The organism is Methyloversatilis sp. (assembly GCF_030698125.1).
GTDB lineage: Bacteria > Pseudomonadota > Gammaproteobacteria > Burkholderiales > Rhodocyclaceae > Methyloversatilis.
Genome location: NZ_JAUYNV010000017.1, coordinates 1 through 53,419, shown reverse-complemented (window position 1 = coordinate 53,419; position 53,419 = coordinate 1). Strand labels below are relative to the sequence as shown.

64 protein-coding genes and 1 pseudogene (1 of these 65 cut by a window edge) are annotated in these 53,419 nt (G+C 64.0%); 20 read left to right on the top strand and 45 right to left on the bottom strand.

Annotation, left to right across the window (positions count from 1 at the left end; all coding sequences use genetic code 11):
• A protein-coding gene (locus Q8Q80_RS07520; RefSeq protein WP_305632312.1) for a UbiH/UbiF family hydroxylase crosses the window boundary here: on the top strand, positions 1–401 show its 3' portion. It extends 766 nt beyond the left edge of the window; only the last 401 of its 1,167 coding nucleotides appear in the window; its start codon lies off the left edge, out of view; the stop codon is at positions 399–401.
• A gap of 87 nt (positions 402–488) precedes the next feature.
• Positions 489–1,208 (top strand): DsbC family protein, encoded by a 720-nt coding sequence (locus Q8Q80_RS07515; RefSeq protein WP_305632311.1) that lies wholly within the window; start codon positions 489–491, stop codon positions 1,206–1,208.
• A gap of 54 nt (positions 1,209–1,262) precedes the next feature.
• Here Q8Q80_RS07515 and Q8Q80_RS07510 read toward each other — a convergent pair whose 3' ends face one another.
• The 9 genes from Q8Q80_RS07510 to Q8Q80_RS07470 form a co-directional block, all read right to left on the bottom strand.
• Positions 1,263–2,462, bottom strand: a complete 1,200-nt coding sequence (locus tag Q8Q80_RS07510; protein ID WP_305632310.1) for an acetyl-CoA C-acyltransferase — start codon at positions 2,460–2,462, stop codon at positions 1,263–1,265.
• A gap of 10 nt (positions 2,463–2,472) precedes the next feature.
• On the bottom strand, positions 2,473–4,872 hold the full coding sequence (locus Q8Q80_RS07505) for a 3-hydroxyacyl-CoA dehydrogenase/enoyl-CoA hydratase family protein (RefSeq protein ID WP_305632309.1): 2,400 nt from the start codon (positions 4,870–4,872) through the stop codon (positions 2,473–2,475).
• Between the two features lie 106 nt (positions 4,873–4,978).
• Positions 4,979–6,265 (bottom strand): OmpP1/FadL family transporter, encoded by a 1,287-nt coding sequence (locus tag Q8Q80_RS07500; protein WP_305632308.1) that lies wholly within the window; start codon positions 6,263–6,265, stop codon positions 4,979–4,981.
• An 85-nt stretch (positions 6,266–6,350) separates the two neighbouring features.
• Positions 6,351–6,746 (bottom strand): acyl-CoA thioesterase, encoded by a 396-nt coding sequence (locus Q8Q80_RS07495; RefSeq protein WP_305632307.1) that lies wholly within the window; start codon positions 6,744–6,746, stop codon positions 6,351–6,353.
• Between the two features lie 22 nt (positions 6,747–6,768).
• Positions 6,769–8,721: a 3-hydroxyacyl-CoA dehydrogenase NAD-binding domain-containing protein gene (locus tag Q8Q80_RS07490; RefSeq protein ID WP_305632306.1), complete on the bottom strand. Its 1,953-nt coding sequence runs from the start codon at positions 8,719–8,721 to the stop codon at positions 6,769–6,771.
• Positions 8,718–10,001, bottom strand: coding sequence for an acetyl-CoA C-acetyltransferase (locus Q8Q80_RS07485; RefSeq protein ID WP_305632305.1), 1,284 nt, complete (start codon positions 9,999–10,001; stop codon positions 8,718–8,720). Before Q8Q80_RS07485 ends, Q8Q80_RS07490 begins: the two co-directional genes overlap by 4 nt.
• Positions 10,001–12,481, bottom strand: coding sequence for an acyl-CoA dehydrogenase (locus tag Q8Q80_RS07480; RefSeq protein WP_305632304.1), 2,481 nt, complete (start codon positions 12,479–12,481; stop codon positions 10,001–10,003). The genes Q8Q80_RS07485 and Q8Q80_RS07480 overlap by 1 nt, the downstream gene beginning before the upstream one ends.
• A gap of 67 nt (positions 12,482–12,548) precedes the next feature.
• The gene (locus Q8Q80_RS07475) at positions 12,549–13,232 is read right to left on the bottom strand and encodes a TetR/AcrR family transcriptional regulator (protein WP_305632303.1); all 684 of its coding nucleotides are present in this window, start codon (positions 13,230–13,232) and stop codon (positions 12,549–12,551) included.
• A gap of 89 nt (positions 13,233–13,321) precedes the next feature.
• Positions 13,322–14,572, bottom strand: coding sequence for a DUF4010 domain-containing protein (locus tag Q8Q80_RS07470; RefSeq protein WP_305632302.1), 1,251 nt, complete (start codon positions 14,570–14,572; stop codon positions 13,322–13,324).
• Positions 14,573–14,873: 301 nt separating this feature from the next.
• On the opposite strand from Q8Q80_RS07470, the gene Q8Q80_RS07465 reads away from it, so the two are divergent.
• Genes Q8Q80_RS07465 through Q8Q80_RS07420 form a run of 10 tightly spaced genes read left to right on the top strand, consistent with a single transcriptional unit; the run spans position 14,874 to position 24,127 of the window.
• Entirely contained in the window at positions 14,874–15,356 is a 483-nt protein-coding gene (locus Q8Q80_RS07465; RefSeq protein WP_069039341.1) for an MSMEG_0572/Sll0783 family nitrogen starvation response protein, read from the top strand.
• Positions 15,356–16,447, top strand: coding sequence for a Nit6803 family nitrilase (locus Q8Q80_RS07460; protein ID WP_305632301.1), 1,092 nt, complete (start codon positions 15,356–15,358; stop codon positions 16,445–16,447). Before Q8Q80_RS07465 ends, Q8Q80_RS07460 begins: the two co-directional genes overlap by 1 nt.
• Positions 16,410–17,513, top strand: a complete 1,104-nt coding sequence (locus Q8Q80_RS07455; RefSeq protein ID WP_305632300.1) for an MSMEG_0568 family radical SAM protein — start codon at positions 16,410–16,412, stop codon at positions 17,511–17,513. Before Q8Q80_RS07460 ends, Q8Q80_RS07455 begins: the two co-directional genes overlap by 38 nt.
• A complete protein-coding gene (locus tag Q8Q80_RS07450) occupies positions 17,500–18,090 on the top strand; it encodes an MSMEG_0567/Sll0786 family nitrogen starvation N-acetyltransferase (protein WP_305632299.1) in 591 nt (196 codons plus the stop codon). The genes Q8Q80_RS07455 and Q8Q80_RS07450 overlap by 14 nt, the downstream gene beginning before the upstream one ends.
• Entirely contained in the window at positions 18,087–19,100 is a 1,014-nt protein-coding gene (locus Q8Q80_RS07445; RefSeq protein WP_305632298.1) for a sll0787 family AIR synthase-like protein, read from the top strand. Before Q8Q80_RS07450 ends, Q8Q80_RS07445 begins: the two co-directional genes overlap by 4 nt.
• A complete protein-coding gene (locus Q8Q80_RS07440) occupies positions 19,093–20,289 on the top strand; it encodes an MSMEG_0565 family glycosyltransferase (protein WP_305632297.1) in 1,197 nt (398 codons plus the stop codon). The genes Q8Q80_RS07445 and Q8Q80_RS07440 overlap by 8 nt, the downstream gene beginning before the upstream one ends.
• 13 nt (positions 20,290–20,302) lie before the next feature.
• Positions 20,303–20,590 carry an MSMEG_0570 family nitrogen starvation response protein gene (locus tag Q8Q80_RS07435; protein ID WP_305632296.1) on the top strand — a complete coding sequence of 96 codons (288 nt, stop codon included), beginning with the start codon at positions 20,303–20,305 and terminating at the stop codon, positions 20,588–20,590.
• 17 nt (positions 20,591–20,607) lie between these two features.
• On the top strand, positions 20,608–21,882 hold the full coding sequence (locus Q8Q80_RS07430) for an MSMEG_0569 family flavin-dependent oxidoreductase (RefSeq protein WP_305632295.1): 1,275 nt from the start codon (positions 20,608–20,610) through the stop codon (positions 21,880–21,882).
• Positions 21,876–22,736 (top strand): Pnap_2097 family protein, encoded by an 861-nt coding sequence (locus Q8Q80_RS07425; protein ID WP_305632294.1) that lies wholly within the window; start codon positions 21,876–21,878, stop codon positions 22,734–22,736. Before Q8Q80_RS07430 ends, Q8Q80_RS07425 begins: the two co-directional genes overlap by 7 nt.
• Positions 22,736–24,127: a PLP-dependent aminotransferase family protein gene (locus tag Q8Q80_RS07420; RefSeq protein ID WP_305632293.1), complete on the top strand. Its 1,392-nt coding sequence runs from the start codon at positions 22,736–22,738 to the stop codon at positions 24,125–24,127. Before Q8Q80_RS07425 ends, Q8Q80_RS07420 begins: the two co-directional genes overlap by 1 nt.
• 146 nt (positions 24,128–24,273) lie before the next feature.
• Here Q8Q80_RS07420 and Q8Q80_RS07415 read toward each other — a convergent pair whose 3' ends face one another.
• Entirely contained in the window at positions 24,274–24,996 is a 723-nt protein-coding gene (locus tag Q8Q80_RS07415) for a PEP-CTERM sorting domain-containing protein (RefSeq protein ID WP_305632292.1), read from the bottom strand.
• A 285-nt stretch (positions 24,997–25,281) separates the two neighbouring features.
• Here Q8Q80_RS07415 and Q8Q80_RS07410 point away from each other — a divergent pair, with 285 nt between their 5' ends.
• The 3 genes from Q8Q80_RS07410 to Q8Q80_RS07400 all read left to right on the top strand — a co-directional run bounded on the left by Q8Q80_RS07410 (position 25,282) and on the right by Q8Q80_RS07400 (position 28,821).
• Positions 25,282–25,488 carry a heavy-metal-associated domain-containing protein gene (locus tag Q8Q80_RS07410; protein WP_305632291.1) on the top strand — a complete coding sequence of 69 codons (207 nt, stop codon included), beginning with the start codon at positions 25,282–25,284 and terminating at the stop codon, positions 25,486–25,488.
• Between the two features lie 305 nt (positions 25,489–25,793).
• The gene (locus tag Q8Q80_RS07405; protein WP_305632290.1) at positions 25,794–26,297 is read left to right on the top strand and encodes a hypothetical protein; all 504 of its coding nucleotides are present in this window, start codon (positions 25,794–25,796) and stop codon (positions 26,295–26,297) included.
• 685 nt (positions 26,298–26,982) lie between these two features.
• Positions 26,983–28,821, top strand: coding sequence for an ABC transporter ATP-binding protein/permease (locus Q8Q80_RS07400; RefSeq protein ID WP_305632289.1), 1,839 nt, complete (start codon positions 26,983–26,985; stop codon positions 28,819–28,821).
• 79 nt (positions 28,822–28,900) lie between these two features.
• Here Q8Q80_RS07400 and xdp1 read toward each other — a convergent pair whose 3' ends face one another.
• The 4 genes from xdp1 to Q8Q80_RS07380 form a co-directional block, all read right to left on the bottom strand.
• The gene (gene xdp1, locus Q8Q80_RS07395; protein ID WP_305632288.1) at positions 28,901–29,680 is read right to left on the bottom strand and encodes an exosortase-dependent surface protein XDP1; all 780 of its coding nucleotides are present in this window, start codon (positions 29,678–29,680) and stop codon (positions 28,901–28,903) included.
• A gap of 138 nt (positions 29,681–29,818) precedes the next feature.
• Positions 29,819–32,617: an XrtA/PEP-CTERM system TPR-repeat protein PrsT gene (prsT, locus tag Q8Q80_RS07390; protein ID WP_305632287.1), complete on the bottom strand. Its 2,799-nt coding sequence runs from the start codon at positions 32,615–32,617 to the stop codon at positions 29,819–29,821.
• Positions 32,618–32,721: 104 nt separating this feature from the next.
• Entirely contained in the window at positions 32,722–33,309 is a 588-nt protein-coding gene (locus tag Q8Q80_RS07385; RefSeq protein WP_305632286.1) for an alkaline phosphatase PhoX, read from the bottom strand.
• A gap of 67 nt (positions 33,310–33,376) precedes the next feature.
• Entirely contained in the window at positions 33,377–34,300 is a 924-nt protein-coding gene (locus tag Q8Q80_RS07380) for a CysB family HTH-type transcriptional regulator (protein WP_305632285.1), read from the bottom strand.
• A 109-nt stretch (positions 34,301–34,409) separates the two neighbouring features.
• Between Q8Q80_RS07380 and Q8Q80_RS07375 the strand changes: the two genes are divergently transcribed.
• Genes Q8Q80_RS07375 through Q8Q80_RS07360 form a run of 4 tightly spaced genes read left to right on the top strand, consistent with a single transcriptional unit; the run spans position 34,410 to position 38,268 of the window.
• Positions 34,410–35,195, top strand: coding sequence for a sulfite exporter TauE/SafE family protein (locus tag Q8Q80_RS07375; RefSeq protein WP_305632284.1), 786 nt, complete (start codon positions 34,410–34,412; stop codon positions 35,193–35,195).
• Positions 35,196–35,253: 58 nt separating this feature from the next.
• Positions 35,254–36,936 (top strand): nitrite/sulfite reductase, encoded by a 1,683-nt coding sequence (locus Q8Q80_RS07370; protein WP_305632283.1) that lies wholly within the window; start codon positions 35,254–35,256, stop codon positions 36,934–36,936.
• Positions 36,929–37,543, top strand: coding sequence for a DUF934 domain-containing protein (locus tag Q8Q80_RS07365; protein ID WP_305632282.1), 615 nt, complete (start codon positions 36,929–36,931; stop codon positions 37,541–37,543). The genes Q8Q80_RS07370 and Q8Q80_RS07365 overlap by 8 nt, the downstream gene beginning before the upstream one ends.
• Positions 37,540–38,268 (top strand): phosphoadenylyl-sulfate reductase, encoded by a 729-nt coding sequence (locus tag Q8Q80_RS07360; protein WP_305632281.1) that lies wholly within the window; start codon positions 37,540–37,542, stop codon positions 38,266–38,268. Before Q8Q80_RS07365 ends, Q8Q80_RS07360 begins: the two co-directional genes overlap by 4 nt.
• Here Q8Q80_RS07360 and Q8Q80_RS07355 read toward each other — a convergent pair.
• Positions 38,255–38,377: a hypothetical protein gene (locus tag Q8Q80_RS07355; RefSeq protein ID WP_305632386.1), complete on the bottom strand. Its 123-nt coding sequence runs from the start codon at positions 38,375–38,377 to the stop codon at positions 38,255–38,257. The two genes, Q8Q80_RS07360 and Q8Q80_RS07355, sit on opposite strands and share 14 nt — an antisense overlap.
• On the opposite strand from Q8Q80_RS07355, the gene cobA reads away from it, so the two are divergent.
• Positions 38,324–39,064, top strand: a complete 741-nt coding sequence (cobA, locus tag Q8Q80_RS07350; protein ID WP_305632385.1) for a uroporphyrinogen-III C-methyltransferase — start codon at positions 38,324–38,326, stop codon at positions 39,062–39,064. The two genes, Q8Q80_RS07355 and cobA, sit on opposite strands and share 54 nt — an antisense overlap.
• A 78-nt stretch (positions 39,065–39,142) precedes the next feature.
• Here cobA and rplQ read toward each other — a convergent pair whose 3' ends face one another.
• The 30 genes and pseudogenes from rplQ to Q8Q80_RS07200 form a co-directional block, all read right to left on the bottom strand.
• Positions 39,143–39,535: a 50S ribosomal protein L17 gene (rplQ, locus tag Q8Q80_RS07345; protein WP_305632280.1), complete on the bottom strand. Its 393-nt coding sequence runs from the start codon at positions 39,533–39,535 to the stop codon at positions 39,143–39,145.
• Positions 39,536–39,617: 82 nt separating this feature from the next.
• Positions 39,618–40,595 (bottom strand): DNA-directed RNA polymerase subunit alpha, encoded by a 978-nt coding sequence (rpoA, locus tag Q8Q80_RS07340; RefSeq protein ID WP_069039322.1) that lies wholly within the window; start codon positions 40,593–40,595, stop codon positions 39,618–39,620.
• A gap of 42 nt (positions 40,596–40,637) precedes the next feature.
• Entirely contained in the window at positions 40,638–41,267 is a 630-nt protein-coding gene (gene rpsD, locus Q8Q80_RS07335) for a 30S ribosomal protein S4 (RefSeq protein ID WP_257082194.1), read from the bottom strand.
• Between the two features lie 13 nt (positions 41,268–41,280).
• A complete protein-coding gene (rpsK, locus tag Q8Q80_RS07330) occupies positions 41,281–41,670 on the bottom strand; it encodes a 30S ribosomal protein S11 (protein WP_008061749.1) in 390 nt (129 codons plus the stop codon).
• Between the two features lie 22 nt (positions 41,671–41,692).
• Positions 41,693–42,058 carry a 30S ribosomal protein S13 gene (rpsM, locus tag Q8Q80_RS07325; RefSeq protein WP_069039320.1) on the bottom strand — a complete coding sequence of 122 codons (366 nt, stop codon included), beginning with the start codon at positions 42,056–42,058 and terminating at the stop codon, positions 41,693–41,695.
• Between the two features lie 54 nt (positions 42,059–42,112).
• The gene (gene rpmJ / locus Q8Q80_RS07320) at positions 42,113–42,226 is read right to left on the bottom strand and encodes a 50S ribosomal protein L36 (RefSeq protein WP_083224033.1); all 114 of its coding nucleotides are present in this window, start codon (positions 42,224–42,226) and stop codon (positions 42,113–42,115) included.
• A 30-nt stretch (positions 42,227–42,256) separates the two neighbouring features.
• On the bottom strand, positions 42,257–42,475 hold the full coding sequence (gene infA / locus Q8Q80_RS07315) for a translation initiation factor IF-1 (protein ID WP_018413356.1): 219 nt from the start codon (positions 42,473–42,475) through the stop codon (positions 42,257–42,259).
• Between the two features lie 6 nt (positions 42,476–42,481).
• Positions 42,482–43,807, bottom strand: coding sequence for a preprotein translocase subunit SecY (gene secY, locus Q8Q80_RS07310; RefSeq protein WP_069039319.1), 1,326 nt, complete (start codon positions 43,805–43,807; stop codon positions 42,482–42,484).
• 3 nt (positions 43,808–43,810) lie between these two features.
• Positions 43,811–44,245, bottom strand: a complete 435-nt coding sequence (gene rplO / locus Q8Q80_RS07305) for a 50S ribosomal protein L15 (RefSeq protein ID WP_069039318.1) — start codon at positions 44,243–44,245, stop codon at positions 43,811–43,813.
• Positions 44,246–44,428, bottom strand: a complete 183-nt coding sequence (gene rpmD / locus Q8Q80_RS07300) for a 50S ribosomal protein L30 (RefSeq protein WP_069039317.1) — start codon at positions 44,426–44,428, stop codon at positions 44,246–44,248.
• A gap of 8 nt (positions 44,429–44,436) precedes the next feature.
• Positions 44,437–44,961, bottom strand: a complete 525-nt coding sequence (gene rpsE / locus Q8Q80_RS07295; protein WP_257098478.1) for a 30S ribosomal protein S5 — start codon at positions 44,959–44,961, stop codon at positions 44,437–44,439.
• Between the two features lie 20 nt (positions 44,962–44,981).
• Positions 44,982–45,335: a 50S ribosomal protein L18 gene (gene rplR / locus Q8Q80_RS07290; protein WP_257082187.1), complete on the bottom strand. Its 354-nt coding sequence runs from the start codon at positions 45,333–45,335 to the stop codon at positions 44,982–44,984.
• A gap of 11 nt (positions 45,336–45,346) precedes the next feature.
• Positions 45,347–45,880 (bottom strand): 50S ribosomal protein L6, encoded by a 534-nt coding sequence (gene rplF / locus Q8Q80_RS07285; protein WP_305632279.1) that lies wholly within the window; start codon positions 45,878–45,880, stop codon positions 45,347–45,349.
• Between the two features lie 10 nt (positions 45,881–45,890).
• Positions 45,891–46,286, bottom strand: coding sequence for a 30S ribosomal protein S8 (gene rpsH / locus Q8Q80_RS07280; RefSeq protein ID WP_305614788.1), 396 nt, complete (start codon positions 46,284–46,286; stop codon positions 45,891–45,893).
• A 12-nt stretch (positions 46,287–46,298) separates the two neighbouring features.
• Positions 46,299–46,604 (bottom strand): 30S ribosomal protein S14, encoded by a 306-nt coding sequence (gene rpsN / locus Q8Q80_RS07275; RefSeq protein ID WP_305632278.1) that lies wholly within the window; start codon positions 46,602–46,604, stop codon positions 46,299–46,301.
• 7 nt (positions 46,605–46,611) lie between these two features.
• Entirely contained in the window at positions 46,612–47,151 is a 540-nt protein-coding gene (gene rplE / locus Q8Q80_RS07270) for a 50S ribosomal protein L5 (RefSeq protein WP_257098474.1), read from the bottom strand.
• Positions 47,152–47,188: 37 nt separating this feature from the next.
• Positions 47,189–47,506 (bottom strand): 50S ribosomal protein L24, encoded by a 318-nt coding sequence (gene rplX, locus Q8Q80_RS07265; protein WP_305632277.1) that lies wholly within the window; start codon positions 47,504–47,506, stop codon positions 47,189–47,191.
• Between the two features lie 19 nt (positions 47,507–47,525).
• Entirely contained in the window at positions 47,526–47,894 is a 369-nt protein-coding gene (rplN, locus tag Q8Q80_RS07260) for a 50S ribosomal protein L14 (protein WP_069039310.1), read from the bottom strand.
• 148 nt (positions 47,895–48,042) lie between these two features.
• On the bottom strand, positions 48,043–48,312 hold the full coding sequence (gene rpsQ / locus Q8Q80_RS07255; protein WP_305632276.1) for a 30S ribosomal protein S17: 270 nt from the start codon (positions 48,310–48,312) through the stop codon (positions 48,043–48,045).
• Positions 48,309–48,503, bottom strand: coding sequence for a 50S ribosomal protein L29 (gene rpmC / locus Q8Q80_RS07250; RefSeq protein WP_257082271.1), 195 nt, complete (start codon positions 48,501–48,503; stop codon positions 48,309–48,311). Before rpmC ends, rpsQ begins: the two co-directional genes overlap by 4 nt.
• 3 nt (positions 48,504–48,506) lie before the next feature.
• Positions 48,507–48,920, bottom strand: a complete 414-nt coding sequence (rplP, locus tag Q8Q80_RS07245) for a 50S ribosomal protein L16 (RefSeq protein WP_069039307.1) — start codon at positions 48,918–48,920, stop codon at positions 48,507–48,509.
• On the bottom strand, positions 48,889–49,746 hold the full coding sequence (gene rpsC / locus Q8Q80_RS07240; RefSeq protein WP_305614790.1) for a 30S ribosomal protein S3: 858 nt from the start codon (positions 49,744–49,746) through the stop codon (positions 48,889–48,891). The genes rplP and rpsC overlap by 32 nt, the downstream gene beginning before the upstream one ends.
• Positions 49,747–49,751: 5 nt before the next feature.
• Complete coding sequence (gene rplV, locus Q8Q80_RS07235) at positions 49,752–50,081, bottom strand: 50S ribosomal protein L22 (RefSeq protein ID WP_069039305.1); 330 nt, start codon at positions 50,079–50,081, stop codon at positions 49,752–49,754.
• Positions 50,082–50,093: 12 nt separating this feature from the next.
• Positions 50,094–50,369, bottom strand: coding sequence for a 30S ribosomal protein S19 (rpsS, locus tag Q8Q80_RS07230; RefSeq protein ID WP_069039304.1), 276 nt, complete (start codon positions 50,367–50,369; stop codon positions 50,094–50,096).
• A 10-nt stretch (positions 50,370–50,379) separates the two neighbouring features.
• Entirely contained in the window at positions 50,380–51,207 is an 828-nt protein-coding gene (rplB, locus tag Q8Q80_RS07225) for a 50S ribosomal protein L2 (RefSeq protein ID WP_305614791.1), read from the bottom strand.
• Positions 51,207–51,533, bottom strand: coding sequence for a 50S ribosomal protein L23 (gene rplW, locus Q8Q80_RS07220; RefSeq protein WP_305632275.1), 327 nt, complete (start codon positions 51,531–51,533; stop codon positions 51,207–51,209). The genes rplB and rplW overlap by 1 nt, the downstream gene beginning before the upstream one ends.
• On the bottom strand, positions 51,530–52,153 hold the full coding sequence (rplD, locus tag Q8Q80_RS07215) for a 50S ribosomal protein L4 (protein ID WP_305632274.1): 624 nt from the start codon (positions 52,151–52,153) through the stop codon (positions 51,530–51,532). Before rplD ends, rplW begins: the two co-directional genes overlap by 4 nt.
• 10 nt (positions 52,154–52,163) lie before the next feature.
• Positions 52,164–52,805, bottom strand: a complete 642-nt coding sequence (rplC, locus tag Q8Q80_RS07210; RefSeq protein ID WP_305632384.1) for a 50S ribosomal protein L3 — start codon at positions 52,803–52,805, stop codon at positions 52,164–52,166.
• Between the two features lie 112 nt (positions 52,806–52,917).
• Entirely contained in the window at positions 52,918–53,229 is a 312-nt protein-coding gene (gene rpsJ / locus Q8Q80_RS07205) for a 30S ribosomal protein S10 (protein WP_305632273.1), read from the bottom strand.
• Between the two features lie 66 nt (positions 53,230–53,295).
• Positions 53,296–53,419, bottom strand: a pseudogene (locus Q8Q80_RS07200) (elongation factor Tu); the annotation flags it as partial.

Sequence of the window (53,419 nt, the reverse complement as noted above, 5' to 3'; positions counted from 1 at the left end):
TCGGCGCACTCGAGCTGGTCACGCCGGCAGCCGGTTTTCCGCTGCGCCTGATGCAGGTACCCAAGGTGATCGCACCGGGCGTGGCGCTGGTCGGCGATGCAGCGCATGCCATCCACCCGCTGTCGGGTCACGGCGTGAATCTGGGTTTTGCCGACGTGCGCGTGCTGGCCGGCGTGCTGGCCGACACCGATCGCAGCGTGCTGGGCGATGTGCGCGTGCTGCGCCGCTATGAGCGCAAGCGGGCCGAAGAGGTGCAGGCGCTGCAACTGACGACGCACGCGCTGCACGAGCTGTTCCGCCCGGCGTGGCCGGCGTTGGCCTGGCTCAGGAATACCGGGCTGAACCTGACACAGGGCATGCCTGTCCTACGCAATGCGCTGGTACGCTACGCGCTCGGTTAATTGGCGCACGAATTAGCACACGACGTCACGCACGAAGTAAATCAGGCCCATCGGGGCCGCCAACACAGCGCCCCAACAGGAGTTTTCATGTCCATCAAGCACACCGCCGCACTGATGTGCGCGCTCGCCGCCACATCGGTTGCCTTCGCGGGTCCGGTTGAAGATTCGATCAAGACCGCCGTCGAAGCCGCCATCGGCAACGGTTCAAAGGTCGAAGGCGTCACCAGGACGCCCTACCTCGGCCTGTATGAAGTCCGCATCGGCGGAGAGATCCTGTACACCGACGAGAAGGCGAATTACCTCCTCCTGGGCGAAATCCTCGACGCGAAGTCGCGCCAGAACATCACGCAGCAGCGGGTGAACCAGCTGTCAGGCATCAACTTCGCAGAGCTGCCGCTCGAGCTCGCGATCAAGCAGGTGCGCGGCACCGGCAAGCGGGTCATTGCCACCTTTGAAGACCCGAACTGCGGCTACTGCAAGAAGCTCGCGAAGGAACTGGTGACGATGGACAACGTGACCGTCTACACCTTCCTGACACCGGTGCTCGGCCCGGATTCGGTGAAGAAGTCTGAAGCGATCTGGTGTTCGCCCGATCGCCTGAAGGCCTGGAATGACTGGATGACCGGCAATGTCGCGCCGGCATCCGCCGTCGCATCGTGCGACATGGCCGGCTTCCAGAAAGCGGCGGCGCTGGGCGAGAAGTACCGGGTGCGCGGGACGCCGACGATTTTCCTGAGCACCGGCGAGCGCATCCCTGGCTATGTACCGGTCGCGCAGCTCGAAAAGCGTCTGTCCGCCATCAAGTAAGGCTGATCCGGGACCGGCATATCGCCGGTTCCGACCGTCGGCGCCGACGCGCGCTCACACCTTCTCGAATATCCCGGCGGCGCCCATGCCGGTGCCGATGCACATCGTTACCATGCCGATGCGCGCCTCGCCGCGCTGCATCGCGGCGATGACGGTGGCGGTGCGTATGGCACCGGTGGCGCCCAGCGGGTGACCGAGTGCGATGGCCCCACCGAGCGGATTCACCTTCGCCGGGTCCAGCCCCAGCGTGCGCATCACCGCCAGCGCCTGCGCGGCGAAGGCTTCGTTGAGCTCAATCCAGTCGATGTCGTCCTGCGCAACGCCGGCCAGCTTCAGTGCCTTCGGGATCGCCTCGACCGGACCGATGCCCATGATTTCAGGCGGCACGCCGGCCACCGCGAAGCTGCGGAAGCGGGCGATCGGCACGGCGCCGGTGCGTGTCATCGCGGCTTCCGACATCAGCAGCACGGCGGCTGCGCCATCCGACATCTGCGAACTGTTGCCGGCGGTGACCGAGCCGCGCGCCGAAAAGGCCGGACGCAGCTTCGCCAGCGCTTGCGCGCTCGAATCGGCGCGCGGCCCCTCATCGGTGTCGAAAATGCGCTCGGTCATGCGTACCGTATTGCTCGCCAGATCGGGCAGATGGCTGCGCACGGTGTAGGGCAGCACCTCGTCGCGGAAGCGGCCGGCGGCGATCGCGGCCAGCGCCTTGTGGTGCGACGCCAGCGCGAAGGCGTCCTGGTCTTCGCGCGACACGCCATACTGCTGCACGACCTTTTCCGCGGTCAGGCCCATGCCGTAGGCGATGGCGACGTGATCGTCCGACTCGAAGGCACGCGGATTGACCGTCACCTTGTTGCCCATCATGGTCGGCATGACGGTCATCGATTCGGTGCCGGCGCCGATGGCGATGTCGCACTGCCCGGTCATGATCTTCATCGCAGCATCGGCCACCGCATTCAGGCCGCTGGCGCAGAAACGGTTCACCGTGATGCCCGGCACCGACACCGGAAAACCGGCCAGCAGCACGCCGATGCGCGCCACATTCATGCCCTGTTCGCCCTCCGGCATCGCGCAGCCGACGACGACGTCGCCGATGTCGTTCAGATCGAAGGCCGGCACGGCGTCGACCGTACCGCGCAGCACGTGCGCCAGCATGTCGTCCGGCCGCACATGGCGGAAGGCACCGTTCTTGCGCGCCACGGCCGTGCGCTTCGCGGCGACGATGTAGGCGTCCTGGATCTGTCGTGTCATGACTGTCTCCTCAATTGCGCAGCGGTTTGCCGGTGTCCATCATGTGCGCGATGCGCGCCTGCGTTTCCGGCGTTCGCAGCAGCGCGACGAATTCCGCGCGCTCGACTTCGAGCAGCCACTGCTCGCTCACACGCGAGCCGGTTTCGATTTCGCCGCCGCACAGCGCCACGGCGGCCGCGCGCGCGACGCGATAGTCGTGCGCCGAAATCAGGCCGCCCTCTCGCATGTTCACCAGCATCATTTCCAGCGTGGCGATGCCGCTGCGCCCGGCCACCATGATGTTCGACGCCTGCAGCGCCGGGCGCCAGGCGCTGTCGGCCATGGCGACCGCGTTGCGACGCGCCACATGCAGCAGTTCGTGCGCATGCATCACCACCACGTCGTCCGGCTTCAGCAGGCCCAGTTCCTGCGCGTGACGCGCGCTTTTCGACACCTGCGCCATGGCGATGGTCTGGAACACCGACTGCAGGAAATTCATCGGGTCCTTCGTCGCCGACGCTTCGGCGGCGCGCGCTGCGCGCAGCGCGAATTCCTTGCAGCCGCCGCCGGCCGGAATCAGGCCGACGCCCGCTTCCACCAGCCCGATATAGCTTTCCAGCGCCACCACGGCGCGCGGCGAATGCATGACGAATTCGCAGCCGCCGCCCAACGCCATGTTCTGCACCGCGGTGATGACCGGAATCTGTGCGTGCTTGATCGCCTGCGACGCCTGCTGGAAATCGTTGATGACGCCATCCAGCGCCTTGAAATCACCGGCTTCGAGCACCGGCCGGATCTGCTTCAGGTTGGCGCCGACCGAAAACGGCCCCTGCGGCTGCCAGATGACCAGTGCATCGAAGTCGCGCTCGGCGCGGGCGATGGCTTCGCGCACGCCTTCGAGCACCTTCGGCCCGATGGCCGACATGCGGCTCTTGAACGACAGCACCGGCGCGCGCGCGCCATCGGCATCATCCAGCGTCCACAGCCGCACCTCGTCGCCTTCCCAGATCGTGTGCGTGGCACGCGGCATCTCGCCGAGCACGAGTTCGGGAAACAGCTGGCGTGCATGGGCCGGCAGCGATGCACGCGGCTGCAGCGCGGCGGCCGACGCCGACCACGATCCGGCGGCCTCATGCGCCGCGTGGCGCTCGAACACCCAGGCCGGCAACGGAGCGTCACTCATGGTGCGACCGGCGGCAATGTCATCGCGCAGCCAGCCGGAGACCTGCTGCCAGCCGGCGGCCTGCCAGGTTTCGAACGGCCCGGTCTGCCAGCCGAAGCCCCAGCGCATCGCGAAATCGACGTCGCGCGCGGTGTGCGCGATGTCCGCCAGATGAAAGGCCACGTAATGGAACACGTCGCGGAAGACGGACCACAGGAACTGCGCCTGCGGGTGTGCCGACGCACGCAGCGCCGCGAGCTTCATCTGCGGATCACGCTCGGCCAGGATGACCTGCACCTCCTCGGCCACGGCGCCGGCCGAATCGCGGTAGTCCTGCGTCGCCAGATCCAGCACCTTGATCTGCCGGCCGTCCTTGCGATACACGCCGGCCTTCGTCTTCTGGCCCAGCGCGCCCTGGCCGACCAGCGCCGCGAGCCAGGCCGGCGCGGTGTAGTAGCGGTGCCACGGGTCGGCCGGCAGGTTGTCGGTCATGGTCTTCACGACATGCAGCAGCGTGTCCAGCCCGACCACGTCGGCGGTCCGGTAGGTGGCGGACTTCGGCCGGCCGATCGCCGGGCCGGTCAGCGCATCGACCTCGTCGAAGCCCAGGCCGAGGCGCTCGGTGTGGTGCATCGCCGCCAGCATCGAAAACACGCCGACCCGGTTGGCGACGAAGTTCGGCGTGTCGAGCGCGCGCACCACGCTCTTGCCCAGCGTCGTCGTCAGGAAGGTTTCCAGCGCATCGAGCAGCGCCGCGTCGGTCGAGCGCGACGGGATCAGCTCGACCAGCGACATGTAGCGCGGCGGATTGAAGAAGTGCACGCCGCAGAAGCGGCTGCGCAGGCTGTCCGGGCAACCGTCGGCCAGTGCGTTGATCGACAGGCCCGACGTGTTGCTGGCGAAGATGGCGTCGGCGCGCAGATGCGGCGCCACTTTCGCGTACAGGCCGTGCTTCCAGTCCATGCGTTCGGCGATCGCTTCGATCACCAGATCGCACTCGCCCAGCCGCGCGAGGTCGCGGTCGTAGTTGGCGATGTCGATCAGTGCCAGCCGGTCGGCAGTGGCCAGCGGCGCCGGTTCGAGCTTTTTCAGGCCGTCGAGCGCGCGTTTGACGATGCCGTCCGGGTCGCCCTCCTTCGCGGCGAGGTCGAACAGTACGACCGATACATTGGCATTGGCGCAGTGCGCAGCGATCTGCGCACCCATGACGCCGGCACCGAGCACGGCCACGCGACGGATCCGGAACTGAAGGGCGATGGGACGGGACATGGCGGTCTCCCGAGGTTGGAGGGCCGGCGGCGATGCGCCGCCGGTTCAGGGAAGAATCAGGCGCAGCACAGTGACCGGCGCCTTGCGGACGCCGGCCGGCGCGGCATCAGAAGGTCTGGTTGTACTGCACCGACAGCAGGTCGGCGCTGGTGTCGAACTTGCCGCGAATGATCTGGCCGGTCGGGGTGGTGCCGACGATGGTGCGCCGGTCGATGCCTTCGCGGTCGAAGAAGATGTGCGCGTAGCCGATGTCGATCGTCGATTTCGGCGACAGCGCATAGCGCGCACCGATCGCCACCCAGTAGCGGTCGCTGTCCGGCAGCGTCAGCGTGCGTGTCGTTTCGTCATGCACTGGCGACTTGTCGAACGCAACGCCAAAGCGCAGCTTCAGCGCTTCGGTGTACTTGTAGGCCGCGCCGTAACCGATGCGCCAGCTGTCACGGAAGTCGTACTCCGGATTCGTGATGGGTCCGCCGGTGTTGCCATTGCGCACGTCGAGCGATTTGAACGACGACCAGCCCGTCCAGGTGTAGTCGCCCATCATTTCCCAGCGCTCGTTCAGCTGCTGATGCACCGCCACGGAAAAGGTATCGGGCAGTTCGATCTTGGCGAAGGCGGGTGTGACGAGTTCCGCTCCGACGCCCGAACGGGTCGATTCTCCTTCTAACCGAAGGTCGATCTTCGAGCGATACGACATGCCGACGCGCATCGCCGGCGTCACCTGATACATCAGGCCGACGTTGAATCCCATCGCCGTGTCGTCGGCTTCGAGCCGGTTGCGCGCATTCGGGAAGCCGCCTATTGGAAGCTGCTGCTGGATGTCGCCTTCGAGCTTGACGAAGCTGATGCCGGCGCCGATCGACAACTGATCATTGACGCGCCAGGCGACCGACGGATTGATGTTCAGCGCCTTCAGGTCGACGTAATTGCCCTGGAAGCGGCCGAGGAAGGTGGTGTTGTAGTCGGTCTTGTTGCCGAAGGTGGCCGACACGCCGACACCGATGCGGAAACGGTCATTGATCGCATAGCTGTAGTAGCCGGCCGGAATCAGCGACAGCCCGCCACCCTCGCCGCCGTCATCGCCGAGCGGAAACGGGCCCAGCGCATTCGAACCGCGGTCATCGAATTTCAGCGACCGGTGCAGCAGCGTGCCGGCGACCGAAATGCTGTGACCCATCGGCAGATAGGTCATGCCGGCCGGGTTGAAGTAGATCGTGCTGGCGTCGTCCGCGACGGCGGCCGCGCCGGCAAATGCCGTTGCCGTACCAGCGCCGTTCTGGTTCTGTATGGCAAAGCCGGCCGCCATGGCCTGGCCGGGCATCGTCAGCCCGATCAGCACGGCCAGACGTGCGAACGGCAGATCGGGACTTGCACATTTGTTGTGTGATGACATTTCAGCTCCTCGCCTGGTTATGCGTTGCCCCGCCCCGCTTCATATCTGAAGACAGGGTCGACGTGACCGTTCAGCGCTGCAACGGTCAATCTTTCGGAATATTCAGCTTCTGCCCCTCTTCGCCCACTGCAACATAGGTCAACGTCGCCTCCGCCACCTTCTTTATGTGTATGTTTTCGTAACCCGTTTCCGCATAGACCGATACATCGACCGTGATCGAGGTGTTGCCGACCCGCGCCACCGACGCATAGAAGGACACGAGGTACTGGGTGGTGATCGGCTGCAGGAACACGAAGGAATTGACGGCCACCGTCACCACGCGTGAGCGGGTGCGACGCATGGCCGCGATTGAACCGGCCACATCCACCTGCGACATGACCCAGCCGCCGAAAATGTCGCCCGCGGCGTTGAGGTCGCGTGGCATCGGCAGCAGGCGCAGCGCGGGTTGGTCGTCGGGCAGGGACTGTACGGAATCATTCATGGATCGATGCTCAAAAAAGGGTTCAGTGAGGTTTCAGGCGTTCATGGTGCAGCGGGCCGCCGGTCCACGGGGCAAAGCCGGCGCCGAAGATCAGGCCGGCGTCGGCCAGATCGGCATCGGCGACCACCTGCTGTTCGACGCAGCGCCGCGTGACGGCGATCAGCGGCGCAAGCAGCCGGTCGGTCAGTCCGTCGGGCACGGACGATACCGCACCACGTTGAGGTTTGCCGTCGGTCCACTCGTAGAATCCGCTGCCGGTCTTGCGCCCGAGTCGGCCGGCATCGACATGGCGCTGCAGGCAGGCCGGCGCCTGGGCACTGCCGGTCAGCCGCGCACCAGCGGCCAGGGCGATGTCGAGCCCGACGGTATCGATCAGTTCGACCGGCCCCATGGCCATGCCGAAATCCTGTGCCGCGCGGTCAACCACCTCGGGTGCAATGCCCTCATCAACGCACTTCATCGCTTCCAGCATGTAGGGGCCGAGTACCGCATTGACGAGGAAACCCGGACTGCTGGCCACCGGCAGCGGCAACTTGTCGAGCGCGCCGACGAAGGCCGCGGCGCGTTGCACGGCCAGCGGATCGCTGGCGGCGCCGCTCACCACTTCGACCAGCGGCATCTGCGCCACCGGATTGAAGAAATGGATGCCGACCAGCCGCGACGGCGTGCGCAGGCAGGCCGCGATGTCCTCGATGCGCAGGCTGGAGGTGTTGCTGGCGATCAGCGCGTCGGGCTTCGCGCGCCGTTCGATGTCACGAAACAGCGCCTGCTTCGCGTCGAGGTCTTCGTAGATGGCTTCGATGATGACGTCAGCCCCCGCGATACCCGCGCCGGTCACGTCCGGCACCAACCGGTCGAGCGCGCCGCGCAGACCGCGCCGGTCGCGCCGGAACTTGCGGCCCCAGGCCTTCGCGGCGCGCTGCAGCGCCGGGGCGATGCGTTCGGCACTGCTGTCCTGCAGCGTCACCCGAAAGCCGCGCAACGCGCACCAGGCCGCGATGTCGCCACCCATGACGCCGGCACCCACCACATGTACGTGGCGGACCACCGGCAGCTCGACGCCTTCCGGCTTGCCGAAGCCGCGCAAGCGCTCGCGCAGGTGGTACACGCGCTGCAGGTTGGCGGTGGTCGGATGGGCGACAAGTGCGCCCATCGATGAAGCATGCCCCGCCGGCACGGCCAGCGCATTGCCGCCGAAATCGCGCCACATGTCGATGATGGCGTACGGCGCCGGGTAGTGCCGGCGACTGGCGCGCTTGGCCACGCCGGCCATGGCCTTCTTCGCCACCACGCTGCGCAGCGGCCCGGACAGCAGGCGCTTCAGCAGCGGCAGCGGCTTGCGCGGCGCGCCCGACAGCACGGCGGCACCCGCATGTTCGCGCATCAGCCGCGCCGGCGCGATGTCGTCGACCAGACCAAGCGACTTCGCACGGCGCACGTCGAGCGCGCGGCCGGTCAGCATCATGTCCAGCGCCGCCGGTGCGCCGATGCGGGCCGGCAGGCGCAGCATGCCGCCCCAGCCGGGCACGATGCCCAGCATCACTTCGGGCAGCGAAAAGCGGGTACCGGGGTCATCGACTGCGACGATGCGGTCGCAGGCCAGCGCCAGTTCTGTGCCGCCGCCAACGCAGAAACCGCGCACCAGCGCACAGGTCGGGTAGCGCACGGCCGCCAGCCGGTTGAACAGGTTCCAGCCGCGTTCGATCAGCGCCCGCGCGCCGGCCAGATCGCTCACCTGTCCGAATTCGGCGATGTCGGCGCCGGCGATGAAGCCGCTTGCCTTGCCGGACAGGATCACCAGCCCACGCGGCGGCGCGGCGTCGAATGTGTCGAGCACGCCGGCCAGTTCGCGCATGACTTCACCGGACAATGTATTCACGCTTTCGCCGGCCCGGTCGAAAGTGAGCCAGGCGATGCCTTCCGCGTCGCGCTCGAGGCGCCAGTGCTCGAGCCCTTGTGTCATTTCGGCGCTCACGTCGTTTCCACCAGCATGGCACCGCCCTGCCCGCCGCCGATGCAGATGGCCGCGATGCCGCGGCCGCCACCCTGCCGGCGCAGCACCTGCAGCAGGTGGAGCACGATGCGTGCACCGCTTGCGCCGACCGGGTGACCGATCGCAATGGCGCCGCCGTCGACATTCAGCCGGCGCTCATCGAGCGTGCCGAGCGCGCCGGGCAGGCCCAGTTCGGTGCGGCAGTAGTCATCGCTTTTCCACGCCTCGATGCAGCCGATGACCTGAGCGGCGAAGGCTTCGTTGATTTCCCAGGCATCAAGATCGTTCAGCCCGAGACCGTGACGCTGCAGGATGGGTGTGGCGGCGTGCACCGGGCCCAGTCCCATCTGCGCCGGGTCCAGTCCGGCCCACTCGGTGTCGACGATGCGGCCGAGCGGCGTCAGGCCATGCTCATCCACCGCCTTGCGCGACGCCAGCAGCAACCAGGCCGCACCGTCGGTCACCTGCGAACTGTTGCCGGCCGTGATGTGACCCTGCGCGCGGTCGAACACCGGGCGCAGCTTTGCCAGCCGCGGCACCGACGAATCGCGTCGTACGCCGTCGTCCTCCGTATAGATATGTCCACCGGCGTCGGCGATCGGCACGACTTCGCCGAAATGGCTGGCATCGAGCGCGGCGGCGGTGCGCTGGTGCGAACGCATGGCGTGGAAATCCATCTGTGTGCGGCTGATGCCGAAGCGCGCGGCGAGGTTTTCGGCGGTCTGGCCCATATTGATGCCGATGACCGGATCGGTCAGGCCTTTCAGCAGACCGATGACCGGCGCCAGCATGCCGGGGCGCAATTTCGTCAGCAGCAGCGCGCGCGCGCCGATGCCTCTGGCCGCGTACCACTGCGACAGCCAGCGCACCATGGCGTCGGAAAACAGCAGGTGGGCACGCGACAGGGCGTCGACGCCGCCGGCCAGCACCAGATCGGCGCGTCCGAGCCGGATGTTGGCAATGCCCGAATCGAGTGCCTGCATGCCGCTCGCGCAGTTGCGCATCACCGTCCAGCCCGGCACGCGGTCGCCACAGCCCAGGCGCAGTGCAGCGATGCGACCGATGTTCGCTTCGTCGGCAGAGGGCGCCGCGCAGCCGAGGATGACTTCGTCGAGCTGATCCGGCCGGAAGGTCTGGCGCGACAGCAGCGCACTGCCGGCCGCCACCGCGAGGTCGGCCGCGGCGAACGGGCCGGGCGCGTTGCGCGACTTCAGGAAGGGCGTGCGCGCGCCATCGACCACGAAAACGTCGGATAAGGTCATCAGGCGGCGATCGCGGTGACGTTGTGCGATTCGGCCGGCGGTGTGCTCACCGCATCGACACCGAAATCCTGCGGGAAGTCGTCCACCCGGACGACCCGGTCACGCAGTTCGTCGCGCCGGCGGATCAGCGCGAATTCGGCGGCCTCGATCAGGCCGGCGTCGAACGCGGCCTGCATCAGCCCGGCCCCGTGCGCTTTCAGCACACCCTTCTTCTGCGCCGCGCGCACACGTGCTTCGATGGTTTCGGCGGCGATCGTCGCGTTCAGCGCGTGTTCGATGACGCCGACCGGGTCGTGTTCGTCGTCGGGGATGTACATGCCGGCGGTCAGCCGGTCGCGCGTCGCGGACGGCTCGATCAGCAGATTCGCCACCTCGCCGCCGAGCCGGTCCGACGGCACCACATACGGCCGGCCGAGCGGAAAGATCAGACGGCGCAGCAGGATGGCGATGGCGCGATTCGGGAAGTTGGACATCACGCCTTCGAATGCGGTCTGGGCATGGAACATCGCGTCCCACATGGCCCAGTGCATCAGCGGCGCGTCGGCCGCCTGCCGGCCATCGGCTTCGTAGCGCTTCAACGTGGCCGAGCACAGATACATCTGCGAAAGGATGTCGCCCAGCCGCGCCGACAGTTTTTCCTTGCGCTTCAGATCGCCGCCCATGGTGAGCATCGCGGCATCCGAAATGAACGCGAAGGCGGTCGAAAAGCGCGTGAGCTGCTGGTAGTAACGGTGCGTTTCCGGCGCCACGCCACTCGGCACGCCAACCCAGTGCGAACCGGTCAGGCCGGTCACCAGCGCGCGTATCGCATTGCTGGCGGTGTAGCCGATGTGCGAAAACAGCGCATCGTCGAATTCGGCCAGCGCCGCCGGCGTGTCGTCGGCCAGCGCGGCGCGCATTTCGCGCAGCACGTACGGATGGCAGCGGATGGCGCCCTGGCCGAAGATGATCAGGCTGCGTGTCAGGATGTTCGCGCCCTCGACCGTGATGCCGATCGGGATCTGCTGGTAGGCGCGGCCGAGGAAATTCGACGGCCCCAGACAGATGCCCTTGCCGCCAAGGATGTCCATGCCGTCATTGACGACGATGCGCGCGCGCTCGGTGATGTGGTATTTCACGATGGCCGACACCACCGAGGGCTTTTCGCCCAGGTCGATGGCGCCGGCAGTCATGCGACGTGCCGCGTCCATCATGTACAGGTGGCCGCCGATGCGGGCCAGCGGTTCCTGGATGCCTTCGAAGCGGCCGATCGCAGTCTTGAACTGGCTGCGCACGCGCGCATAGCCGCCGACGGCGCGCGCGGTGAGCTTGGCCATGCCGGTGTTCGACGCCGGCAGCGAAATCGAGCGACCGGCGGCGAGGCACTCCATCAGCATGCGCCAGCCCTGCCCGGCCATCGCCGGGCCGCCGATGATCCACTCGATCGGCATGAATACGTCGCGGCCCCAGTTCGGTCCGTTCTGGAACACCGCGTTCAGCGGGAAGTGGCGGCGGCCGATTTCGACGCCCGGGTGATCGGTCGGAATCAGTGCGCAGGTGATGCCGATATCTTCGGTGTCGCCCAGCAGGTGGTCCGGGTCGTACAGCCGGAACGCCAGACCGAGCAGTGTCGCGACCGGACCCAGCGTGATGTAGCGCTTGTCCCAGGTGACGCGCATGCCCAGTACTTCGCGGCCCTGATATTCGCCCCTGCAGATGATGCCGAAGTCCGGAATCGACGCCGCGTCCGAGCCGGCCTGCGGGCTGGTGAGTGCGAAACACGGAATCTCCAGCCCCCTGGCCAGGCGCGGCAGGTAGTGATCCTTCTGCGCGTCGGTGCCGTAGTGCAGCAGCAGTTCGGCCGGGCCGAGCGAGTTGGGCACCATCACGGTGACCGCCGAGGCGGAGCAGCGCGTCGACAGCTTGGTCACGATCTGCGAATGCGCCCAGGCCGAAAACTGCTTGCCGCCGTACTGCTTCGGAATGATGAGGCCGAGGAAGCCGGCATCCTTGATGTACTGCCACGCCTCGGGCGGCAAGTCCTTCAATTCGTGCGAAATGGTCCAGTCGTCGGACAGGCGGCACAGCTGTTCGACCTCGTTGTCGAGGAAGGCCTGTTCTTCCGCGCTCAGCGTCGGCTCCGGATAGGCGTGCAGCACGGACCAGTCCGGGTGGCCGCGGAACAGTTCGCCTTCCCACCACACGGTGCCGGCTTCCAGCGCGATGCGTTCGGTGTCGGACATCGGCGGAAGGATGTTTCGGTAAACCTTCAACAGCGGTTTTGAAATGACCGCACGGCGCAGCGCCGGCACGTTCAGCAGCAGTGCCGGCACGCCCGCCAGCAGCGCAACCGCGACATTCATCGCCACCGGCCAGTCGAAATGCAGGCTGGCCGCCACCAGCCACGCGGCAGCCGCCACGGTGCTCACGAGCAGCGGCGCGCGCAGGTAGCCCAGCAGTACGATGCCCACAGGCACCAGCAGCAACACTATCCAGGTCATGTCGTTTCCCCTCCTCGGTGCTTCGCTCCGGTGTGCAGGCCATCGTCGGCCGTTGCACCCTGTTCCGCTACGTTGTTTCGTCCGCGCCGTCGCCCGCAGGAAGTGGCGCCCGCAAACCGCCGAGCAGGAAACTCATCAGGCGCGGCCGCATGCGCTGCATGGCGTCCGGCTCATCGATGCGCACGCCGGTCAGCACCTGCAGCGAATCGATGCCCGACACCGCGTACGACATGGCGCCCAGCATGAAATGCAGGCGCCACAGGATTTCCTCGACCGGCACCGTCGGCAGCGCGCGGCAGAACGCATCGCGGTAACGGCCGATCACCGGCGCGTATTCGGTCGCGAGATATTCGCGCACGGACGGTGACGGTTCGGTGAAGGTGCGGCCGAGCAACTGCATGAATTCACGCCCGGCAGCACTGCCTGACGCCAGATCGAGCGAACTGCTGAAGAACGCATCGACGATGCGGTGCGGCTTCACCGGCTGCTCGCCGGCCGCGGCTTCGGCCGCATCGAGTGCCTGCATGCGCTGCGCGTTCAGCGGCTGCAGATGGCGCTTCAGCACCTCGCGCACCAGTACGTCCTTCGAACCGAAGTGGTAGTTCACCGCCGCAAGATTGACGCCGGCGTCGCCGGTGATCATGCGCATCGACGTCGCCTCGAAACCGTGTGCCACGAACAGGGCCTGCGCCGCATCGAGAATGCGGCTGCGGGTTTCGTGCGCGGTCAGCGAAGTGCGACGGACATCCATGCCTGCACAGCCCTCATTCAAACGTTCGTTTAAATTCTAGCCAGGAAAGCGTCGCTGTCAAGCATGTTGACCACCGCTGCGTGCGGGCATCAGCCTCCGCGCAGCAGCCAGACCGCCCAGGCGGCGCCGACCGACAGCAGCACACCCGGTGCAACCTGAGCCGCAAAGGCCCGGTCGCCGGCCGTCGCAGCGACAACGATCTTGCTGATCGCGTTGGTCGTGAAGGCGATCAGGATGGGCAGCACCGCCTGTGCGGCCTCAATCTTGCCCGAAGCGTTGAGCGCGGCGACCGCCGCGGCAGACGAATGGGCGTCGGCGAAACCGGCCAGGCCCACGGCCAGGTTCAGGCCGGCGCTGCCGAAGGCTTCGCGCAGCAGTGAAGTCAGCAGCAGCATGCCGCCCATCGTGACGGCGAACAGCACGGCGATACGCGGGTTGAAGGCGCGGCCGGGCGGCACGGTCTCGCCCTCCATCGCATGCACACTGCGCCACGCGACCAGCAGACCGTAAGCCAGCGCCGCGATACCGGCCGCCAGCAGCGGCAGCGCCATTTCGCGCAGTACGGCGGTACTGGTCACTGCGAGCAGCAGCACCAGTTGCAGCACGGTCGCCAGCGACGACAGCACGGCACCCGACACGGCGCCGGCGCGCAACGCGGGCGTGCGCACGGCCTGCGCGCCCATCGCCGCGATGGTGGCGGTGCTCGACACGAAGCCCGATGCGAAGCCGGCGAACGACAGGCCGAGCGCCGGCCCGGCGGCGCGCAGCGCAATGTGGCCGCACGCGTTGATCGCCATCATCAGCACGGCCAGCGTCCACAAGGTGCGCGGATTGATCGCATCGAACGGATCAACCGTGCGATCGGGCGTCAGCGGCAGGATGACCAGCGCCGCGGCCGCCAGCAGCAGCGCGTCGTGCAGTTCCTGCTCCGACATGACGCGCACGACGAAGCGGTGCAGGTGGCTGCGCGCGGCCAGCATGATGGCCACCAGCACGCCGATGCCGGTCGCCAGCGGCGCATCGACCTGCGCCAGCGCACCGAGCGTGAAGGTCAGCAGCAGCGCGATTTCCGTCGTCAGGCCGGGGTCGGTGACGGATGACTTGCGGTAGGACACCACCGTCAGCAGCCCCACGGCTGCCGCCAGTACCGCCAGTGTCAGGCCGCCGCCGAGCAGCATGGCCAGCGCGCCAAGCAATGCAGCCAGCGTGAAGGTGCGCAGACCGGCTGCCGCGCGCGCCGGACCTTCGCCCTTGCGCCGCTCGCGCTCCATGCCGATCAGCAGGCCGATGCCGAGCGCGGCAGCCAGGCCGATCAATCTGGGATCAACGGATTCGGACATGCCTCAACGATACGCGGGTAGGCGGCACCGACGCTCATCCGGTGCGATCCGGATGAATGATCGGGTGCATTGATCGCATGGCGGGTGCTCCATCGCGGTGCGTGAAGCCACCCCTAAACCCCGATCCGGAAAGGACATTTCAGCGACCGTGAAAATCTGTCAACGGCCACGGCGGGCGCGTATGTTCATTGATCGCATATTGATCGCAGGCAGTGACGCCGGCATGGCACGCAGCGTGCAAAGGACAGGGAGCGCCGCCAGAGCGCACTGACCCGGACGACCACCCCACAGGAGAGTTCTCATGCCGAAAGTTACCAAGCCCGCCAATCAGAAAGGTGAATTCCTCGTCGATTACGAAGAGAAGGTGTTCGAGGACGTGAAAGCCGAGCCGGGCGAAAAGGCGCTGGTCACCTTCCATACGGTCGCCTTCGAAGGCTCGATCGGCTTCGTCAATCTGCTGCAGGCCACCCGGCTGAAGCGCAAGGGCTTCGACACCTCCATCCTGCTGTACGGCCCGGGCGTCACGCTGGGCGTCAAGCGCGGCTTTCCGACGCTGGGCGACGAAGCCTTCCCCGGCCACCAGAACTTCAACAACCAGATCACCAAGTTCATCGCCGAAGGCGGCAAGGTCTATGCATGTCGCTTTGCACTGCAGGCGCTGTACGGCCATGGCGAAGGGTCGCTGATCGAAGGCATCACGCCGATCAACCCGCTCGACGTGCTCGACATCATCCTGCTGCACCGCAAGGACAACGCCTTCATCCTCGACACCTGGACCTTGTGATGTCTTCCGCGCGAGTAATCCGCGCCGCCGCGATCCAGATCGCGCCCGACCTCGAATCGGCCGACGGCACGCTGGCGCACGTGCTGGCGGCGATCGACGAAGCGGCGGATCGCGGCGCGCGGATTGCGGTGTTCCCGGAAACCTTTCTGCCCTACTACCCGTACTTTTCGTTCGTGCAGCCGCCGGTGCTGATGGGCGCGGCGCACCTGAAGCTGTACGAACGGGCGGTGGCGGTGCCCGGGCCGGTGACGCAGGCCCTCGCCGAGCGGGCGCGCTCGCGCGGCGTCGTGGTGGTGCTCGGCGTGAACGAGCGCGATCACGGCAGCCTGTACAACACGCAACTGGTGTTCGACGCCGACGGCAAGCTTGTGTTGAAGCGCCGCAAGATCACGCCGACCTATCACGAGCGCATGGTGTGGGGTCAGGGTGACGCGAGCGGCCTGAAGGTGGTCGACACCGTGGTCGGTCGCGTCGGCGCGCTGGCCTGCTGGGAGCACTACAACCCGCTGGCGCGCTTCGCGCTGATGACGCAGCACGAGGAAATCCACTGCGCGCAGTTTCCGGGTTCGATGGTCGGCCAGATCTTCGCCGACCAGATGGAAGTGACGATCCGCCATCACGCGCTCGAAGCGGGCTGCTTCGTCATCAATTCCACCGGCTGGCTGAGCGACGCGCAGATCCAGTCCATCACGCCCGACGCGGGCCTGCAGAAGACGCTGCGCGGCGGTTGCTGCACCGCCATCGTGTCGCCCGAAGGCGTGCATCTGGCGCCGCCGCTGACCGAAGGCGAAGGCATGGTGATCGCCGATCTGGACATGGCGCTGGTCACCAAGCGCAAACGCATGATGGATTCGGTCGGCCACTACGCGCGGCCCGAACTGCTCAGCCTCGCCATCAACGACCGCCCGGCCCGTCCGGTCGTGTCGATGGCGTCCCCTTCAGACCCTGTCCGGAGCACCTCCGATGAGCACCCCACCGATTATCGAAGCGGACCGCGAATCGCACCGCACATCGAACCGCACATCGACCGACCGTCAGCAGGCGACGGCGCTGATGACGGAACTGCAGTCGTTCGGCTTGCGGCTGGCTGATCCGGGCGCCGGCGCACCGAGCCGGCGCGGCGGTGCCGGGCCGTCCGATCACAAGGCGGTGACGGTGGACGGCACAACCATCATGGTGCCGGTGCATACGGGCTCGGCCTTCAACTCGCCCTTCATCGCCGAAGCGCCGGACGCAGACGGCCGCGTGCAGTTGAAGCGCGGCAGCATTCCGATCGCGCAGATCCGCTTTCCTGAACAGCCGCGCTTCTACGCGCTGCAGACACTGGATGGCGTGCCCTACTCGCACATCGCAACGCTGCACGGCGCCGACGTGCTCGCGACCACGGTACTGCAGACCTGCATCCGGTATGAAAGCCGGCGCAAGTCGTGCAAGTTCTGCTCGATCGGCCAGTCGCTGGCGGCCGGTCGCACCATTGCGCACAAGACACCGGACCAGCTGGCCGAAGTCGCCCGCGCCGCGGTGCTGCTCGATGGCGTGAAGCACATGGTCATGACCACCGGCACGCCGGCCACGCCGGACCGCGGCGCGCAGGTGCTGTGCGATTCCGCCTTCGCCGTGCGCGCCGCGGTCGACCTGCCGATACAGGCGCAGTGCGAGCCGCCCGGGGGTGACGACGGTGACCGCTGGTTCGCGCGCATGAAGGCGGCCGGCATCGACAGTCTGGGCATGCACCTCGAAGTGGTCACGCCGGCGCTGCGCGAACAGATCATGCCGGGCAAGGCGACGGTCTCGATCGAGCGCTACATGGAGGCGTTCGAGGCGGCGGTCGCGGTATTCGGCCGCGGCCAGGTGAGCACCTACATCCTGGCCGGGCTGGGCGACACCACGGACGCCATCCTCGACATCAGCGCGAAACTCATCGGCCTGGGCGTGTATCCCTTCGTCGTGCCCTTCGTGCCGATCAGCGGCACGCCGCTGGAAGATCACCCGGCGCCCAGCCCGGCCTTCATGCGGTCCATCCTCGAACCGCTGGGCGCGATGCTGTCCGATGCCGGCCTGCGCTCGACCGACATCAAGGCCGGCTGCGGCAAATGCGGCGCCTGCTCGTCGCTGTCGTCGTACGAAAAACGGGACGCTCACCATGCTGCACGCTGACCCGGTCGGGTACTGCGAACTGCCGGCGCATTTCGCGCCGTGCGAATTCCGCATCAAGTGGGCGGACAGCGCGTGGGAGCGCAGCGAAGCGCATCGCCTGCGGCGCGCGGTGTTTTGCGAGGAACAGGGCGTGTTCGACGGCGACGACATCGACGCCATCGATGCATATGCCCAGCTCATCGTCGCCGTGACCCAGGTCGGCGGCATGCCGGACCAGGTGGTCGGCACGGTGCGCATCCACGAAGACCGGCGCTCCGGCGAACCTGGCCTGTGGTGGGGCTCGCGCCTCGCGGTGGCGCCGGCATTCCGCAGCCACGGCAAGCTGGCCGCGACGCTGATCCGGCTCGCGGTGACCAGTGCGCATGCGCGCGGCTGCCACACCTTCCTCGCCCACGTGCAGGCGCAGAACCTGCCGCTGTTCCGTCGCCTGCACTGGAAGCCACTGCAGCCGGAAACCCTGCACGGCCGGGCGCACTGGCTGATGCAGGCCGAACTCGATCACTACCCGCCGTGTTTCGACGTGTTCAGCGGCTTCGTCACGCGCTCGACGACTGCGCGCAGCGGAGTCGCCGCGTGAATCTGCACGCCCTCGTCGACGCGCTGCGCGGCAGCCCCGGCTTCGCGCACAAGCGCGACATCGGCGACGTGATGGCGGCACTCGGCCGTGCACTGCCCGGCGGCATGCAGGACATGGCGCAAGCCGTGGCCATCGGCGACGACTGTGCCGCCATCGCCGATCCGTCGGGCGAGGGCTGGCTGCTGTTCGCCATCGAAGGGCTGGTCGAACAGTTCGTGTCGCGCATGCCCTGGTTCGCCGGCTACTGCGGCGTCATGGTGAATGTGAGCGACATCTGCGCCATGGGCGGGCGGCCGATCGCGGTGGTCGACGCGCTGTGGAGCGACGGCGCCGACGCCTCGTCGCCGGTGCTCGAAGGCATGGCCGCGGCGTCGGCGCGCTACGGTGTGCCCATCGTCGGCGGCCACAGCAATCACCGCGCGGCGCGCGGCCAGCTGGCGGTCGCCATACTCGGCCGCGCGAAGAGGCTCATCACCAGTTTCAATGCGCAGCCGGGCGACGAACTGATCCTGGCGGTCGACCTGCGCGGCGCGTACGAAGAACCCTATCCGTACTGGAATGCCTCGACCCGCGCACCGGCCGAGCGCCTGCGCGGCGACATCGAACTGCTGCCGCAGCTGGCCGAAGCCGGCCTGTGCGACGCCGGCAAGGACGTCAGCATGGCCGGCCTGATCGGCACCGCGCTGATGCTGCTCGAGTGCTCGAAGGTCGGCGCGGTGATTGATCTTGACGCGGTGCCGCGCCCTGACGGCATGCCGCTGCTGCGCTGGCTGCTGTCCTTTCCGAGCTTCGGCTATCTGCTGTCGGTGCGTCCGGCCCACGCCGACCGCGTCATCGCGCGCTTCGGCGAACGCGACATTGCCGCGGCGCGCATCGGCCGCGTGACCGCATCGCCCGAGGTGTGGCTGACCCTGCAGGACGAACGCGCGCTGCTGTGGAATGTCGCCGAACAGGCCTTCATTCTCGCCGCGTCGACGGCACGCGCGGATGTGGAGGCGATGCATGGCTGACGCACTGCAGGCGGGGCTGAAAATCGGCCTGCTGACGCATTCCGTCAATCCGCGTGGCGGCGTGGTGCACACGCTGGAACTGGCGCAGGCGCTGCAGCGCGACGGCCACGACGTGACGATGTTCGCACCGGCCGCACCCGGGCAGCGTCTGTTCCGCGCGCCGGCGTGCAGCTTCGAACCGGTGCCGGTGACCGGCACCGCCGGCGGCGTGGTCGACATGGTCAGCGAACGCATCGGCGCCTATGTCGCCCACCTCGCGCCGCGTCTGGCGACCCGGCCATTCGACATCCTGCATGCGCAGGACAGCATCAGCGCCAACGCGCTGGCCGCACTGGAAGATCTGGGTCTGATCGACGGCTTCGTGCGCACCGTGCACCACCTCGACGAGTTCGACGACAGCCGGCTCGCCGCCTGGCAGGCGCGCGGCGTGCAGTGCGCACGCACCGTGCTGTGCGTCAGCGATCTGTGGCGCGACCGGCTGGCCGACGATTTCGGCATCGACGCGCAGCGCGTCAACAACGGGGTCGACGCCGAACGCTACTCGGCACAGCCGGGCGACGGCGACCTCATCCTCGCACATCGGCTGGGCATCACCGAAGCCGCCGGGCGCGGCCCGGTGTTCCTCGCCGTCGGCGGCGTCGAGGAGCGCAAGAACACGCGGCGCGTGCTCGAAGCCTTCGCGCTGCTCAAGGCCGATCTGCCGGGTGCGCAACTGGTGATCGCCGGTGGCGCCAGCCTGCTCGACCACGACGGCTATGCACGCGCCTTCCAGGCTGACCTGCGCGACAGTGGCCTGACCGTGGGCTATGCGCACGACGTGGTCATCGCCGGCACGCTGGCCGATGCCGACATGCCGGCGCTGTTCCGCCTCGCCGACGTGCTGGTCATGGCCTCGACGTGCGAAGGCTTCGGACTGGTGGTGCTCGAAGCGCTGGCCAGCGGCACGCCGGTCGTCGTGTCGTCGACTGCGCCCTTCACCGAATATCTGGGCGACACCGACGTCAGCTGGGCCGACCCGCAGGACGCCCTGTCGATCGCCCACGCGATGCGCCGCGCCTGCGACCCGCGCCGCGCCGAGGTATTGCGCTACGAACTGCCCGAAGTGTGCCGGCGCTTCAGCTGGCCGGCCAGCGCCCGGCGTCACGCCGACCTGTACCGGGCGTCGCTGCTTCCGCCTGCATCCATATAGGGATATCTGCGCCATGCCCACCATGCACTTCCGGGTCCGCTGGCCCGACCAGACCGAAACCCGCTGCTATTCGCCATCACTGGTGATCAAGGACTACTTCGCGCCGGGCACCTGCTATCCGCTGGCCGAATTCATGGTGTCGGTGCGCGAGGCGCTGCACATCGCATCCGAGCGGGTGCGCGCGAAATACGGATTCGCCTGTTCGGCCGCGCTGGACCAGCTGGCCGACATCGAACAACGCGCTGCGCACTGGGCCATGCAGCCCGATGCGCAGATCGAAGTACTCGCCTTCGACGAGTGAACCACGGAGTCACTGCCATGCCCCCATCCTCCCCTTCCCATCTGCCGGTCATCATCGTCGGCGGCGGCCAGGCCGGCCTGTCGATGAGCCACTGCCTGCAGCAGGCCGGCATCGACCATCTGGTGCTGGAAAAGCACAGCGCGATGCATGTCTGGCGCACCCAGCGCTGGGACAACTTCTGCCTCGTCACGCCGAACTGGCAGTGCGCGCTGCCCGGTCATGTGTATGACGGTCCGGACCCGCACGGCTTCATGAAGAAGGACGAAATCAACGCCTGGCTGGCCGCCTTCCGGCGCAAGGTTGCGCCGCCGATCCGCGAGGGCGTGGCGGTGCGCCGCGTCAGCCCGCGCGCGCAGGGCGGTTTCGACGTGATCACGTCGGATGGCGAGTGGACGGCCGATCAGGTCGTGGTCGCCAGCGGTGGCTATCACTTGCCCATCGTGCCGCGGCTGGCCGAGCGTCTGCCGGCCGGCATCGTGCAACTGCATTCCGAGCAGTACCGCAGCGCGGCCGCACTGCCCGAGGGCGAAGTGCTGGTGGTCGGGTCGGGGCAGTCCGGCGCGCAGATTGCCGAAGACCTGCATCTGGCGGGGCGCAAGGTGCATCTCGCGGTGGGCGATGCGCCGCGCTGCGCGCGCTTCTACCGCGGACGCGACGTGGTCGACTGGCTGGCCGACATGAATTACTACGACATGCCGGTGACCGAGCACCCGCTGCGCGAAGGCGTGCGCGACAACACCAACCACTACGTGACCGGCCGCGACGGCGGGCGCGACATCGATCTGCGCCGCTTCGCGCTCGAAGGCATGGAACTGTACGGTCTGCTGCAGGATCTCGATGGTACGACGCTCACCTTCCAGCCCGGCCTGGGTGCTGCGCTCGACCACGCCGACCGCATCTACAACGGCATCAATGCCGCGATCGACAAGCACATCGCCGGCGCCGGCATCGACGCACCGCCGCCGTCGGTCTATGAACCGGTCTGGGCGCCTGCGGCGGAGCGTACGACGCTCGACCTGTCGTCGAGCGGCATCACGAGTGTCATCTGGTGCATCGGCTTCAGCCCGGACTTCCGCTGGGTGGACGCGCCGGTATTCAACGGTCGCGGCGACCCGGTGCACACGCGCGGCGTGACACAGCAACCGGGCCTGTACTTCCTCGGTCTGCCCTGGCTGTACACCTGGGGCTCGGGCCGTTTTTCCGGCGTGGCGCGCGACGCCGCCTGGCTGACCGAGCAGGTGACCGCCTTCGCGCCCCGGCATCTTCAACCGGAGGAGGCCGTCACATGCTGATGCAGGACGCGAACCACTTGCAGCCGCGCGCCACGCTGGCGCTGCTGCAGCACTATCAGGCCGGCATGCCGCAACTGGCGCTGTATGGCCTGTCGGAAAACTGGCTGCTGAAGGAATGCGCCCACCTGCACTGGATGGCCATCGCCCGCGCGCAGGGGCGCGACGAAGCGACCTTCTCCGACATCGAAGGCCGCCGCAGCTATGCCGCGCTGACCGCGGTGCGGCTGTACGAGGCGCAGCTCGATGCAGTGGCCGAACATGCGCCCTTCGCGCTGCTGGCGCGGCTGGTGCCGCATGGCCGCGCGCAGCATTTCAGCGCGCAGACGGTACGCATGGGCAACACGCGCGTGGCGCGCATCGAATTGCTGTCGGCGCTGGTGCGCCGCGAGCCGGGCGGCGGCAACCGCAGCGTCGCCAGGGCGCAGATGCTTCCGGGGAGCGAAGACCCGATGTCCGGCGACGCCACGCTGATGGCGGCTGCAGCCGAACTGAAGTCGCTCGGCCGGGCGCACCGCACCGCGGCGCACGAGGGCGAAGTACTGCGCAGCTTCGACTTCACGCCCTGCCCGAACAGCGATTTCAACGGTGCCGGCTTCCTGTACTTCGCCACCTTCCAGGCCCTGGTCGACCGCGCAGAGTTCGCCTGGTACGGCCTGCGCGCGTCGGTCACCGCCGAGCGGACGCTGTATTTCCACGGCAATATCGACCCGGGCGAAGCGGTACGTGTGGAACTGCTGTCCGCCGGTGCGGAGCCGGACGGCTTTCATCATCGCTGCCGCATCGTGCGCCGCACCGACGGCCTCTGCATTGCCGACGTGATCACCCGCAAGCGCTTCACCCGACGAGCCGACTGATGGACAAGACCGCGCAGATCTGGCTCAAGCGTATCCGGTCGAGCAACAAGCCGGCCTATCTGCTGATCGCCGACCTGATCGCCGAAGACGTGCGCAGCGGCCGGCTCGCCGCACGAGACCGTCTGCCCACGCTGCGCGAACTGGCCGACTACCTCGAACTGAATTACACGACGGTGGCGCGCGGCTATGCCGAGGCGCGCAAGCGCGGCCTGATCGATTCGCGCGCCGGCATGGGCACCTTCGTGCGCGGGGCCACACCCGGCCTGACGCTGCGCGGCGGCAGCGGCGCCGAAATGACGATGAACCTGCCGCCCGAGCCGCACGACCCGGCGCTCATTGCGCGCCTGCGCGACAGTGCGGCGCAGGTGATGGTGCAGTCCGACTGGTACGACCTGCTGCGCTATCAGGACTTCGGCGGCACGCGTGACGACCGCGCAGCCGGCGTGCAGTGGCTGCGTCGCCGGCTGCCGCTGTGCGCGGTCGAGCGGGTGCTCGTGTGCCCGGGCATCCACGCCGCGCTGACTGCGCTGGTGTCGCTGCTGGCACGACCGGGCGAGTTGATCTGCGTCGAGTCGCTGACCTATCCGGGCATCAAGGCCATCGCCGCACAGCTCGGTGTGCAACTGCATGCGCTGCCGCTGGACGACGACGGCCCCAGCGCCGACGCCTTCGAACACGCGTGCCGGACGCTGAAACCGCGCGCGCTTTACTGCAACCCGACCTTGCTGAACCCGACCACCGCGACCGTCACGCGCGCCCGGCGCGAGGCGCTGGCCGATGTGGCACTGCGTTACGCCGTTCCCATCATCGAGGACGACGCCTACGCCATGCTGCCGCGCGACACACCGCCGCCGCTGGCCACGCTGGCACCGGCGCTCACCTATTACATGACGGGCCTGTCGAAGTGTTTCGGCGCCGGCCTGCGTTCGGCCTTCGTGCACGCACCCGGCCCGCGCCAGGCGGAACGCCTGGCCGGCGCGCTGCGCGCCACCACGGTCATGTGTTCGCCGATCACCAATGCGCTGGCCACGCGGTGGATCACGGATGGCACGGCCGACGCCATGCTGGACGCCATCCGCAGCGAATCCGTTTTCCGCCAGTCACTGGCCACACGCCATCTGGGCCGCCATGCGATGCGCGCGCACGCGGAAGGCTTTCACCTGTGGCTGCCGCTGTCGTCCGACTGGTCGATGGTGGAATTCGCGTCCTACCTGCGCACGCAGGGCGTCGGCGTCGTCGCGAGCGCCGCGTTCAGCACCGACGGCACACCACCCGACGCGGTGCGCGTGTGCCTCGGCGGCCCGATGTCGCGCGACGACTGCGACCTCGCGCTGCGCCTGATCGCCGACACACTGGAACATCCGCTGCAGCCGCATTCGACGGTGATGTAGGGTACCGGCACGGCCAACGCGAAGCGGCAGGCGACTTGCATGAACCCTGCGCGCGGCACGACGAGACACCGCAAAAACAAAAAGCCCGACCTGGAGGTCGGGCTTTTTGTGCGGCCACCATCCGCGCACGAGCGCGGAGGCGACTGTCAGCTGAAGCGGCGGCGCAGGCCGGCAAGACCGAGCAGCGCAAGGCTCGCGAGTGCAAGCGTGCCCGGTTCCGGAATCGGCGTGCCCGGGTTATTGACGTCGACCAGAATGGCCACGCGACCCACCTCAACCCGCTCGAGTATGGCGGTCAGCGCGAAGGTGTATTCGCCTTCTACCGTCGGCGAGAACGAACCGAGAGGTGCGGTGATGACGCCGGGGATGCTCGTGGCGAGGAAATCCATACCGAGATTGAACGAATTCTGGATCGCCGCACCCTGCAACGTCGAACCGAGAAACTCGATCACACCGTGATTGGCTTCGTCCGTGCCGCTGGCCGGATCGAAGTCGTAGTACAACCGGAACACGTAATTCGAAATGTCGTCACCACCCACATAGAACGCGAAGTTCCACAATGCGTAGGGATCGGCAGGCGAAGACGGCGGGCTTGCGGACACACCGGTCGCGGCTTCGAAAGTGCTGGTGCCGTTATTGACCAGATTCGGGCCGGTGAAACGCTGATGTGCGGTCAGGCCGATGGTTACATCTGCCATCGTCGGGTCCACTGCAAGCACCTGGACTGCGGTATTCGGAATGCCCGACCCGCCAAATGTGGCACCCGACAGGGTTTGCAGTGCGGTACTCGACGGCGTGATCGGCGCAGCGAAAGCTGCAGTGCTGGCGAATGCAACGAGCGCAGCGACTGAGTTGAGGGCGTACTTCATGGAAGCTCCTGACGCTGTAGGTTTTCGTGAGTCATTACCAGCAATTGCTGTGCCATCGATTTAATTACCGAAAAACTCTTTATTTTCAGTTCATTGAGATTCCACTCAAATGAAGCGGATCGTGCGATGTAAGATTTACCGACACCTCGTGAACCATTTCCTGAACTTTGCGCGTGAAGTTCTGTTTCGCACCAGGATCCCGATGCACCCGGAACCACAGCTTGCACCGGGCAGCTACGATGCATCCGGGTCCCTGTGAAGACCGGATACCAGTTGGAGACGCACATGCACACCACTGTCATCATCGAGTCAGGCGTTGAAGGTCCCGACTGTGCGGCCGACATCGTCAACATCGTCCATGAGCTCCCGGGGATAGACAGCGTCGACGTATCGCCGGAAACCGGTACGGTCAGCGTTGAGCACAGTCCTCTTGTGTCGGAAGACGATATCTGCCGTGCGCTTGAGGACGGCGGTTTTCCGGTGCAGCGTTGACCGGGTCGCACCAGGGCCCCTTCGATCCGGCGACCTGCCGCAGCCCTGCGGCAATAAGGGAGCAGGTCCGGAAACATCCGGCGCAGGCATGCCACCAGACACGGTCGGTCGCGCGCCCATCCTGACTGCTGTCTGCAGGCTGCGGCAGGCGAGCGCTCAGCCCGCTTCGGACTTGCCGGCCCCCCCCCCGCTTTCCTTCAAGAACCCGATATCCGGCCGCCTCTCGGGACATGACTCAAGAAGGCTCACGCGCAGCGGTCTGCAGCATCGCCGTGATCGACATCATCGGTTATCCGGACAAACCGGTGGCCGAACAGGCGCAGATGCGAGCGCGCTTCAATCAGATATCGGGCACGGCACTGACTGGCGTGCGCCCGGCGGCGCGAATCGTGCTGGATACCGCAGACGGCGCGGCCGTCACGTTCGTCGAAGCCCGGACGACGCGCTTCGCTGTGCAGCACGGGCCGGTCATGCGGATCGGCGCACCGGTGATGCCGCCCAACCTCGTCGGTGACGGCCTCGGAGTGGCGCATCGCGTCGCGGGCGTTGCCGGCGTCGGCAGGGTGTTCGCGACACCAGCCTTCGTCGATGCACTGGCGAATCGGCAAGATGCGTGCAGGCGGCTGTTCGAACCGGCGGGTATCCGCACCGATGCGCAGCTGCGTGAACACGAGGTGTTCATCCTGACCGACAACCCGCTGCCCGGCCGACTTGACAGCGCGCCGGGCAGTGGCCGCGAGTCAGGCAAGCGGTCGATGCGACCGCTGGCGGGCCTGCGGAAGCGGTGCGGCCCGGAACCCTGCGGGTGAATGTACTGGCATGGGGCGAGGTCAGCGTGGCCGGTGCCCTCCATGGCGCGGCACCGCCGGAGCGCAACCTCATTTTGGCGCCCCGCCTGCAGTATCGAAATCCGCAACCCCGCGTTTGCGCCGCATGAACAGCAGGTGGAAGTCAGATCCGGCGCTGGTCGATCTCATTGTGGCAAGAGCGCTGACCAAATCACCGGATGCGCGTTACCAGAACGCCGCGCACATGCCGGACGACCTGCGCGCCTGCCGCCTGCAATGTGTGTCGGACACTGATTTCAAGCCGCCAGTGCGGGTCCGGTCGACGTCCGGTGCGTCCGGCGCCGTCACCGAGTCCTCGCCCGCGCCGGGTGCTGCGACGGTCTCGCGCGGACTGGCACGCGATTTCGACTCCACCGAAACCATCATCCGGCTCACGGCACGCTCCGCGGCCATCGATGATCCGGATCGCCTCGCTGCCACGGTCGGAGGTGGTCGAAGCCGCATTGAAGGCCGCCGCGTCGCGTCCGGCGCCCGAACTCGATGTACGGCCACTCGCGAACTGGTCGGCGGCAGATCGCAAGCGCCTTTGGGGTGCCGTGGTGGTCGCAATCGGCCCGTCGGCGCGGCTGCTTTCCCTAGAGGCCATCCTCGCGAAACCGTTGCCGACAGCCCGTGTGGCGCCTGCTCCGTACCTTACAATTGCGCGATGAGACACTCCGCCGCTGCGCCCCTGCCCGCACCCGAAGCCCCCCCAGGCACCCGTCGCCGGGATCTCGACACCCTCAAGAGCCTTTTCCCCTACCTCTGGGCCTACAAGTGGCGCGTGCTGATCGCGCTCACCTTCCTGATCGGCGCCAAGGGCGCGAACGTGACGGTGCCGCTGATATTCAAGCAGCTGATCGACGCGCTGACGCCGGCCGCCGCCATGCAGAAGAGCGCGCTCGAAGCCGCACCGCTGCTGGTGCCGCTCGGTCTGCTGGCGGCCTACGGCGCGTTGCGCTTTTCGACTTCGCTGCTGACCGAACTGCGCGAAATCGTGTTTTCGCGTGTCACGCAACAGGCGGTGCGGCGCATTTCGATGCAGGTATTCCAGCATCTGCATGCCCTTTCATTGCGCTTTCACCTCGAACGCCAGACCGGAGGTCTGACGCGCGACATCGAGCGAGGCACCCGCGCCATCGGCTCGCTGATCAGCTACACGCTGTATTCCATCCTGCCGACGCTGGTGGAGATGGGCCTCGTGCTGAGCATCCTCGCGGTGAAGTACGAAGCGGCGTTCGCATTGATCACCGCGATCACGCTGGCGATCTACATCACGTTCACCGTGGTCGTCACCAATTGGCGTACCAAGCTGCGACGCGAAGTGAACGAGCTGGATTCGGCGGCCAACACACGTGCCATCGACAGCCTGCTGAACTACGAAACGGTGAAGTACTTCAACAACGAGGGCTTCGAGGCGCGCCGCTACGACGAACAGATGGCGCGCTGGCAGCGCGCGCAGGAGCGCAGCCAGGTGTCGCTGTCGTATCTGAACATCGGCCAGGCCTTCATCATCGCCATCGGCGTCACGCTGATGATGTGGCGCGCCACGGTCGGCGTGGCCGAAGGCCGCATGACGCTGGGCGACATCGTGCTGGTCAATGCCTTCATGATCCAGCTCTACATCCCGCTGAACTTCCTCGGCGTGCTGTACCGCGAAATCCGTCAGTCACTGACCGATATCGAGCGCATGTTCGGCCTGATGGACACCCACCGCGAGATCGCCGATGACCCGGATGCAAAAACCCTGCCGCCGGGACCGTGCGAAGTGCGCTTCCAGCAGGTGAATTTCAGCTACGAGCCGGCGCGCCAGATCCTGCACGACGTAGACTTCACGATACCGGCCGGTGGCCGGGTCGCAGTGGTCGGCCAGTCGGGCTCCGGCAAATCGACTTTGGCGCGGCTGCTGTACCGATTCTATGAAGTGAACAGCGGCGGCGGGCGCATCACGATCAATGGCACCGACATCCGCAAACTCACGCAGGACAGCCTGCGCACCGCGATCGGCATCGTGCCGCAGGACACCGTGCTGTTCAACGACAGCATTCACTACAACATCCAGTACGGCCGGGTCACCGCCTCGGCGGAAGAGGTCGAAGCGGCGAGCCGCGCCGCGCAACTGCACGACTTCGTCACCCGCCTGCCTGACGGCTACGACACCAAGGTCGGCGAGCGCGGCCTGAAGCTGTCCGGCGGTGAGAAACAACGCGTCGCCATCGCGCGCGCGCTGCTGAAAGACCCGCCGGTACTGATCTTCGACGAAGCGACGTCGGCGCTCGACTCGAAAACCGAACAGGCGATCCAGTCGCAGCTTGAACAGGTGGCGCGCGGCCACACCACATTGATCATCGCGCACCGGCTGTCCACGATCATGGATGCCGACCAGATCCTGGTGATGGACGCCGGCCGCATCGTGGAGCGCGGCTCGCATGCCGAACTGCTGGCGCTCGACGGCGCCTATGCGCAGATGTGGGCGTTGCAGGCGCAGGAGGAAGAAGGAACCTGACAACATCACTCTCCGCTGGCGCCGGCGATGGACGAAAAAAAACCGCGCGTTGCGCGGTTTTTTTTGTTGCCTCAACCGATCAGACCAGCTTGCGGCGACGGGTCAGGAGCATGCCGGCCAGTGCCACGCCAACGAGGGCCAGCGATTCCGGCTCAGGTACGCCGGTCGAGGGCGGCGGCGTCGTCGGCTTGTACGAGCCGGTGATGCCCGCCAGTTTGATGTAATCCAGCTTGTCAGAAGCCGGCCCCGGCGTGACGAGCCAATAACGCGAATACGTGCTGTTGGTCGTCAGGCGCGGATCGGTCGGGCCGGTGAAGTCGCCAACCTTGGTCCAGCCGGTCAGCGTCGAATAATCCTTGCCAAGAACCGTAGACGTCGAAAAGGGGGTCGAGCTGGTGTAAGCGTAAAGTTGGAGGTCAGAATCGTTTGTCGACCATCCGATATCGAGCTGTTCCATCGTGAACGCCGACGAGAAAGAGAACAGGATGGACTCGACTGCGCCCTGATTGTCGAACGAGTGCTGCGGGTTGTTCAGATAACCGGATGACGTTACCTCGTCATTCGTGCTGCTGTCGCGGCTCGTGACGCCCAGACCGCTAGACCCTTGATAGTTCAGGTATGCAGCTTCGATCTTCGCGTTGGAGGCTGTGTTCGCGAACGCATTCATCGTGACCGAATTGCCTGCACCATTGGTGTACGTCATCGCCGAATACTCGGCGACTTGCGACGCAAAGCCGCTTGCACTGACCGATGACGTTGCGGTGGAGGTGAATGACCAGCTCGTCGACGCAGCCGATGCGGCACCGCTCAAACCGATCAGCAGAGCGGCACTCAGGATTTTCAGGCTTTTCTTTTTCATCATTTGATCCTTGGAAGTCATTGACTATGACTGACTGTCAGTAACTTCATAGCAAAATTAAGGCCAGTTTTTAATATCAAATAAAATCAATTACTTGATAACTACAAAAATGTGTGTTGTAAAGATATCCGACATGGCTCAGGGGACCCCAATTTCGGCTCTGAGCGCGCGAGCGTTATCGATCCCCGGAAACGACCTGCCGGATTGCAGCGCGGCCTCCAGTTCCTGAAGCGCTTCGGCTTTGCGCCCGGACTTGGCCAGGGCCCAGGCCAGGTGATAACGGATTTCCGGATTGGCCGGGTCACGAAGGCGCGCCTCGCGCAGATGCCGCAATCCCGCATCGAGCTGGGATTTCTGCACCAGGATCCATCCCAACGTATCAAGGATCAAGGCGTCGCCAGGCGCCAGCTTGAAGGCGCGCTCGGCGGTCTGCTGGGCAGCGGGATCCTTGAGCTGCCATTGCAGATTGGCGAGATTGTTCAACACTGGCGCCGATTCCCCGACCTTCAATACGGTTTCGAGCGTCGCCTTTGCTTCGCGCAACTGACCTGATTCGGTCTGCGCCTGGGACAGCAGGAGCTTCATCGCCATGTCGCGTGGTCTCGATTTGACCAGCGCTTCGACCGACGCCCTCGCCTGCGCCGCATTGCCGGCCCGCCGGTGCGTTTCGTACAGGCGTCCGGCGACATCAACCCCTGCACCCTTCGAAAGCGCCATCCCGTAGTGGCCGATCGCTTCAGTCCACTTGCTGCGTGCGAACGCGACGTCTCCCGCCAGCTTGAATGCTTCCGGAGGCGGCTTCGCGTCTCTGAGGAGCTGCTGGGCGCGCGCATCGGCCTTGTCCAGTGCGCCTTCGCCAAGCAACAGTTCGCCTTGCATGACCTTGGCGGGCACGAAATCCGGCGCGCCCTGCAACGCCTTTTCAAGGCTGTAGGCGGCACCGGACGGGTTGCCTGCCTGCATTTGCAGGCGCGCGATCCGGTACTGCGCAACGGCGTCGAAATCTGCCGCACGCGTCATCGACGTGAGTGTCGCGCGCGCGCCTGCTGCGTCGCTGCGGGCAAGCTGAACACGGACCAGCGCCGCCTGCACGGCAAGGTAGCCCGGTTGACTCGGAGTGCTGTCCTTGGCCACTTCAAGCGCCTTGTCCAGCGCGCCCGTCTGGAGATATAGCTCGATCAGCGCGATCTGGCCGTCGACGTGCCTGCGGTGCTTGTCGCGCAGGATCTCCAGGCCGCGCAGCGCCTCGGCAACCCGCTTCTCGCGTACGTCGAGCTGTGCCAGTTCGAAAAGTGCGGAAGGGTGGTCAGGCTTTTCCTTGAGCAGCGCAAGCAGCCGGGTCCGCGCCTCGGCCGGTTTGCCTTCGGCGAGTTCCAGCTTGACCAGATTGAGCTTGACGCTGTCGAAATTCTTGTCTTTCGACAGCGCCTTGTCGTACGCCTTGCGCGCACCCGCGAAATCGCCCGCAGCTGCACGCGCGACGCCGAGCACATTCAGCGCCGGAAGATTGTCCGGTTCGCGCTTGATCACCTCTTCCATCAGCTCCGCTGCACGCCGCGGTTGCTGCTCGCGCAGCGCGGTGAGTGCAAGTGCCATGCTGGCCCGGCCCTGACCCGGGTCGTCCTTGACCACCTCGCGCAACTGCGCCAGACCTTCCTGCGTCTGCTTCGACCCGAGCAGGCTCAGGCCGAGCGAAGTCTGTATCTCCGGAGACTTGCCCAGCCTGGCGGCTTGTTCAAGCAGTTCAGTGGCGCGCTCATGTCGCTTGAGCTTGCCATAGGCGGTCGCCATCAGCGACAGCACTTCGGGATCACGGGTACCGCTGCGCATCAAAGGTTCGAGCGTGACAATGCCGGACGCCGGATCTCCGCCCGCGATCTGCAGCGAGGCAAGCGGCTTTCGCGCGGCCGGCTGCGACGGGAAAAACCGCACGTGCAGTTCGAAATACTCTTTTGCCTTTGCTGGCCCGCCAAGGCTCAGATGCGCCAGACCGGCAATCAGCGCGAGATGGGAGCGACTGGTCAGTGCGCCGCGCGGCAACGGGTCGATGATGTTGACGACTTCGCCAAGCAGTTTCCTGGCGCCGTCGCGATCACCTTCGAGGTCGGCAATCACGGCCCGCAGATAGGCGGCGCGCGGTTCGGTCTTGTCCACCTTCGCCAGTTGCAGTAGCGAAACCTTGGCCTCGGCCATGCGGCCGAGATCCATCAATACCGAACTTCTCCCGAGCAGGGCCTCGCTGTTGTCGGCCGCGAAGTTCAGTGCCTGGTCATAGTACTCAAGCGCCACCGCCAACTTGCCGGACGCATAGGCAACCGCCGCACGTGCTGTCCAGGCATCGGTATCAGCGGGACCGAGGCTGGTTGCCTGCTCGGCCAGCGTCGCGGCTTCTTCGGCGCGCCCCGCGCCGAGTGCGAAGCGCGAATGGAGTGCAAGCGCGGACGGCGCGTTCGGATTGAGCGCGCGTGCCTCATTAATGACCGCGATTGCCTGGGCGTACTGGCTCGACTCCTGATGGGCACGGGCCCGCAGCAGCATCAGCTCATATCGGATGCCGAGCGGCAGATCGGTCGGCTGCAGCGTTTCCAGCAGTTCCTTCTGCTGACCGATGGCCAGCAGGACATTGGCCAGCGGAACGATGTACTCGGCACGCGATGCACCTCGGCGCTGCGCCTCGCGCAAGGCCACCTCAGCGGCGGCGAAATCGCCCTTGCGCAGTCCGGCTCGCCCCATGAGCAGATGAGCCGCCAGCATGCCGGGGTCGGCCTTCAGCGCGTTCTTGAGCTGGATAATCGCGCCGGCGTCGTCCTTGCGCTCGTAGCGCACCAGTGCATCCTCGTAGAACCGGCTGGCTTCGTCGGCCGCACGGGTCGGAAAAGACGCCAGCACGCCTGCAAACAGGATCAATGCGATCAGTGGCCAGAGGGGACGTTTCATGGAGTACGGAAATGCGGATCGACTCCGGATTATAGAAGTCGTCCGGCTGGCGGCAGCGCAACCATGTCACGGCGGGCGCGGGTGAGCGGCCGCCGGCATCCGCCCTAGCTGCGCAAGCGCGCGGCAGCGCTGCCGATGCGCTGAAGGTGAAGTTTTGTATCGATGCCTTCCACCGACGCGCGTCCATGCCAGGCGAAGCTCAGGCTTGCCGCGTCGCCCAGTGCCTCGCGCCAGTTCAGCGCCGGTGTCGCGCGATCACACAGCAGCAGGGCGCCGCCCTCGCTGCGTGCCTGTGGCGCAAACAGCCCTTCGATGCGCGACGCGCCGGCGCGGCAGGCGGCATCGGCCGGGTCGGCCAGGATGGCCTGCAGACTGGCATAGCCGTCGCGCACCGACAGACCATGGCGCGCCAGCACCAGTGGCAGCCATCGGCCGTGACCTTCGTCCGCACCGTCGGCGCCCAGGCTGGCGACATATAGCGTGCCGTGCGGCAGCGCGCCGCTGGAGGCTGCCGGACCAACGAACTTGAACAGGTGCATCGGCCGCGATGCTTCGGTCAGGTAGAGCACGGTGCGACCGTCCTTGGCCTGGACCGGCTGACTGGCGAGATAGCGCACCCCCGCGAGCTCGGCGACGCCGGTGTCGGCGTCGAGCACCAGCGGATGCAACGGATCGGCGTGAAACTCGGTCATGGCGGCAAGCCCGGGAAGGTCGTTGCCTGCACTGTCGCCGCCCGAGGTTACCGCCTCGTGAAGGTGCTCAGCCGCGGCCGAGCGCCTGATCGACCACATCACGGTTCAGCGCGGACGCAAACTGCTCGATGAAATCGTAGGTGTAGCCGCGCAGCCATGCGTTGCGGTGCAGGCCGATGCGGGTGGTGCTCGGCTCGAACAGGTGGGCACAGTCAAGCGCGCGCAGGGCGCGGTCCTGCTCAGGGTCGAACGCCATCTGCGCGACGATGCCGACGCCGAGCCCCAGCGCGACATAGGTCTTGATGATGTCGGCGTCGATCGCACTCAGCATGATGTTGGGCGACAGCGACTGCGCGGCGAAGGCGCGATTGACGGTGGAACCGCCGGTGAAGGTGAAGTCGTAGGTGATCAGTGGCCACTCGGCGATGGCGGCCAGCGTCAGCGGCTTCTCATCGAGCAGCGGATGGCCGGGCGGGGTAATCAGGCAGCGGTTCCACTGGTAGCAGGGCAGGCTCACCAGTTGCTCGTATTCATCGATCGCTTCGGTCGCGATCGCCAGATCGGCCTCGCCTGACAAGACGTATTCGCAGCACTGCGTCGGATTGCCCTGATGCAGCGCGACCTTTACTTCCGGGTGGGCGCGCATGAACTCGGGCAGGATGCGCGGGAGCACGTAGCGCGCCTGCGTATGCGTCATGGCGATGGTCAGCCGGCCGCGTTCGCCGACCGCGTATTCTTCGCCCACCTGCCTGAGCGCCCCCATGTCGCGCAGCATGCGCCGCGCGATCGCCACCACTTCTTCACCCGGGCGCGTCATTGCCACCAGCCGCTTGCCCTGCCGGATGAACACGTCGACGCCCAGCTCCGCTTCCAGCAGGCTGATCTGCCGCGACACGCCGGACTGCGAAGTGTGGAGCGCCCGCGCCGCCTCGGACACATTCAGGTTGCGCTGGGCGACTTCGGCTACATAACGCAACTGTTGCAGGTTCATGGGCGGCCTTTAGCACTGGAAGTGATTTGAATCTTACTTCAAAGCATTTCCGATTATCTTGCTGTCGAACTAAGCTGCGCACTTCCCGCGTGCTTGTTCCTATACACATATGGAGTTCGGCTATTCCATTGCCGGTTTTTTCGTCGGCGCCGTCGTCGGACTGACCGGTGTGGGCGGCGGCTCGCTGATGACACCGCTGCTGGTGTTGCTTTTCGGCATCCACCCCGCGGTAGCCGTCGGCACCGACCTGTTGTACGCCGCGTTGACCAAGGCCGGTGGAGCACTGGTGCATGGGCGCAACCAGACCGTTGACTGGCGCATCGTGACCGGTCTGGGCGCCGGCAGCGTGCCGGCGGCAGCAGTGACGCTATGGTGGTTATCGACGCATTCCCGCTCAGCCTATGGCAGTGCGTCGATCATCAGCGGTACGCTCGGGATTGCGCTTGTGCTGACGGCCTGCGCATTGCTGTTTCGCAAGCGGCTGCAGGCAGTGGCCGAACGACCAGGCATCCGTGAGTGGCGCGAACGCAATCTGCGCGCGCTGACGGTGGGCACGGGGGCGATACTCGGCGTACTCGTCACGATCTCTTCGGTCGGTGCCGGCGCACTGGGTACAGCAGTGCTGGTATTCCTTTACCCGCGCCTGTCGGCGGTGCGCATTGTCGGCAGCGACATCGCCCACGCCGTGCCGCTCACGCTGGTGGCCGGTCTCGGTCACTGGTGGCTCGGCAACGTCGATTGGGCGCTGCTGGGCGCGCTGCTGATCGGTTCGCTGCCCGGCATCGCGATCGGCAGCCAGGTCGCGGCGCGCCTGCCGGAGCGTTTTCTTAGACCGCTGCTGGCGACCATGCTGTTCGGCATTGGCGGCAAGCTGAGCCTGAACCTTCTAGGCTGAATAATTGACATGGTGACCCGGCCTGCCGGCGGGCGCCGACGGACGGAAGATCGCATCCATGTATCGCTACGACGAATACGACCACACGCTGGTGCTCGAGCGTGTCGCGCAGTACCGGGACCAGTTGCAGCGCAACCTCGCCGGTGAGCTGTCGGACGACGAATTCCGGCCGCTGCGGCTGCAGAACGGCCTGTACATCCAGCGCCACGCGCCGATGCTGCGCGTCGCCATTCCGTACGGCATGCTGTCGAGCACCCAGTTGCGTAAACTGTCCGATATCGGTCGGCGCTACGACCGCGGCTACGGCCACTTCTCGACCCGGCAGAACATGCAGTTCAACTGGCCGAAGCTGGAAGATACGGGTGACATCCTCGCCGAACTGGCCACGGTGGAAATGCACGCCATCCAGACATCCGGCAACTGCATCCGCAACATCACGACCGACCCGTTCGCTGGTGTCGCGCCGGACGAGATCGTTGACCCGCGGCCTTATTGCGAAGTCCTCCGCCAGTGGTCGACTTTCCACCCGGAGTTTGCCTTCCTGCCGCGCAAGTTCAAGATCGCCGTCAGCGGCACGCTGGAAGACCGTGCCGTGACCTACGCGCACGATGTCGGCCTGCAGCTGTATCGCGACGATAAGGGCGAGGTGCTGGCCCGCGTCATCGTCGGTGGTGGCATGGGCCGGACGCCGATACTGGGCAGCGTCATCCATGACGCTCTGCCATGGCAACACCTGCCGACCTATCTCGACGCCGTGCTTCGCGTGTACAACCGCTACGGTCGTCGTGACAACGCCTACAAGGCCCGCATCAAGATTCTGGTGAAGGCCATCGGCGCGGAAACGTTCGCCCGACAGGTGGATGAGGAGTGGCAACTGGAGCGTGACGGCATCGCTACCGTGACGCAGGCCGAACTGGACCGCGCGAGCGCCGCATTCACCGATCCGGACGCACCGCTCCGCCCGGCAACCGACGCAGGCTTCGATGCAAAGCGCGCGTCCGACCCTGCTTTCGCCCGCTGGGTGTCGCGCTGCGTGCGCGGCCACAAGCGGCCGGGCTACCGCGCGGTGACGCTGTCGCTGAAACCGACCGGTGTCGCGCCGGGTGACATTTCCTGTGAGCAGATGGATGCGCTGGCCGATCTGGCAGACCGCTACAGCTTCGGCGAACTGCGTGTATCGCACGAACAGAATGTGGTGCTGGCCGACGTCGCGCTGGCCGACCTGTACGAACTGTGGCTGGGCGCCCGCGCGCACGGACTCGCGACGCCGAACATCGGGCTGCTGACGGACATCATCTGCTGCCCGGGCGGTGACTTCTGCTCGCTGGCCAACGCTAAGTCGATCCCGATCGCGCAGGCGATCCAGGAGGCATTTGAAAACCTCGACTACCTGTACGACGTCGGCGATCTGGAATTGAACATTTCCGGCTGCATGAATTCATGTGGGCATCACCACGTCGGTCACATCGGCATTCTGGGCGTCGACAAGACCGGGTCCGAGTGGTACCAGGTGTCGATCGGCGGTTCGCAGGGCAACCTGACATCGCTCGGCGATGTCATCGGCCCGTCGTTCGCGGCCGAAGAAGTGCCGGGCGTCGTCACGAAGCTGGTCGAGACCTACGTCGAACAACGCACCCCGGAAGAGCGCTTCATCGATACCGTACGGCGGATTGGCATGGCGCCATTCAAGGCACGCGTCTATGGCGAACCCACGAAGAAGGCCGAGGTGACTCATGGCTGAACTGATCCGCGGCACCGAAGTGGTGGCCGACGACTGGACCTGGGTGCGGCTGCCCGAGACGAATGAACCGGTGCGCAAGTCGGCCGGCAAGGTGGTGCTGTTCAAGCTTACCGGTGAGCCGGCGGCGTCGGACGACGTGATTTCCGCCTGCGACATTCCCGCTGGCAAGGTGCTGCTGCCGCTGTCGGTGTGGCTCCGCCGTCGCGACGAACTGGCTACCCGCGCCGACGACGGCGAGATCGGCGTCTGGCTGGACAGCCATGAAGAGCCTGCCGAGCTGGCAGAAAGTCTGGGCGGGAACTTGAACAGACTGCCGCTGATCGGCGTGAACTTCCCGAAGTTCATCGACGGCCGCGGTTACTCGATCGCCTTCATCCTGCGCACCCGATTCGGCTACCGGAACGAGTTGCGGGCGCTTGGCGACGTGCTGCGCGACCAGATGTTTTTCTTCCATCGCTGCGGCTTTGACGCCTATCTGCTGCGCGCCGATCAGAAGGCAGAGCGCTGCATCGGCGCACTGAAGGACTTCACGACGCCGTACCAGACCTCGACCGACGGCCAACCACCAGTGTTTCGACGGCGTGCAGCGCCGGGAGCTGGCGCATGAGTAATCCGATGATCCACCCGAACGTGACCGATGCGCTGCGCGTGAAGGTGGCCGAAAAGACAACGGCAGCGATTGACCGGCTGCGGCGTGCCGCCGCCGAGTTTCAGCCGATCGGCTTTGCGAGCAGCATGGGCGCCGAGGACATGCTGCTGACCGACCTCATTCAGAGGCACGACATCAACATCGAAATTTTCACCCTCGACACCGGCCGGCTGCCTGCTGAAACCTACGACCTGATGGAGAAGGCCGAGAAGCACTATGGCGCACACCCGGTCACCTGGTTTCCGCGCCATGAGGCGGTGGAGGAATACGTGCGCAAGCACGGCATCAACGCCTTCTATGACTCGGTCGAACTGCGCAAGGCCTGCTGCGGCATGCGCAAGGTCGAGCCACTGAAGCGTGCTCTGGCCGGCAAGAAGGCCTGGATCACCGGCATGCGTGCGCAACAGTCGACCACGCGCGCGGATCTGCCGCTGCGCGAGTTCGACGAGTCGTACGGTATAGAGAAATTCAACCCGCTTTCCGACTGGACCGAGCGCGAGGTGTGGGTTTACATCCAGACCGAGGGGGTGCCGTACAACGCGCTGCACGAACAGTTCTTCCCCAGCATCGGCTGCCAGCCCTGTACGCGTGCAATTTCGCCCGGCGAAGACATCCGCGCGGGGCGCTGGTGGTGGGAAAACCCTGACAGCAAGGAGTGCGGCCTGCATGTCAAAGGCGACTGACGCGCATCTGCCCGGCAAGGTGTGGCTGGTAGGCGCCGGCCCGGGTGCGGCGGATCTGCTGACGCTGCGCGCCGCAAAGCTGCTTGCCGAAGCCGATGTCGTGCTGCACGACGCGCTGATCGGGGAAGATGTGTTGGCGCTCGCTAGCCGGGCGAAGCGTATCCCGGTTGGCAAACGCTGCGGCCGGCATTCGACGGCACAACGCTTCATCAACCATCAGCTGGTGCATGCAGCACGCACGAACGCTGTGGTAGTTCGCCTCAAGGGGGGCGATCCGATGTTGTTCGGCCGGGCGCAGGAAGAAATGGATGCACTCGCCGAAGCCGGCATTGATTATGAAGTGGTGCCCGGCATCACGGCTGCAAGTGCCGCCTGCGCTCAACTGCGGGTTTCGTTGACGCGGCGTGGCCTGTCGCGCAGCGTCGCCTTGCTTACACCGCGCGCGGGCGCAGGCGAAAACCCGTCGCAGGCGCTGCGTGCCAATGCCGATGTGCCGACATTGGCACTGTATATGGCTTCGCACGAATCGATGGCCATTGCCCGTGAACTGATGGAATACGGACGCGCCCCCGACACTCCCGTTGCGATCATCGAAAACGCCAGCCTTCCGTCGTCACGCGAATGTTTGACCACCTTGTCCGAGCTCGCGGCACAGCCGGTATCGGAACTGCTCGGTACGGAAGGTCCTCCGGAAGGCGCGGTATTGGTCATGCTGGGTGAAGTGTTCCGGGAAGTGCTGGCGCAACGGATCGATCAATTCGCGCCGCTTTCGCGGCACGCTCCGAACGCAGCCTGATTCACCTTTCAATTCCCCCAGCGACAGAAATAAAAAAGCCTCGCTGAGCGAGGCCTTTCTATTGGGGAACGCACGAACTTACTCGGCGACTTCAACAGCCTCGACGCTGTCGTCAGGACGATCCATGAGCTGCACAAACGCCATCGGCGCGTTGTCGCCCTGGCGGAAGCCCATCTTCAGAATGCTGAGATAGCCACCGTTGCGGGTCGCGTAGCGCGGGCCGAGCACGTCGAAAATCTTGCACACAACTTCACGATCGCGCAGGCGCGAAAAAGCGAGGCGGCGGTTCGACAGATTGGGCGTCTTGCCGAGATTGATCAGCGGCTCAACGACGCGACGCAGCTCCTTGGCCTTCGGCACGGTGGTCTTGATCGCTTCATGACGAAGCAGAGAAACCGCCATGTTGCGAAACATCGCTTCGCGATGCGAGCTGGTGCGATTGAGTTTTCTAAGACCGTTACGATGACGCATGATGACTCCGTAAAATTATGCGGCCACCGCGGGTCAGGCAAGTGGCCGGTTCATATTGTGACCGGGCGGACCCGGCTGGGGCTCAACCCCGATCGAGACCAGCCGGCGGCCAGTTCTCGAGCTTCATACCCAGCGTCAAGCCGCGCGAAGCAAGCACTTCCTTGATCTCGTTGAGCGACTTGCGACCCAGATTCGGGGTCTTCAGCAACTCATTCTCCGTGCGCTGTATCAGATCGCCGATGTAGTAGATGTTCTCGGCCTTCAGGCAGTTCGCAGAGCGAACCGTCAATTCCAGATCATCCACCGGACGCAGCAGGATCGGATCGATCTGCGCCGGACGACGCGCTTCGACAGCCGGCGCCGTACCTTCCAGCTCGGCGAAGATCGACAGCTGATCCACCAGCACGCGTGCCGCGTAGCGAACCGCTTCTTCAGGCTCTACAGCACCGTTGGTTTCAACGTCCATCACCAGACGATCAAGGTCAGTGCGCTGTTCGACACGCGCCGACTCGACCGAGTAGCTCACACGACGAACCGGGCTGAAACTAGCATCCAGCAGGATGTGGCCAATCGCCTTGCTTTCCGACGTGTGTTGACGCAACGTACCCGGAACATAACCGCGACCTTGCTCGATCTTGAACTGAAGCTCGAGCTTGCCGCCCGGTGCAACGTGGGCGATGACGTGTTCCGGATTGACGATTTCGACGTCGTGCGTGACTTCTATATCACCAGCGGTCACGACACCCTCGCCGGTTTTCGACAGGCGCAGGTAGGCCTCCGAGCGGTTGTGAAGCTTGAGTACGACACCCTTCAGGTTCAGCAGGATGTCGACCACGTCCTCACGAACACCATCGAGCGTCGAATACTCGTGCAGTACACCTTCGATCTGCACTTCAGTCGGCGCGAAGCCGGGCATGGACGACAGGAGAATGCGGCGGAGCGCGTTGCCCAGCGTGTGCCCGAATCCGCGCTCGAACGGCTCCATCACAACACGTGCGTGAGCCGGTGAAAGATTTTGTACGTCAATGATGCGCGGTTTCAAGAGAGCATTGCTTTGCATCTGCAGTCCTCAGTGACGTCAGCGAGCTGATCGCACACGCGATCAGCGGGAATACAGTTCGACAACCAAACTTTCGTTGATCGTCGACGGAAGGTCGGTGCGAGCCGGCAGAGCCTTGAACACGCCGCGAGCCGCCTTGGAATCGACGTCGATCCAGTCCGGGAAGCCACGAGATGCCTGGGCTTCGAGCGCACCTTTCGAACGCAGATGGGCCTTTGCGCGTTCGGTCAGTTCGACCACATCGCCCGGACGCACTTCGTACGAAGGAATATTCACGCGCTTGCCATTGACCAGAACACCGTTATGACGCACCACCTGGCGCGATTCGGCACGCGATGCGCCGAAACCCATGCGGTAGGCAACCGTGTCCAGACGGCTTTCAAGCAGCTGCAGCATGTTTTCGCCAGTCTGGCCCTTGCGGCGCACGGCTTCCGCGTAAACACGGCGGAACTGGCGCTCGAGAACGCCATAGATGCGGCGAATCTTCTGCTTTTCACGCAACTGCTGACCGAAGCCGGACAGGCGCTGACCGGATTTCTGTCCGTGCTGTCCGGGCGCATAGGACCGACGTTCGATCGCGCACTTGTCGGTGAAGCACTTTTCGCCCTTCAAGAAGAGCTTTTCGCCTTCACGACGGCACTGACGACATTTCGGGTCGAGATTACGAGCCATTCTCTACTTCCTCTCAGATGCGCCGGCGCTTGGGCGGACGGCAGCCGTTGTGCGGGATCGGCGTGATATCGGTGATCGACGAAATCTTGATACCGAGCGCATTGAGCGCACGCACAGCCGACTCGCGACCGGGACCAGGCCCCTTGATGCGCACTTCCAGATTCTTCACGCCACACTCGACTGCCACTTTGCCAGCAGCTTCAGCGGCAACCTGCGCGGCAAAAGGCGTGCTTTTGCGTGAGCCTTTGAAGCCCGCGCCACCGGAAGTGGCCCACGACAGGGCATTGCCCTGGCGATCGGTGATCGTGATGATCGTGTTATTGAAAGAAGCGTGAATGTGCGCGATGCCTTCCGCGACGTTCTTCTTGACTTTCTTCCTTACTTTTGCAGCACTCTTGACCATGATCGTGTCCTGTTAGCGGCGCTTACTTCTTGCCGCCGGAGATCGACTTGCGCGGTCCCTTGCGGGTACGTGCGTTCGTGCGGGTACGCTGTCCACGAAGCGGCAGGCCGCGACGATGACGAACACCGCGGTAACACCCGAGATCCATCAGGCGCTTGATGTTCATCGTCACTTCGCGACGAAGGTCACCTTCAATCGTGAACTTGCCGACCTCTTCCCGCAGCCGATCCATTTCGGCCTCCGAGAGGTCTTTGATCTTGGCGGTGCGGGTTACCCCGGCAGCGTCACAGATCTTTTGTGAGCGGGACCGACCGACGCCGAAGATCGCGGTGAGAGCGATCTCGGTGTGCTGGTGGTTAGGAATGTTTACGCCGGCGATACGGGCCATGCAGTCACCCCGAAAAGCGAAACCTTAAATTTTATCAAAAACCACTAGCAAGCGTCAACCTTGACGCTGCTTGTGACGTGGATCCGCGCAAATGACACGCACAACCCCGTGGCGACGAATCACCTTGCACTTGCGGCAAACGCGCTTTACAGAAGCTTGGACTTTCATCCTATTTCTCCAGCTGAACCAAACGCCGATTTACTTGGCGCGAAACACGATGCGACCTTTTGTGAGGTCATAAGGCGTGAGCTGCACCGTTACCTTGTCTCCGGGAAGAATCCGGATGTAATGCATCCTCATCTTTCCGGAAATATGCCCGAGAACCACGTGTCCATTTTCGAGCTTCACGCGAAACGTCGCATTAGGCAGGGTTTCAACAACTTCCCCCTGCATTTCAATGACATCTTCCTTGGACATAAGTACCTAGCGCGTCGGGAATCCAGTCCCGCGGAAATTTGCTTTCTTCAACAAACTTTCGTACTGATGCGACATCACATAGGCCTGAACCTGCGACATGAAGTCCATTGTCACGACGACGATGATCAGCAACGACGTACCACCGAAATAAAACGGCACATTCCATTTCAGGATCAGAAACTCCGGCAGCAGGCACACAAGTGTGATGTACACCGCGCCCACCAGCGTAAGACGCGTCAAAATCTTGTCGATGTAGCGCGCGGTCTGCTCACCAGGGCGAATACCGGGCACAAAGGCGCCGCTTTTCTTCAAGTTGTCTGCAGTTTCTTTCGCGTTGAACACCAGCGCCGTGTAGAAAAAACAGAAAAACACGATCGCAGCCGCGTACAGCAATACGTACACCGGCTGTCCAGGAGAAAGCGTTGCCGCAAGATCCTTGAGCCAACGCGTGCTTTCGGTCGTGGCGAACCATCCGGCCAGCGTCGCCGGGAACAGGATGATCGACGACGCGAAAATCGGCGGAATGACGCCTGCCATGTTGAGCTTCAAAGGCAAATGCGAACTCTGCCCCCCGTAGACTTTATTACCCACCTGACGCTTTGCGTAATTGACCAGAATCTTGCGCTGGCCACGTTCAACAAAGACAACAACCGCTGTCACCGCAATGACGAGCGCCACGATGAACAGTGCCGTCAGTTCATGCATCGCTCCGGTGTTCACCAGTTCAAGCAAGCCGCCGATTGCACCGGGCAGACCTGCAGCGATACCTGCAAAAATGATTATCGAAATACCGTTGCCTACGCCGCGTTCGGTGATCTGTTCGCCCAGCCACATCAGAAACATCGTGCCGGTTACAAGCGTAGAGATCGTCACGAATCGGAACATCATGCCAGGATCAAGCACCAACCCCGGCTGTGACTCAAGTGCAATCGAAATCCCGATTGCCTGAAACAACGCGAGTACCAGCGTTCCATAACGCGTGTACTGCGTGATTTTCCTGCGTCCGGCTTCACCTTCCTTCTTGAGCGCTTCAAGCGTCGGAACGGCAACCGTCAGCAATTGCATGATGATCGACGCCGAAATGTACGGCATGATCCCCAAGGCAAAAATCGTGAATCGCGAAAGAGCGCCGCCGGAGAAAAGGTTGAACACTCCAAGAATGCCGCCCTGCTGCCCCTGGAACAACTCGGCAAGACGCGCAGGGTCAATACCGGGAACAGGTATATGCGCGCCCAGTCGATAGACAATCAGCGCACCTGCGAGAAACCACAGGCGACGCCAAAGATCTCCGAACTTTGCGCTACGACCAGGCTGCTGGGCGGCAGTGACCAAAACTTACTCCCCGACCTGGCCGCCAGCCGCTTCGATAGCAGCCCGCGCGCCCTTCGTCGCACCGATTCCACGCAGCGCAACTTTCCGAGTGATCTCGCCAGACAGAACAACCTTCGCAGCCAACGCATCACGCGGCACGAGATTGAACTGCTTGAGCACGAGCAAATCGATCTCTTCGACCGGCAGGCGCGACAGCGAAGACAAATTCACTTCGGCATTACGTGCCCGGGTCAGCGACTTGAACCCGCGCTTCGGGAGACGGCGCTGGAGAGGCATCTGACCACCCTCAAAACCAACGCTTTTCCAACCGCCCGAGCGCGATTTCTGGCCCTTGTGACCACGTCCGCACGTCTTGCCCAAACCACTGCCGATGCCGCGACCGACACGGCGACGGGCGTGCTTGGAGCCCTCAGCGGGCTTGATATCGTTCAGTTCCATTTACGCCTCGAGCTTCAGCAGATAGACCACCTTGTTGATCATGCCGCGAACCGCCGGCGTATCTTCAAGGACGACGGTGTGGTTGATGCGACGCAGACCCAATCCGCGAACCGTTGCGCGGTGATCCTGCTTGCGACCGATCAGGCTCTTGATCAGCGTGACCTTCAGAGTTTTTTCAGCCATGTGCGACCTCAGCCGAGAATTTCCGCAACGGTCTTGCCGCGCTTGGCGGCAATTTCGGACGGAGTGCTCATGCGCGAAAGGCCATTCAGCGTCGCACGCACAAGGTTGTAAGGATTGGACGAACCGAGCGATTTTGCCACCACGTCCGTGACGCCCATGACTTCGAACACGGCGCGCATGGGACCGCCTGCGATGATTCCCGTGCCGGGCGCAGCAGGTTGAATAAGCACTGTCGAGGCGCCGTGGTGCCCAATGATCTGGTGGTGAAAACTTCCATTACGGAGACTGACGCGCGACATCTTGCGACGCGCCTCTTCCATCGCCTTCTGGACGGCAACCGGCACTTCACGCGCCTTGCCCTTGCCCATGCCGATCCCGCCGTCACCGTCGCCGACGACGGTCAGAGCAGCGAAACCTAGAATACGACCACCCTTCACGACCTTCGTGACACGGTTGATCGACACCATTTTTTCACGCAGGCCATCATCGCGCTCTTCCTGGGCCTGGTGTTGCTTGCGTTGTGGTTTAGCCATCGCTTTAGTCGCCTGAACAGTTAGAACTTAAGACCGCCTTCGCGGGCGGCCTCAGCGAGCGCCTTGATACGGCCGTGATACTTGAATCCGCCGCGGTCGAAGGCAACCTGCTCGACACCCTGAGCGCGTGCGCGCTCGGCGATGAGCTTTCCCACCAGCGTAGCTGCCTGTACGTTCCCCCCACTGCTCAACTCCTTGCGTACCGACTCTTCTACAGTCGATGCCGCTGCAATGACGCGGGTACCGCAGCCTGAATACACCTGAGCGTAAATGTGACTGTTGCTGCGGTGAACCGACAGCCGAACTGCCTTCAGTTGCGCGATCCGTGCGCGAGTCTGACGGGAACGACGCAAACGGGATTGATTCTTGTCCATGTTCGTCACCCCTACTTCTTCTTCGTCTCTTTGATCACTACCACCTCATCCGAATAACGGACACCCTTGCCCTTGTAAGGCTCGGGCTGGCGGTAAGCCCTGATTTCGGCAGCAACCTGACCCACCAGCTGCTTGTCGATACCCTTGATGCGAATTTCCGTCTGCACAGGCGTCTCCACCTTGATACCGGCCGGCATCTCGTGCACAACCGGATGCGAGAAGCCAAGCGACAAATTGAGCTTGTCGCCCTGAGCCTGTGCCTTGTAGCCAACACCGACGAGCATGAGCTTGCGCTCGAAACCCTGCGTCACGCCCTGAACCATGTTTGCGACAAGTGCGCGCATGGTGCCGGACAACGCCTTAGTGTTTTCCTTGCCTTCGATCTGCGCAAAGCGGACTTCGGCGGCATCAACTGACACCGAGACAGCCGGATTGATGATTCGACTGATTTCCCCAAGCGGACCCTTGACCGAAAGTTCGCCGTTGTTCAGCGCAACAGTCACACCCTTGGGAACAACAACCGGATTTTTCGCTATACGTGACATGTCTGTTTCCTCAAGCCACGATGCACAGCACTTCGCCGCCAACCTTCTCGGCGCGTGCCTTGCGATCCGTCATGACGCCACGCGGCGTCGATACAATGGCAACACCGAGACCATTCATGACGCGCGGAAGATCATCCGAGCCGCGATAGACGCGAAGACCCGGGCGACTTATTCTTTCGATGCGCTCGATGACCGGACGCCCCGAGTAATACTTGAGAACCAGCTCAAGATCGGATTTCTGACCGTTCGCACGAACGGAAAACCCTTCAATGTAGCCTTCGGACTGCAGCACCCCGGCGATCGCAACCTTGATCTTCGAGGAAGGCATGACAACAGAGCCTTTCTGCGCCATTTGTGCATTGCGGATGCGGGTCAGCATGTCCGCAATCGGATCACTCATGCTCATCTTGTACCCCTGTTACCAACTAGCCTTGACCATCCCGGGCACTTCACCCCGGAAGGCCGCTTCACGCAACTTCATGCGACACAGACCAAACTTGCTAAACACGCCGCGCGGGCGACCAGTCTGTTCGCAACGATTGCGCAGACGCGTCGGGTTCGCATTACGCGGCAGCGCCTGCAGTTTGAGTCGGGCGGACGCGTGATCCGAATCACTCGCCGACATGTCGGCAATAACTGCTTCGAGTGCTGCACGCTTGGAGGCAAACTTGGCGACCAATTTTTCGCGCTTTTTCTCGCGGTTAATCAATGACAACTTGGCCATGGCAACCTCAATTCTTGAACGGGAATTTGAATGCGGCGAGAAGAGCCTTGGCTTCTTCGTCGGTCTTGGCGGTGGTCGTAATGCTGATATTCATCCCGCGGAGCACGTCGATCTTGTCGTACTCGATCTCCGGAAAAATAATCTGTTCCTTGACGCCCACGTTGTAGTTGCCGCGACCGTCAAAACCCTTGCCTGACACACCTCGGAAGTCACGAACGCGCGGCATTGCAACGGTGATCAACCGGTCGAGAAATTCGAACATACGCGGACCGCGCAGCGTCACCATGCAGCCGATAGGATAGCCTTGGCGGATCTTGAAACCAGCGATCGCCTTGCGCGCCTTGGTAATGACCGGCTTCTGACCGGCGATCTTGACCATGTCGCCCACCGCGTGCTCAAGCACCTTCTTGTCACCAATCGCCTCACCAACGCCCATATTGAGCGTGATCTTGGTGATACGCGGCACTTCCATCACCGACTTGTAGCCAAAGCGGGTCGTCAATTCGCCCACCACGGCCTCTTTGTAATACTGCTGCAAGCGCGCCATCGTCATTCCTTATCCCAGACTGCCGTAGGAGAGGCCTTCAGGCCTTCACCAACTCGCCGTTCGACTTGAAGAAGCGCACTTTCGTACCATCTTCAAGAGTTCTTATACCGACTCGATCACCCTTGCTGGTGCCTGGGTTGAACAACGCCACGTTGGAAATGTCGATCGGCATTTCCTTTTCGACGATGCCGCCCTGCTGCCCTTTCATCGGGTTCGGCCGCTGATGTTTCTTGACGCGATTGATGCCTTCAACGAGCACCGCGCGCTCATCGACGCGACGCAACACCGTTCCGCGACGACCGCGATCCTTGCCGGCCAGCACGACCACTTCGTCGCCCTTGCGAATCTTTTCCATCAATATTCTCCCGCGAGCCTCAGAGGACTTCTGGCGCCAGCGACACGATCTTCATGAACCGCTCGCCACGCAACTCGCGCGTGACGGGCCCGAAAATGCGCGTGCCGATCGGCTCCAGCTTGTTATTCAACAACACAGCAGCATTGTTGTCGAACTTCACAAGCGAACCGTCCGGGCGCCGGACACCCTTCGCGGTGCGCACGACGACGGCATTGTAAACTTCGCCTTTCTTGACGCGACCACGGGGCGCTGCGTCCTTGATCGTGACCTTGATCACGTCGCCGATGCCCGCATAACGGCGCTTGGAACCACCAAGCACCTTGATACACATCACCGACCGCGCGCCCGTGTTATCGGCCACGTTCAGGATGGATTGCATCTGGATCATTTAATTTCTCCAACTTATCCCGCTCAGCGAGCGGTCAGTCTTGGACCCGTCAGGGTTTAGGACGAGCCCAACAGATTCAAGGCTCGTAAAGCACAGCACGCAACGATAGCATGCCGGGAGGAGGCGAGCAAGCCCCTCCCGTGCCAAATCATATGATTCGTGCCACTTCCATTACCTGTGTCACTTTCCATGCCTTGGTGCGGCTGATCGGACGACACTCGACGATCTGAACCAGATCGCCTTCGTGTGCATCGAGGCCTTCGACATGCGCGTGATACTTCTTCGAACGCATGATGACCTTGCCGTAGAGCGGGTGCTTGACGCGGCGCTCGACCAGCACGGTCACGGTCTTGTCCATCTTGTCACTGACCACACGCCCGACCAGCGTGCGATTGACCTTTTGATTGGTCTCGCTCATTTCGCGTTCGCCTTTTCCTGCAGCAGCGTGCGCACACGAGCGATATCGCGGCGAACGTTCTTCAGCTGGTTGGTATTGGTCAACTGCTGGGTCGCCTTCTGCATGCGCATGGAAAACTGCGCCTTCAGAAGTTCGATCAGCTCCGTATTCAATTCGGCGGTGTCTTTGACCCGCAGATCCTTAGCTTTCATCACTTACCCCAGTTGTCGTATGACAAAGGTGGTTTCAAGCGGAAGCTTGGCCGCGGCAAGGCGGAACGCCTCGCGCGCCAGTGCTTCGTCGACGCCATCCATCTCGTACAGCACCTTGCCTGGCTGGATCTCGGCCACCCAATACTCCGGGTTACCCTTGCCGTTACCCATGCGGACCTCGGCAGGCTTCTGCGAAATCGGTTTGTCCGGGAAAATCCGGATCCAGATGCGACCACCCCGCTTGATATGACGGGTCATCGCACGGCGCGCTGCCTCGATCTGGCGAGCCGTCAAACGGCCGCGCGCAGTCGCCTTGAGGCCATACTCGCCAAACGAAACCTTGGTGCCGCGGGTGGCGAGGCCCTTGTTGCGGCCCTTTTGCTCCTTACGATACTTCCTTCTCGCCGGCTGCAGCATTATTAGCTCCTGACTTTCTGACTCGTTTCGAAGTGCCCTTCACGTCGGCATCTGCCGGCGCTGCAGCACCTTCGGGCTTGGCATCGCGGGCCGGGCGACGGCCTGCCGGCGGGCGATTATCGCCTTCCGGACGGCGACCATCACGACGCGGGCGGCGTGCATTGTCGTTTTCCTCGGCAACCGCCGGGGCTTCGCCACGGGCGAGCATCTCACCCTTGAATACCCAGACCTTGATCCCGATGACACCGTAGGTCGTCTTGGCTTCCGACGTACCGTAATCGATGTCTGCCCGCAGGGTGTGCAACGGCACGCGCCCCTCGCGGTACCACTCGCGGCGCGCAATCTCTATGCCATTCAGGCGACCCGACGACATGATCTTGATGCCCTGGGCACCCAGGCGCATCGCGTTCTGCATCGCTCGCTTCATTGCGCGACGGAACATGATCCGCTTTTCAAGCTGCTGGGCGATGGAGTCCGCAATAAGTTGCGCATCGATTTCCGGCTTGCGGATTTCCTCGATGTTCACATGTACCGGTACGCCCATCATCTTGGCGAGTTGTGCCTTGATCAGTTCGATCTCTTCACCCTTCTTTCCGATCACGACACCAGGCCGAGCCGAAAAAACGGTGATACGGGCATTCTTCGCCGGTCGTTCAATAATCACGCGGCCCACCGAAGCGTGCGCGAGCTTCTTCTTGAGAAACGCGCGAACCTCGAGGTCCTGGTTCAGCATGCGACTGAAGTCCTTGCTCGAAGCGAACCAGCGTGACGTCCAGTTGTGCGTGACCGCCAAACGGAAGCCGGTCGGATGAATCTTCTGTCCCATAACCTTCAGTCTCCAACCGTGACGAACACGTGGCAGGTCTGCTTCACGATCTGATTGCCGCGACCCTTTGCACGAGCGGTGAAACGCTTCAGCACCGCGCCCTTTTCCACGTAGATGGTCTTCACCTTCAGGCTGTCGATGTCCGCGCCATCGTTATGCTCAGCATTGGCGATTGCGGATTCAACGACCTTCTTGATGATCTTGGCGCCCTTTTTCGGGCTGAAAGCCAGAATGTTAAGAGCCTGACCAACCGGTTTGCCGCGGACGAGGTCAGCAACCAGCCGACCCTTCTGCGCCGACAGGCGCACGCCGCGAAGATTTGCACGGGTTTCCATAGTCATCGCTCCTTACTTCTTGGCTTTCTTGCCGGCGGTGTGACCCTTGAACGTCCGGGTCAGCGCGAATTCGCCAAGCTTGTGACCGACCATGTTTTCCGAAACATAGACCGGAATGTGCTGACGACCGTTGTGTACCGCGATGGTCAGGCCGATGAAATCCGGCAGCACTGTCGAACGACGCGACCAGGTCTTGATCGGGCGCTTGTCGTTGGAGGAGCGTGCCGTATCCACCTTGGCCAGCAGGTGGGCATCGACGAACGGGCCCTTCTTGATTGAACGTGCCATTGCCTACCTCTTATCGCTTGTAACGGCGCTGCACGATCATGTTGCTCGTGCGCTTGTTGCTGCGGGTACGGTAGCCCTTGGTCGGCTGCCCCCACGGACTGACCGGCACACGGCCTTCGCCGGTACGGCCTTCACCACCACCATGCGGGTGGTCGATCGGATTCATCGCAGTTCCGCGGACCGTCGGTCGCACACCGCGCCAACGGGTTGCGCCGGCCTTGCCGAGTTTGCGAAGATTATTCTCTTCGTTTCCGACTTCACCAACCGTAGCGCGGCATTCCACATGCACACGCCGGATTTCGCCGGAGCGCAGCCGCAGCTGGGCATAACTGCCTTCCCGCGCCAGCAGCTGAACCGACGTGCCTGCAGCACGTGCAATCTGCGCGCCCTTGCCCGGCATCAATTCGATGCAATGCACCGTAGAACCGACCGGAATATTACGCAGCGGCAATGTGTTGCCCGACTTGATCGGCGCTTCGGAGCCGCTGAGCAACTGTTGCCCCACCACGAGGCCCTTCGGCGCAATGATGTAACGACGTTCGCCATCTGCATAACATAACAGTGCGATATGCGCAGAACGATTCGGGTCGTACTCGATACGCTCGACCTTGGCCGGAATGCCATCCTTGTTGCGGCGGAAGTCGATCACGCGATATTGCTGACGATGACCGCCGCCCTTGTGACGGGTCGTAATGTGGCCGTGATTGTTGCGACCAGCGGTCTTGCTTTGACTTTCGGTCAGCGAATCCAGCGGGCGACCCTTGTACAGGCTCGCATTCACGACCTTTACGACGGCACGGCGGCCGGCCGACGTTGGCTTGACTTTGACGAGTGCCATCAGACAGCTCCTCCTTCAGCAAACTGGATATCCTGGCCGTGCTTGATGCACACGAATGCCTTCTTCCAGTCACTGCGACGGCCGAAACTGCGGCCGAAGCGCTTGACCTTGCCCTTGACGTTCAGGACCTGGACCGACAAAACCTCGATCTTGTTGTCGCCCTTGCTGAACAGCAACTCAACGGCCGCCTTGATTTCCGGCTTGGTCGCATCGGAAGCCACCTTGAACACAACCTGATTGTTGCGGTCGGCGATGAAGGTAGCCTTCTCGGAAATCTGCGGCGCGAGCAGAACCTGCATCAGCCTTTCCTGCGAAAAGTTGCTCATGCCCACATCTCCTCGAATTTGCTCATCGCGTTGCGCGTGATCAGCACCTTGCCGAAACGGATGAGCGACACCGGGTCTGCCTCATGCGCTTCGAGCACCAGCACGTTGTGCAGGTTGCGCGACGACAGGAACAGGTTCTCATCCAGTTCGTCCGTGATCACCAGAACCGAATCGAGCCCCATATCCTTGAGCTTGCTCGACAGGAGCTTTGTTTTCGGCGCATCAATGCTGAAGCTCTCGACCACTGCAACGCGATCTTCGCGCGCCAGCTGGGAAAGAATCGCGGCGATGCCTGCGCGATACATCTTGCGGTTCACCTTCTGCGAGAAATTCTCGTCAGGCGAATTCGGGAAAATACGGCCGCCGCCACGCCACAGCGGGCTTGAGGACATACCGGCGCGCGCGCGGCCAGTGCCCTTCTGGCGCCACGGCTTGCGGGTCGTGTGCTTGACCAGCGTGCGGTCCTTCTGGGCACGCGTACCCTGGCGTGCATTGGCCTGATAGGCCACGACCACCTGGTGCACGAGCGCTTCGTTGTATTCGCGGGCAAACAGCGTGTCGGGTGCCTGCACCGTCGACGACTGCTGACCTGCATCATTCAGAACTTTCAATTCAGCCATCGCGCTCTCCTCAGCCCTTGACCGCGGGCAGGACGATTACGTCGCCGCCCTTGGAACCCGGAACTGCGCCCTTGATGAGCAGCAACTGACGGGCTTCGTCGATACGCACGACTTCGAGGCCCTGCTGGGTGCGCTTGACGTCACCCAGATGGCCTGCCATGCGCTTGCCTGGGAACACGCGGCCCGGATCTTGCGCCATGCCGATCGAGCCGGCAGAGTTGTGCGAGACCGAATTGCCGTGCGATGCGCGGTTGGACGAAAAGTGGTGACGCTTGATGGCACCGGCATAGCCTTTACCTATCGTCGTACCCGTCACGTCCACTTTCTGGCCCACAGCGAACACTGAAGCCGGACTGATGGTGTCACCCGCCTTGAACTGTTCGAGCTGAGCGGCTTCGACGCGGAACTCGCGCAACACCTGCCCAGCCTCGACACCTGCCTTGGCGAAGTGACCTGCTGCGGCCTTGTTCACGCGAGTAGCGCGACGCTTGCCGAAAGCGACCTGCACCGACGAGTAGCCGTCGGTTTCTGCTGTCTTGATCTGGGTGACGCGATTGTTCGACACATCGACCACTGTCACCGGAACGGTTTGTCCGTCATCGGTAAAAATGCGCGTCATGCCGACCTTGCGACCCACAAGGCCTAAAGTCATGTTTTTCTCCTCATCCCGGTTGCGATTGACCAGGATTCGTTTCAACTGCCACCGGAACCTCCGGTAACCCTTGTCCGACAAAAAGAGCGCCGGAAAAAGACTGCACTAACTCCTACTGAAGCTTGATTTCCACATCAACACCAGCCGGCAGATCGAGCTTCATCAATGCGTCGACAGTCTTGTCGGTCGGATCGATGATGTCCATCAGACGGACATGAGTACGAATTTCGAACTGGTCACGCGACGTCTTGTTGACGTGCGGCGAGCGCAGTATGTCGAAGCGCTCAATGCGCGTGGGCAACGGAACCGGGCCACGGACAACTGCACCAGTACGCTTTGCGGTATCCACGATTTCAAGAGCCGACTGATCGATCAAGCGGTAGTCGAACGCTTTGAGACGGATGCGGATTTTTTGGCTTGCCATTTTATTTCCTAAAGAGCGAAAGAGCTGACCCGGCCTGCTCGCGCAGACAGGGGCACATCAACCTGCTTAAGCGATGATCTTGGCAACCACGCCCGCACCCACCGTACGACCGCCTTCGCGGATCGCAAAGCGCAGACCTTCTTCCATCGCGATCGGCGCAATCAGCTTCACCGTGATCGACACGTTGTCG

Excerpts from the sequence above, each read along its gene's own strand:
- Q8Q80_RS07365 (WP_305632282.1), top strand. The coding sequence starts at position 36,929 with ATGGCTGAACTGATCCGCGGCACCGAAGTGGTGGCCGACGACTGGACC.
- Q8Q80_RS07510 (WP_305632310.1), bottom strand. The coding sequence starts at position 2,462 with ATGACACGACAGATCCAGGACGCCTACATCGTCGCCGCGAAGCGCACG.
- Q8Q80_RS07485 (WP_305632305.1), bottom strand. The coding sequence starts at position 10,001 with ATGACCTTATCCGACGTTTTCGTGGTCGATGGCGCGCGCACGCCCTTC.
- rpsS (WP_069039304.1), bottom strand. The coding sequence starts at position 50,369 with ATGGCACGTTCAATCAAGAAGGGCCCGTTCGTCGATGCCCACCTGCTG.
- Q8Q80_RS07420 (WP_305632293.1), top strand. The coding sequence starts at position 22,736 with ATGGACAAGACCGCGCAGATCTGGCTCAAGCGTATCCGGTCGAGCAAC.
- rpsN (WP_305632278.1), bottom strand. The coding sequence starts at position 46,604 with ATGGCCAAGTTGTCATTGATTAACCGCGAGAAAAAGCGCGAAAAATTG.
- Q8Q80_RS07450 (WP_305632299.1), top strand. The coding sequence starts at position 17,500 with ATGCTGCACGCTGACCCGGTCGGGTACTGCGAACTGCCGGCGCATTTC.
- Q8Q80_RS07455 (WP_305632300.1), top strand. The coding sequence starts at position 16,410 with ATGACGGAACTGCAGTCGTTCGGCTTGCGGCTGGCTGATCCGGGCGCC.
- Q8Q80_RS07470 (WP_305632302.1), bottom strand. The coding sequence starts at position 14,572 with ATGTCCGAATCCGTTGATCCCAGATTGATCGGCCTGGCTGCCGCGCTC.
- Q8Q80_RS07385 (WP_305632286.1), bottom strand. The coding sequence starts at position 33,309 with ATGACCGAGTTTCACGCCGATCCGTTGCATCCGCTGGTGCTCGACGCC.
- rplW (WP_305632275.1), bottom strand. The coding sequence starts at position 51,533 with ATGAGCAACTTTTCGCAGGAAAGGCTGATGCAGGTTCTGCTCGCGCCG.
- rpsD (WP_257082194.1), bottom strand. The coding sequence starts at position 41,267 with ATGGCTCGTAATCTCGACCCGAAATGTCGTCAGTGCCGTCGTGAAGGC.
- rplN (WP_069039310.1), bottom strand. The coding sequence starts at position 47,894 with ATGATCCAGATGCAATCCATCCTGAACGTGGCCGATAACACGGGCGCG.
- rpoA (WP_069039322.1), bottom strand. The coding sequence starts at position 40,595 with ATGCAAAGCAATGCTCTCTTGAAACCGCGCATCATTGACGTACAAAAT.
- Q8Q80_RS07435 (WP_305632296.1), top strand. The coding sequence starts at position 20,303 with ATGCCCACCATGCACTTCCGGGTCCGCTGGCCCGACCAGACCGAAACC.
- Q8Q80_RS07465 (WP_069039341.1), top strand. The coding sequence starts at position 14,874 with ATGCCGAAAGTTACCAAGCCCGCCAATCAGAAAGGTGAATTCCTCGTC.
- Q8Q80_RS07410 (WP_305632291.1), top strand. The coding sequence starts at position 25,282 with ATGCACACCACTGTCATCATCGAGTCAGGCGTTGAAGGTCCCGACTGT.
- Q8Q80_RS07480 (WP_305632304.1), bottom strand. The coding sequence starts at position 12,481 with ATGACCTGGATAGTGTTGCTGCTGGTGCCTGTGGGCATCGTACTGCTG.
- rplP (WP_069039307.1), bottom strand. The coding sequence starts at position 48,920 with ATGCTGCAGCCGGCGAGAAGGAAGTATCGTAAGGAGCAAAAGGGCCGC.
- rpsE (WP_257098478.1), bottom strand. The coding sequence starts at position 44,961 with ATGGCTAAACCACAACGCAAGCAACACCAGGCCCAGGAAGAGCGCGAT.
- Q8Q80_RS07475 (WP_305632303.1), bottom strand. The coding sequence starts at position 13,232 with ATGGATGTCCGTCGCACTTCGCTGACCGCGCACGAAACCCGCAGCCGC.
- Q8Q80_RS07380 (WP_305632285.1), bottom strand. The coding sequence starts at position 34,300 with ATGAACCTGCAACAGTTGCGTTATGTAGCCGAAGTCGCCCAGCGCAAC.
- Q8Q80_RS07430 (WP_305632295.1), top strand. The coding sequence starts at position 20,608 with ATGCCCCCATCCTCCCCTTCCCATCTGCCGGTCATCATCGTCGGCGGC.
- rpsJ (WP_305632273.1), bottom strand. The coding sequence starts at position 53,229 with ATGGCAAGCCAAAAAATCCGCATCCGTCTCAAAGCGTTCGACTACCGC.
- rplE (WP_257098474.1), bottom strand. The coding sequence starts at position 47,151 with ATGGCGCGCTTGCAGCAGTATTACAAAGAGGCCGTGGTGGGCGAATTG.
- Q8Q80_RS07360 (WP_305632281.1), top strand. The coding sequence starts at position 37,540 with ATGAGTAATCCGATGATCCACCCGAACGTGACCGATGCGCTGCGCGTG.
- rplB (WP_305614791.1), bottom strand. The coding sequence starts at position 51,207 with ATGGCACTCGTCAAAGTCAAGCCAACGTCGGCCGGCCGCCGTGCCGTC.
- Q8Q80_RS07370 (WP_305632283.1), top strand. The coding sequence starts at position 35,254 with ATGTATCGCTACGACGAATACGACCACACGCTGGTGCTCGAGCGTGTC.
- Q8Q80_RS07500 (WP_305632308.1), bottom strand. The coding sequence starts at position 6,265 with ATGTCATCACACAACAAATGTGCAAGTCCCGATCTGCCGTTCGCACGT.
- Q8Q80_RS07495 (WP_305632307.1), bottom strand. The coding sequence starts at position 6,746 with ATGAATGATTCCGTACAGTCCCTGCCCGACGACCAACCCGCGCTGCGC.
- rplO (WP_069039318.1), bottom strand. The coding sequence starts at position 44,245 with ATGGAACTGAACGATATCAAGCCCGCTGAGGGCTCCAAGCACGCCCGT.
- Q8Q80_RS07460 (WP_305632301.1), top strand. The coding sequence starts at position 15,356 with ATGTCTTCCGCGCGAGTAATCCGCGCCGCCGCGATCCAGATCGCGCCC.
- rplD (WP_305632274.1), bottom strand. The coding sequence starts at position 52,153 with ATGGCTGAATTGAAAGTTCTGAATGATGCAGGTCAGCAGTCGTCGACG.
- rplX (WP_305632277.1), bottom strand. The coding sequence starts at position 47,506 with ATGGAAAAGATTCGCAAGGGCGACGAAGTGGTCGTGCTGGCCGGCAAG.
- rpsC (WP_305614790.1), bottom strand. The coding sequence starts at position 49,746 with ATGGGACAGAAGATTCATCCGACCGGCTTCCGTTTGGCGGTCACGCAC.
- rplF (WP_305632279.1), bottom strand. The coding sequence starts at position 45,880 with ATGTCACGTATAGCGAAAAATCCGGTTGTTGTTCCCAAGGGTGTGACT.
- rplC (WP_305632384.1), bottom strand. The coding sequence starts at position 52,805 with ATGACTTTAGGCCTTGTGGGTCGCAAGGTCGGCATGACGCGCATTTTT.
- rplR (WP_257082187.1), bottom strand. The coding sequence starts at position 45,335 with ATGGACAAGAATCAATCCCGTTTGCGTCGTTCCCGTCAGACTCGCGCA.
- infA (WP_018413356.1), bottom strand. The coding sequence starts at position 42,475 with ATGTCCAAGGAAGATGTCATTGAAATGCAGGGGGAAGTTGTTGAAACC.
- Q8Q80_RS07505 (WP_305632309.1), bottom strand. The coding sequence starts at position 4,872 with ATGTCCCGTCCCATCGCCCTTCAGTTCCGGATCCGTCGCGTGGCCGTG.
- rpsQ (WP_305632276.1), bottom strand. The coding sequence starts at position 48,312 with ATGAGCGAGACCAATCAAAAGGTCAATCGCACGCTGGTCGGGCGTGTG.
- rpmC (WP_257082271.1), bottom strand. The coding sequence starts at position 48,503 with ATGAAAGCTAAGGATCTGCGGGTCAAAGACACCGCCGAATTGAATACG.
- Q8Q80_RS07375 (WP_305632284.1), top strand. The coding sequence starts at position 34,410 with ATGGAGTTCGGCTATTCCATTGCCGGTTTTTTCGTCGGCGCCGTCGTC.
- rplV (WP_069039305.1), bottom strand. The coding sequence starts at position 50,081 with ATGGAAACCCGTGCAAATCTTCGCGGCGTGCGCCTGTCGGCGCAGAAG.
- Q8Q80_RS07425 (WP_305632294.1), top strand. The coding sequence starts at position 21,876 with ATGCTGATGCAGGACGCGAACCACTTGCAGCCGCGCGCCACGCTGGCG.
- prsT (WP_305632287.1), bottom strand. The coding sequence starts at position 32,617 with ATGAAACGTCCCCTCTGGCCACTGATCGCATTGATCCTGTTTGCAGGC.
- Q8Q80_RS07415 (WP_305632292.1), bottom strand. The coding sequence starts at position 24,996 with ATGAAGTACGCCCTCAACTCAGTCGCTGCGCTCGTTGCATTCGCCAGC.
- Q8Q80_RS07400 (WP_305632289.1), top strand. The coding sequence starts at position 26,983 with ATGAGACACTCCGCCGCTGCGCCCCTGCCCGCACCCGAAGCCCCCCCA.
- rpsH (WP_305614788.1), bottom strand. The coding sequence starts at position 46,286 with ATGAGCATGAGTGATCCGATTGCGGACATGCTGACCCGCATCCGCAAT.
- rpmD (WP_069039317.1), bottom strand. The coding sequence starts at position 44,428 with ATGGCTGAAAAAACTCTGAAGGTCACGCTGATCAAGAGCCTGATCGGT.
- rpsK (WP_008061749.1), bottom strand. The coding sequence starts at position 41,670 with ATGGTCAAGAGTGCTGCAAAAGTAAGGAAGAAAGTCAAGAAGAACGTC.
- Q8Q80_RS07440 (WP_305632297.1), top strand. The coding sequence starts at position 19,093 with ATGGCTGACGCACTGCAGGCGGGGCTGAAAATCGGCCTGCTGACGCAT.
- rpmJ (WP_083224033.1), bottom strand. The coding sequence starts at position 42,226 with ATGAAAGTCCAAGCTTCTGTAAAGCGCGTTTGCCGCAAGTGCAAGGTG.
- rplQ (WP_305632280.1), bottom strand. The coding sequence starts at position 39,535 with ATGCGTCATCGTAACGGTCTTAGAAAACTCAATCGCACCAGCTCGCAT.
- xdp1 (WP_305632288.1), bottom strand. The coding sequence starts at position 29,680 with ATGAAAAAGAAAAGCCTGAAAATCCTGAGTGCCGCTCTGCTGATCGGT.
- rpsM (WP_069039320.1), bottom strand. The coding sequence starts at position 42,058 with ATGGCCCGTATCGCCGGCGTAAACATTCCTAACCACCAGCACACCGAG.
- Q8Q80_RS07515 (WP_305632311.1), top strand. The coding sequence starts at position 489 with ATGTCCATCAAGCACACCGCCGCACTGATGTGCGCGCTCGCCGCCACA.